Origin of the sequence: Paraburkholderia sp. RL17-347-BIC-D (assembly GCF_046027915.1) — a bacterium.
In the GTDB taxonomy this organism is placed as follows: Bacteria; Pseudomonadota; Gammaproteobacteria; order Burkholderiales; family Burkholderiaceae; genus Paraburkholderia.
In genome coordinates this window covers 1-57671 of record NZ_JARESS010000038.1, presented here as the reverse complement: position 1 = coordinate 57671, position 57671 = coordinate 1, and the positions used below count along the sequence as shown (strand labels likewise).

Genomic DNA, 57671 nt, shown 5'->3' with positions numbered 1-57671 from the left:
CTCGTAGGCTCTCGGCTCTCGTGGTTTTCTGTTATGGATTGGCGCGTGCTGCGTGCGAGTTGGCCCATCATTTCGGTGGCCCAATTTCCATGTACCACACGTGAAAAATCGCGATGGAGGTTTTCCGGCTTACCCGTTGACCAGGAAATTGGCCGTGCTCTCATGCTCTCAATTGGGAATTCAAGCTAAGGTTCGCTCAGTTTGCCTTCCAGCACCCGTTGGCGCTCACTTTCCGATAGCCCGGTTGCTGAAGCGTACCGGCACTCTGCATCCCCCGAAATTTACCCTTCGCACCGCTAACTTCCCGCAGGCCGTTGAAAGCAGAACGCGGCTCGCCCTGCTAAGGCGGGCGCGCTCATCCTTACGCGATTGAATCCGAGGCCGGCAGCGCGAACTGACCTAATACCCCACGACTTCCAGAAGCATGCGCAACGCCTCCGATGAACCCTGGACCGGCTCAAGGGCGCAGCCCTGGCCGAATGGACTTGCGAGCGACTTCCTTTTCCAGCTACACGCCCTGATAGATCATATAAATGTGATGCCTGCTTCGGAGCGGCAGGCGTTTTCGAATTGACGGGTAAACCCGGTTTATTCAGGAGTGGTGTTTCCTGTATCGTTTTCATTACGTTTAGAAAGCCATACTAAACATCTGACTAATAGCCCTGTTGGCAAAGGGCCGGACGCACGTTGTGCGCAACATGCCGTTAGTCAGAAAAGCTATATAACTGAGAGAAAACATTGTGAAAATTGCCGCCAAAGCAGGCGCCTGGGTGAGCCCCTACACGCCTCATAACCTTGACACTGCAATTACGCATCTTGAGCGAGTCCTGTGCGCGGACGGTGCCGATTCGCTGTTCGCACAGACTTACTGGCGCGGTCGGGTTCTTCAGGCGTACGCAACGCCCGGACTCTTGCGACGGCAACAGGAACGGCTGCAACGACTGCTTGACCGGCTCGCCAGCGCTCCCGCAGATTCCAGACGTCGGATGCAGGCCGCCCGAGAATGCTCGCTCCACTTGGCGGGCGTCCGATGGGCGCAGGCCTAGAACGGCTGACTTGCGTCACACAAGCAGATGACGGGGCTGCATGTCTTCGGGTCGGACAGAACCATCGCAGCAGGCATGCATTGCAAACCGAATAACGATTCGCAAGCCCAGACACTGTTTTCCCCGGAAACAGGAAATAGCTTTTCCCACACGCGTCCGCACGCGTGCAACGACGCATGCAGCGCAACTTTTTGAATTTTCAACACCGGGTCAATGACTCTTTTTAACTTCCTTGGAATCAGATAATGCAGACGGGCAAAGTGAAGTGGTTCAACGATGCAAAGGGCTTCGGTTTCATCTCGCCGGACGATGGTGGCGAAGACCTGTTTGCCCATTTTTCCGAAGTGAAGTCGGAAGGCTTCAAGTCTCTTAGCGACGGGCAAAAGGTCAGCTTCGAGGTCAAGCTGGGACCAAAGGGCAAGCAGGCAGCAAATATCCAGGCGCTCTAGGAACATGCCGCAAGACATCGTTTCAACTAGAATGAAGCGATGGACCGCGAGAATGTGACTCGATCACGTTGGGTGCTGATGTATCACGAGACCGACACTTCGTAAATGGTTACGACGCTACCGGGATGCTGGAGAAGAAGGCCTGCGCTCTCAAAGTCGCCGCCCTCTCAACAGTCCAAACCGAAAGGTTTCCGAAGCTGATCGGGCGACGATTCTCCGGCTGCGTGCAGAGCGCAAGGGAGCACGCCGGATTCAGAACGAGTTACGGCTACATGAACAAAGAGAACTGTCCCTCGCGACCATTCACAAGGTTCTGACCAAGGCGTCTGTGAAGCCGTTAGTGCGTCCCAGCCGGCCGGCAAATCCCAAACGCTATAGCCGCCCGGTTCCCGGAGATCGAGTCCAGATGGACACGATGAAGATCGCGCGAGGCGTCTATCAATACACGGCCATCGACGACTGCTCGCGCTTCCGCGTACTGACTGTCTATCCACGCAGCAACGCCCGTAATACGCCGCTTTTTCTTGATCGCGTCATCGAGGATGATGCCATTTCCGGTCCAGCGTATCCAGACTGATAGGGGCGGCGACTTCTTCGCCGAATCAGTGCAGCGACGTCTGATGAGCGAGTGCATCAAATTCCGGCCGATCCGCCGCGCTCCCCACACCTCAATGGCAAGGTTGAACGTTCACAGCTTACTGACCTGAACGAGTACTGGTCCCACCACGCCCCGACCGAGGACGAGTTGACCGGCGAATTGACGAGTGGCAGTTCGACTACAACCGGCGCCGTCCGCACGGCTCACTCGGTGGCAAGACGCCCGTCGACCGCATCGCAGAAGTGGGCGAAATCACACCTCTCGCGGAGCAGGTGGAAAGCGCCTACGACGGGCTGAAAAAGAGAATCCTGCATCGCGAATGGCGAGTTGACAAGACCCTTGCCGAACATCATTGGCGCGCCAAGAAAACGGCATTCATGAAACTGAAACGATGTCTGCGAATCGCACACTTAAACGGTTGACTGTACGTGAAGCGGGGCACGGCGTCACGAGCTCGGTGAGCAGCGGTAGCTCGCCGCAGTGCTGCGGCTCCCTGTTCGGCGAACGACATACTTGACGCAGGTCCTCGTTCTGTGGTCGCGCAACCCGGAGCCGATTAGTGCGAGGGAGCCGTAGTGCACAGGCTCCTCACGATGAGAGCGAGCTCAGATGGAGAGGTACCTTTCCGGCAGTACCCGTCCAAGCTCTTGCTGGCCGGATTTGCCATAACAAATCGTTTATCAGCGCACGTGTAAGCCAATATGAAAGGACTAGGAGCCGGAGCACAATGTTTCATTGCCTCTGCGGTTTCGAAACCGTCGCGCTGAGGCATCCAGATGTCTAGGAGAACTACGTCCGGAAACCAGTTCTTGATTGTTTCCAAAGCGTCGCCGCATCCGCCAGCAACGTGGGCTTCCATGCCATCTAGTGAGAGATACGGCGCAGTAGCAATAGCGGCGCCGCGATAGTCGTCGACGACTAGAACACGGGCGCACCAGCCCGACGGGCTTCGCACTGGTTACACACGAGGGAAGTCAACATGCGGGCCTTCCCTTAGCTAGGTTTTTTCGCTTTGCCCGGCCATCTCGAGAAGTCTGGATAAAACGAGGCCCAGGTCAGCGTCAAATTTACTGGCGAGATGATTGTTGGGCATAACAATTCCTCAGATAAGAGGCAGCGTGCCGGACTCCGAAAAGTCTACAGCTATGGAGCGCGCCTTATGCGTACTCGCATTGCGGCGGACGTGAACCCAGCCCACCAACCATTGCCCGAGGGCTTCCCGTACGCACTCGCGCCACGCCTGGACGGCGGGCGAGCCGGTGCAGGCGACGCAACAGTACCGTCACTGGAAAAGGCTTACGGAGAAAGCCGAACACCTTGATGTGAGGCCGTCTTCGCGCGTCCGATGTGAGGATGACGGGTACTGACGCGAGTTCAGGGTATTGCTGCAGCTTTCGCAGCAGTGCGATTCCATCCATCCCCGGCATTGCGCAGTCTGTGACCACAATATCAGGCCGACTTTCCAGAGCGAGGCGCAGCGCATCGCCACCATTGGTCGCGGTGCGAACGAGGTGCCCCTCTGCAGCTATCAGAATGCCAAGTGAACCGAGCAACCCCATGTCATCATCCGCAAGCAGAACCGTTGCCATAGCGCTGTCTCCACGAGCGTCCCTGCGCAGCTTCAATCCATCGCCAATTTTCATGGCAGCAAACAGTCAGCAACTGCGCCGGCGATTGCGGCGAAAAGATGGCCGAACAGCACCCACCTGTTAGTCGGTACGTAGTTCATACTGTCGTCGTGGCGCTCTGCCGCACAATGGCCTCGATTGACGAAGCGATGGAACCCATCGAGGCGAGCGGTGAACGGAATGCAGCCATGGAGTCGGAAAGCATGAAAGGGCCCAAGCGATAGAACGGCAAGCAATAGTGACGCTTGCTTCCTGGCAGTACGATACTGGGGCGACTACGACGCGTACCTCATGGGTGCGGTGCGCAGATTTCCACACTTGAGCGGGTGTCGTCGGTCCTCGTAACGATAGGGCTCCACGACGTCGCCGTTGAACACGAGGGGCCGAACATGCGGCTGATCGAACCGGATGAACACAAAGACTTTCTAGCGACCCTGGAGCGTAGCGGTTTTGCAGAAGGCGATTTCGCTCTTCTGGAAACAGATACGACGGACCCGAAAGGTGACGAGAACCTTGGTCTACAGGGCTACGTCACCATAGCCCGGCTATCGACGCAGGTTACGAAAGAATACGTGATCGGCGACGAAAGCGATTGGCTACAGCATTTCACGAAAGATCTCGAAGCAGGCGTCTTCAACAGGCCGGAATGAGAGCTCGAATGCTATCGAAGTGCAGGTGAAAGATGACCTGGCCACGCGGGTGCTCGGACAACAAGCGGCACATTCAAGCCGCACTCGGCAGAACAGCTTCGTCTCCGACCCACCGGTTGCGTCTGGCCGGGATACGGCCGCCGGCACTGACGACCCTCGACCCCGTTGAGCTGTTCCGAAACGACTCGTGAACGGTAGCTTCCGGCCCGACATGAGCCAATCGTTTCACGTCAACTGCAACCTGCACGTTGTAGCCAACCGTTCCCGTGTGGCGCGTGCCTTCGCGCAGGGTTCCGTGAACCAATGTGCAAGACTAGCCTGGCTTGCCTTCGTGTTCGTCAACCGCAGCGCGAAGCCGATTGAACCCGTCTGCGAATGCACCCGACGCGTCACGGAATCGAGCAATTGGCATCGGAACGTTGCGTGCCTCGCCGATCGCCGCGAGTTGTATTGTCTGCGCGGCGATGTAGAACCCGGTAAGTGCGTCACCATCGACTGCGACGTCCAGTCTACATTCCCTATATAGCTCGTTGCGTCGCAGCATGCCAGTCTCCATCGTGATCTTCGAAGCACCGCTTGTCACGCCTTCCCGGGCCAAGCTAGCTGATGCTCGCTCATCGCCCACTCGTTAGGAGGAGTGCCATCAGCAGTATTCTGGTACAGCCAGCTTCCGCAGACCGTGCAATTCCGGTTGCTGCTGATTTTCGTTATGTGGCCCGACGGCCCGATTGCACTGACGCCGGAAGCGGCAAGATCGCCATGCGGGGGAACGCTGGATGGCTTGACAACTAATTCGCGACAGGCATTGCAAGGCTGCATAGCTGTCTCCAATGATCTGATTCGAGGAGTCTAAGCGCTCGGCCTATGCCGAGTTCTCGTCGCACCACTGGATCGCCCAGCGCTGCGCCGCCTCGATAGCGGCTGCGTCGGCGGGATAGTCGCCTAGATCGCCTGACCATTTGACCTCGACGGTGTCGCCGCCCACCGAGGCGCGCCGGTAGATCTTTGCACGGGCGTAGTAATGGCCGCCTTCATCGAGAGGTGACGCCTCGATATGGAAGTCCTTGTAGTCGAACTGCATCGTCGCCTCCCAATGAGTGGGGAAATCCTACAGGGCGACACTGCGCACAGCAATCGGTTGGGATACCAATCCGTTGCTGTAGGCTGTGGAATTCAGATGCGTGGAGCCTTGCCTGCTTGTTCCAGCATTCTTGATTCTTGATCAGTCGGATCGGCGACGCGATCACCTTGATCCGTGATCGTGATCGCCGGGATATATACCTCACGCACAACAGCGACGAGAGATCGTAGTCGACCCTTTGCGGACCGTCGGACTCGCCGCAAGCGGCCACTCAATTTCCTCGACGGTGCGCTGTATGCGGCTGATCAATGCAGCCAAGTCTTGCTTAGCGCCCACCGCGGCATTCATGTTAGGCTTGGCGCAATGCAAGGTACTATCCGCTTTCGCCGCCTGTGGAAGGGCAAAATGACACTCCCATAATAAAGCGCGAAATTCGATAAAAAAACACCACGCCGCAAGGACACCGCGATCCCCAGTTATTTTCATAGATATCTTCCCTCCGCCCGGCCTGGGCCCGCGAAAAAGAGGAGCATGAAAAGCAAGCTACCCGCGATCAGTGAAGGACGTTTCATACGTTGGCCACAGTTCACGCGAAACCCTTATCTTCGAAATGTTAGCGGCTCCGTTCCAGTGATGCGGATGTCAAGCGACGATTGAACGATCTAGGCGCCGATGTCGAACGGCTCAAACTGGCCGGTTGTACCCGCTGACCTACCCGCCACAAACCTGTCGTTGGCGCAAGGAGCATGGTGTCGACTGGCAGCTTACGGCGAAAGAACTGAACGACAGTCACTCGCATCGCTCCAAAGAGCTCAGTTAGTTCGGCGGCTTTAAGTTATCAAGGCCCGGTCAGGAACTCGACGTCTCCGTACCAGGCGCGTGTCGTAGTACTGGTATTGTCGGTATCGCTCAGCAGCCCGTAGCCGGTGATTCGTCCTGGCGGTTCGTGAAAGACCCGCTCGTAGTCGTGCACGATATTGCGGCGCAGGCTTTGCCACTGACCCGCGTCGCCGTGCTGACCGGAGACTATGATCATCTGTACGCGGTCCGTGTGAGGGTTGGCAATAACGGCGCCCGGCGCGGCGGCGGTCGACCAAATATACATCAGCGTGGCATAGGGCAACTCTTTGCCACCCAAGTTCTTTGCCAGGTCCATCTTGGCCCGGTCAAAAAACGATAGCTTGCTTTTGTCGCCGTCAAATAAGAACACCAGTCGCGCTGGCGCGTCTTCCTTCGATCCGACGCGATTGTCGGCGCCCTCGATCGGTTTTTCTGCTTTCCAGCGCCATGCCACGACGGGTGTGCGGACCAGGTCGATATTACCCTCGTGCATCAGCGCAGAAGCAGAGCGGTTCGCGTCCGCCCGCAGGACGGTGATGTGGTCGTCGTGAACGAGCGTGTATTGCGTCACAGGCTTGCCGTGCGCGACCGGCAGGTTCTTCCAGCCTGCGGGCAGTGGAGCGCCGGGCTCGATCGTGGAAAAGGCAATACCCGGCTTTTCGTCCTCGGCAAGGAGGGCTGGCGACGACAGAAGGAGCGCGACGCACACGGCGATCCAGACGGGCCGGGCTGTTTGTTTCCGCGCTCGATGAATCGAGTGAAGATGCATGGCTGGTCGCATTCGTCTTTTGGCTAGCATCCATTGTAGTCGGGTCAGCTGACGACATTTCAGCGGAGCCTTTACGCCGGCGGTTAGGTTCTGTTGATCTGAACGCCGGACCGTGAATCTGAAGCACAAGACCCAACCCTGCCTGAACGCGATAAACCGCGCAACCAGAGACGATGCAGATTGCCAGTTATCGTGTCCCGCTGGTGCACGAGAGGGTGTTCTTCGGCCATTACAGTCATTCGACTACCGGCGTTGGTAAGGCGGCTACGAGTCACTTCCCTGACACTCACTGGGCGGCGGTCGCGAATGACCGGCTTCACCGAACCCGGATGCGTACTTTCGACCCGAAGCTACCTGTCGCGCACACGCGTTGGCGAGTCCGCTAAGGGCCGCTGACCGGACGGTCGACAATAGGGAACCGCGAATACCGAAAGTGCCGACCTGGACCCCCAATTGCCGGGAGGCGTCGCTCTGCGGTTAGCGGCGGAAATACGTGACATTGACTGAGCAAGTCCAGCTTGCTCCGCTTCCTGAGCAGGTGCAGCTTGACGTCCCTGCGAAGATCCATCCCTTGGAGAGCCAATTCACCACGTCCTGCTCCGCTTTCTACGACAGTACTGTCGAGCAGTGCCGCCCGGCGCGGCAGGTCTGCAACCGGAGAGCGAGGGGCACTTCGCAAATCCTGCGAGCGAAGGTGCACGACGAGTCGTCGTTACCCCGTCGCGCCTAAGCGCACCAAGTAGAAAAATGCGGTAACCCAAATGCTTCCGCAGGAACACCATCGGCTTTGCGGATTTACCGGCAACGTAGTGCGTAAGCGCACGCCATACGTGGATGGCCTTCGAGTTTCTCGGTGTGTCAAGCAACTCCTCGACCATGCGCAGACTCAGCGGAAAACGGTAGTACAGCGACACTGCGTAGCTGATCACGTCGGCCGGGAAGCGGTATCCCGAGTAGGAGATCGCGTCGTTGGCAGGTGCGCTTTGCTGCAAGTCGGTTCGTTTCCCACTCGCAATTGTCGGTGCATTTCCGGCAACATGCCGGCAGCGTGACAATGCCAACGCGGGACATGTACCCGCGGACTACGAAACTGCGCTGGTGCTCAATCACTGCTGCCAGCAACCATGTCATCGGACGGAGCCTTCCCATATCGCTGCAATACAAAGTGACTCATTCCCTTGGCAAGTTCATTTTCACCGAAAAAGACTTTCTGGGCCGCTTCCCGCTCTAGCAGTATGGCCTCTTCTTCACTGTGAGTACGCACGACGACTTCGATCCCGTGATTGAGTATCCGGGCCGTCTTGATCATTTGACGCACTCTGAAGGTGTCGGGAATAGCGGCGACAAGCATGCCGGCTTGAGCGATATGCGCCTGAATCAGTACTCCTGGGTCCGAGGCGTCTCCGAAGACCGCTGCAATTCCGCCTTCTCTCAGTCGCTCGACGAGTTCGCGATTCTGTTCGGCCACGACAAAGGGAATAGCTTGTTCGGCGAGCTTCTCGCCGATACGCCGTCCAACTCGGCCATAGCCCACCAAAACAACTTGTCCCGACAAATACACTTCACTAGTCGCCGCAGGCAACTCGGCCAAGGGGTCATCCGGCCGTTCCAGTTTGCGGGCGAGCAAAGAGCGCGACCGGATCCAAACCTGAAGTGGCTCTACAGCTTTAAAAACTAGCGGGTTGACGGCAATTGAGATTAGTGCCCCGGCAAGAATCAAGCTTTGTCCTTCCAGCGGGAGTAATCCTAGGCGTCCCCCCAGCCCAGCTAAGATGAATGAAAATTCGCCAATCTGAGCCAAACTCGCTGACGCCGTGAGCGCGGTGTTCAACGGGTAGCCAAAGACGAGGACCAAACCGGCGGCGGCGATCGGGGTGCAGACAATAATTACGCCCAGCACGGCAACGACCCGAAGTGGTTGGTCGACCAGAATCATCGGGTCGAACAGCATCCCCACCGAAACAAAGAACAAGACGGCGAACGCGTCACGCAGCGGTAACGACTCTTCCGCAGCACGGTGACTGAACTCGGACTCGCGCATCATCATGCCAGCGAAAAATGCCCCCACAGCGAAGGATATGCCGAATAGCTTGGCAGCCCCGAAGGCAACGCTGACGGCTGTCGCCACAACGCACAGGGTGAATAACTCTCGGGAGCCCGTGCGGGCAACCTGCCAAAGCAGCCACGGAAAGGCTCTGCGACCAACCACCAGCATCAAAGTGATGAACGCTGCAATCTCGAAAAGCGTGATTCCGAGGGTCTGCCACAAATTCGCCGCGCCACTGACTGGGGTTTTGCCGCTGAGCCACCCACCCAAGGGCGGCAGTAGTACGAGCACGAGCACCATGGCAAGGTCTTGGACCACCACCCAGCCCACTGCGATATGTCCGTTCATTGACTCCAGGGCGCCACGCGCCTCAAGTGCCCTGAGTAACACTACGGTGCTCGCAACCGACAACGCCAGACCGAAAACTAGCGATCCCCCGAGGCCCCAATCCCAAGTAGCCGCTAAGCCGGTGCCAAGTGCCGTCGCGAAGGCCATTTGTATCGCAGCACCCGGCACAACGATCTTGCGCACCTTCATCAGGTCATCCAGGGAAAAACGCAGCCCAACGCCGAACATCAGCAACATCACACCGATTTCGGCAAGTTCTGCCGCAATCTCCGTATTGGCGACGAAGCCCGGCGTAAATGGGCCAATTAGCACCCCGGCCAACAGGTAACCAGCGAGCGCCGGAATTTTGATGCGAATAGCAAGAAAGCCCAGCACGAGGGCCAACCCAAGTGCGGTTGCGATGGTTGTGATCAAAGGAATGCTATGGGACATCAATTCGCCCTTATGGGAATTAATCGACAACGTTCACTGCTCCTGGGTATTTAATCGCTAACGCTGCGACGCTGCGCGCCGTGGTCGCGGAGAAACGTCTAACGGGCTCATCTTCGTCGTCAACGTCGGCGTAATAGTGGCCGTACGCTCGACTACGTGAACCGGGAGTAGACGGACACCGTATGTGCCTTCGGAGGTTCAGTGGCTTGGATCGGTCTGTTTCCATTCCCGGCATGGTCGGCAACCCCGTTCATGATTCTCGGTTTATAACGAAACTTTATGATGCTCGCTGACCGGGTGACCTGTTTATGTTGTGAATTGCTGAAAGGCTCGCCCGGAGCGTGCGTGAAGTCGTGCGGTGGACGGGTGGCTTTAGCCATTGCGGGCCCATGCCGCACTCGTGCGATCCGTGAAATAAATTGGGTTCAGCTTGGTTTATGGCATCAAATGCTCGGAAGTCGTTTTTTGATGAAGTGCGAGCTGCTTCGCGGCCGTCCGGTGTGTAACGAACTGCGGCCATTCAAACACCATGGGCCGCGCGCGGTCACATGGTGGCGGGGGTTCGGCGCTTTCCGAGGTTTGTCCAGGCCGTCGGAAACTTCGCATGGCGGTGTCCCGCTTTCGTCCGTGAAACACGGGATACAGTATGCAGGATGGTCTTCGCCTAGCGGCCCAGCGGTGCCGCTCGCATTCATCCGCCCGAGCATTAGCCACACACGGCTGTGCCCGCCCAATTTCATGCTGGTGTTGACGACGGCAATCCTGCCGTCGCCGCCGACAGCAAGTTTTTTGCCCAGAAGTCCCTGATGGCTGCCATTTGTCCCGCCCCGCTCGTCCTGGCTGCCTGGCACCAGTTGCGGCGGCAAAAAACTGTGCCCGTCATCGCGCGAGACGGTGAACTCCAGTCCCAGCGGCCGGGTTGAAGCACCTTGAAACAGTTCCCATGCGACGTGTAGCGTCCCTTGCCGGTCGACTGCCACGGCCGGATACGCGGCGCCGTTGCCGGCATGTCGCTGCGGCTGCGAGATAACCTGCGGAATGCCGAACTTACCCACACCGGCGATGGATTGGGCGTAGCGCACATGGTAGCGGCCCGACGGCCCGTCTTCGCTTTCCGCATATACCAGGTGCAGCGTGCCGGTTCGCCCTGCGGCCAGACGTGGCGCGTCGGCATGGCCGGGACCAGCCCCAACCACGTGCGGCCGCCCGAAGGTTTGGCCGCCGTCGTCCGACTGGGCAACGCTGATATCGGCACTGCGGTCAGCGCCGACCGTCCAGGCCAGGTAGACGGTTTGGCCGGGGCCGGTTGCCAGCGACGGGCCACGCGCCGGCCGCTTGCCGTCGCCGGCTACATGCACGGGCCGCGAAAAGCTGGCGCCGCCGTCGGTCGAGCGGGCCAGCCACAGCATGCCGTCGTACTCTGTCCACGCGGCCAGCAAGGCGCCGTCCGGCGCCATCGCCAGGTCAAGACTGCCGTTTGACCAGGTGTCGCGGTCCAGCCGTCCTTTGCCGTCCCCGCCACGCGAGTTCGACAAATTGATGGGCGCGGAAAAGCTGGCGCCGCCGTCGGTGGAACGCGCGAACAGGATATCGCCCCCATGCGATCCGCCGGAGAAAATGATCTCCTGCCAAAGTAGGCCGATCTTGCCCGGGTCTCCCGGCGCCACCACCATGCGAGGCAGCCAGGAAAATGTCGCCGGATTGCGCGACACGTTAACCGGTCGGCCTTGCGCAGTTCCGTCGGCTGAGAGCGACTGATGGAAAACATCTTTCTTCTTCTGGTCGACCCATGCCACCTTGACACCGTCGGCGGAATCGAAGGCAACCGTCGCGTCATCGACATAGTCGTAGCGCGAGTCGTTCTGGCGCCACGCCCCCTTTTCACCGCGGCCCTCGGCGATCTCGGTGATGCCGATCCACTCGACCAATGAGGGAGCGGCCGCGAAGGCAAGCACTGCCGTAAAGGCGAGCGCGGCGGCGGCAATCATATTCATTGTTCGGGTATCTCCTGCAGTCGCGCATCGGCGTGCGGATCCAGACAAAAGGGGAGCGGTTCGTCCTCGGGCCAGCGCTCGAACCGCGACGATTCCCGACGCTGGCCTTGGAATTGCGGCGTTGCTGTCGTCGTTTGGCTTGGCTGATGGGTTGGCACATGCTGTCGAATGCGTTGCTGTGATGCCGTTCCGCTTTATGACCAACCGGCGTCGTCCGGATCTCGCTTATGGTCAGGTGAGAGTAGCGCGCGACGTTATTTTTGCCATTTTTAAGCGTCTCATGATGAAAAGTAACAGCGATTTTTCCTCGAATAGCTACATTACAATAACCTTTCTTTTGTGCATCTATCAAAGGGAATTTGATGGTTCGATATCATCGTGGCGCAGCGATCCGGCCATCCATTACGAGGCAGGGCAACACGTTCGGAGCGCGCCTGTATCGTGAATAAGGACGGGGAATCTACCTCATTGGGCAATCCCGGTCAGTCCGCGAGTCCGAATTGCGCTTATGAATTTGCCGTGCGCAGTGCGACTGCTTTTGTCGATGGCAAACCCTGCCCCGCCATCCGTTCGGAGGCCGTCCAACCGCGTAAGGGGTACGGGAAACATTTATTGATGCGAAGCAGCACCAGGCAGGTCCTGCCGCGAGCAGCGTTCCGTCAAACATTCGCAGGCAGTTGATGACGGTTTCTCGCGGAGCACATTAGGGTTACTTTGCGCTGTTGCTTACCTTTAACCATAGCAGGGCGTGACATGAAGAAATCTCTCCGGGTAGCATTCCTGTTGGCTGCGGTGGCTCTTGCTGCATGCAACAAGTCTGGCGAAACGGCTGCGCCAAGCGCTGCTAGCGATACGTCGGCTGCTTCTGCACCGGCTGCGGCTGCCTCGGAAGCTGCTGCGGCATCGGGCGCAAGCCAGTAAGGCTTGGCCCCTAAGTCTCCTCACATGACTTACCAAGCCAAACTTGAGGACGCAGGCGCGGCCTGATTTGATGACGCGGTGGTCCGAAGCAGAAACGGCCGCGCACGAAAGGAGCCCAAATGTACAGATCTCAAATAGCAAAGTTCCAATACACCGCGCATGCGCGGTAAGCGCCGCACATACGACGTCACGCTTAACGTCGTGCAAAAGGATTCTGGTGTCTGTGCCTATGCCGCGTGGGTGCAATTCCAGCACGAATTTAAGGGTAGCGGATTGATCCTGCCACTTATTGCCAACACACGTGACGGCGCCACAAAGGAAGCCCGATTACGTATCGAGAAGGACATTGAATATCTCGCCGGCATCGTCGAGTGAGTGACAAGTGACGAACTCCGGGCCGGATCAAGCCATCTCGGTGCTGCGCCGGAATTGCAGGGTGCCTTCTTGCGCCCCACACGTCGTATTCGCACAGCAGCATCCGCAGCCGTTTCGTTAGCCCGGGAAGAGACGATGCCGACAAGCGAGATGTTCCGGCTACCTAGCTCCGACGCCCCCGCGATTTACTTTGCCGCCGGTTAGGGGCCGTCGTCAGTTTTTTGGTCACCCACGGCCCGCGCCTGGCATCCATGCATACGAGACGTGTGCCGTAGCTTTGAGGCACAGGATCGTCGAATCGTCAGATTTTTCCCGCGGAGGAAACCATGAGTAAAGAGCACCTGGGTGATCGCGCGAAAGCGATGGAGGAATCTTTTTTTGCCAGGCAGAACGAAGCGCTTCGCCAACGCCTCAGGGAGTCGGAAGATACTAAAATAAAAAAGCAGGCACTCTCCGCTGCTTCCGGCATCACCGATGACGGTCTGCTCGACAAGCTTGTAGCGCTCAACCTTCAAGGCGAAATGCTGGCCGCCCTCTCCCTGGTTCCCTTGGTCGTGGTGGCCTGGGCGGACGGCCGCATCGATAACGGTGAGCGGACCGCTGTGCTTTCTGCGGCAGAAGAAGGGGGCCTCAGCAAACATGAGGTGAACTATCAACCGCTCGAGCAATGGCTCGCAGAGCCACCACCTCCCGAAATGCTGATTAAATGGAAAGCGTACATTGAGGCGCTTTCGGCCACGCTGAACGAGGAAGCCAGACAAGCGCTCAAGGCGACCCTTCTGGGTCGTGCTCGGGGAATCGCGGAAGCGGCAGGAGGGTTTCTCGGCATTGGGAGCAGGGTTTCGAGGGCCGAAAAGGCCGTACTGGGCGAGCTTGAAAGATCTTTTCTGTAGGCGGCTGCATTGACAATCTCGACGCCGGCGACCCGGCGTGCCACACAAAGTCGCCGGTGGTTGATGTGATTCCAGCCTAGCGGCGCAACGTGCGGGATCAGGCTGTCGTCGTTGGTTTGGCTCGATTTTGTGCGGCTCGTGAGTGCACGTGAATCGGGCGGCGAAGGTCGTCTGTAAAAAATGCTTTACAGATCGAAATTTCGGTCCGGTCGGCATTAAATTGATTTTCCTGCGGCGTACGTCAGGCGCCCGTTCAGTAAACAGCTCACGTGTGAGGTCGCGGCCCACCGGAGACCGTTCAAAAGTTGGGGAGGTCGATTTCGTCTGACCGCACTGGCTTATGGCAGGGTTGCAGGGTCTGTTCGGTGCTCGGTGCCGGCCTGGCAATGCTACCGTGGTGCATTCACCGTGTCGCGAGGCGGCTATCTTGAACCCCGAGATGCGATGTGACGAGAATTCCCCGTTCAAAACCGCGACTCTGACCTGCGCCATGCAGTGCGCTCCTTCACCAGTCCAGCGCATCTGTCGCTTCCTGGCCATACGGTAGCTGACAACCTGGTTCACCGCAGACTCGGCGATGCTGCTGCTGATCGGCAAGCCCTTGCGGTGCCGCGCGCTGTAGTTGACCAACGTGGGCGCGTTGTTCCTCAGGTAACTGGAGACGGTGTTCAGATGCCACCACAGTGTTTTGAATTCGTATCCTTCTCTCGCCAGCAGCCGACTGTCCAGTGCCTTGATCCGTTCGACCGCCTTGCTGCCCTTGCCATGCCAGACCAACCACTTCGCGTGCGTGATTTCGGTCTCCACTGGCTCCTGGTCCATCGAGCCAATCATCTTGCTGCCGAACACGGGACGCAGCGCCGCCTGGAACTTCATCGCAATGTGGAACCAGTCGAGGATCCGGCCGCGAGCCAGTTGACTGCCCTCGACCGTCTTTGCAAATTCACCAGCGTCGTCGCTGATCACGGTCACGCGTTCATCGCTCGCCACACGGCTCCGACTGAGTCGCCGGCATCCAGTCGCTCCCCGGCGGCTCGTATCGATGAGGGCTCGCGTCCGGCGCCCCACCGGGAAAGATCAGTGCAACCTTCGAGCCCGTGTTGCATGGGCTCAAAGATATTCGACGCGTCCCTCACGTCCGGTTCGGCTTAGAAAAAGTGGTTCATGCCGAACGAGACGCCCGTCTGTTTTTCATGCAAGGACGGGTTCAGCGTTGCATTGGTCACGTAGCCACCCGTGAAATGCGTGTAGTCGATATCGGCGTAAAGCTCAGTGTTTTTCGACAGCGCATAGCTGACGCCCAGAATGGCGACGTCCTTTCTGCCGTCCACGCCGTTCGTCGCGTTCTTGTCGTCGTAATACGCACCCGTTACGTTGAAGACCGACGACGCGTGATAGCGAAAACCGCCCCACAAATATTGATTGCGCGTCTCGCCGTGCGCCGTGGAGGGAACCGCCTGGGTTGCGAGCGAATAGCCACCCATCAGGTCGACGGGACCGAGCGTCACGGCGCCGCCCGCAGTGTATTGATTGTTGGCGAAATACGCGCTCGACGTGGCCGAAAACGGGTTTGAGCGATGCGTATAGCCCGCACCGAACTTGAACAGTTTGGTGTGGTAGTTCAAGCCGCCCGCAAGCATGGTGCCGCTAGCGAGACTGCCTGCCACGCCGCCCGGCGCATAGACCGCGCGAGCCGTCCACGGGCCGAAGTTGCCGTGGTAGTGGATAGCGTTGTCGTCGCGGCCGCTGGTGCCGCCCGAAATCGCCGCCGCTTCGGTAATGCCTAGATAGTGCAGGTCGAACGGCTCGAAGTCCTTGATCAACCTGTGCTGCAGCGTGAACTGATGGCCGATATTGACCTCGCCGAACGGGCCGCCTAGCCCGACGGTCGACGTACGCTGGAACAGCTGGTTGGTCGTGCTGCTGTTGGCACCAGTCGACAGAATGTAGCCCGCTTCCAGATTGAAGCGGGCGTAATATCCACCGCCCAGGTCCTCGATCCCGAGAAACCCCCAGCGATTCGATTTGTAGACGCCGTTCGATGCCATCGTCAGCGCCGCGCCGCCTGCCTTCGTGCCGTTCACGACATTGCGCAGGCCGCCGTCCAGAGAGCCATACAATGTAACGCTGCTTTGCGCGTAAGCGGCACTCCCTGAAAGCCCCAACAAGGTCATTGCGGCCACTGCTGGCCGCCGACCGAACCTGCGCGCGCCGCTCCCGGTCCTTCCACTCTTAAACATAGTTCCTCCATTGACATCGTTAAATTCGTGAGGCCGTGGTTGCACGAAGGTCGGGTTCGAACTGCATGCGACGGCCCATCATTGCTGTCTGAATTCGCGCACCCGCTTCTCTCCGGCGGAGCCGGATCGGCATGTCGCGCGCGTCGTCGGCGTCGTCGGCGCCGGCAGTCGATCAGAACTGTGTGCGCAGACCGCCACCGATCGTGGTGCCGCTCGACATCCTGGTCGCGCGATCGGACAGCACCGCCGCATAGATGTCGGTGCGCGTTGATAGCGGGTAGTCATACGAGAGCGCCCAGGTGTTGCGATAAACCGAGCTATGGCCGCTACTCTTCGAATACGCGTCCGAGCCGAGAATCCTGCCGAGGCCCACTGGAATCGAGAAGCCGATCTGACCGGTATCGATGCCGACGTCGCCATTCGAAATCGAATCCCACACGTGCTGGTACTGGCCAAACAGCTTCACGTAGTGAAGGTCGTACGACATGCCGAGGTTCACCACCGACTGCGTCGTCAGTCCCGGCAGGACGGTGTCGAGGTCGCCGGCGTTCAGGCTGTACTTGATCTGCTGATAAACAACCGACGTCGCGAAAGCGCCGCGGTTGTACGAAATCTGGCCGCTCCACTTGTTCTGGCCGAGATGGCCTGGGTCGTTGCCGAACGAGTACATGGCTCGGCCGATGAGGCCGCCGAACGACGGCGATGCGTAGTACACGGCGTTCCACCACTCGCCCGCATTGCCGAATACGCCCTGGCCGTTCACGCCGACGTAGCTGTGCAGCACGCTCGGCGAGAACACGAATGAGTTCCCGAAGGGGTTGAACGTAATGGTCGAGAACCACAGCAGCGGCGGAATCAAACCGGCAGTCGCCGTGCCGTATGGGCCGGTCACTCCCACGTATGCGTTACGCGAGAACAGGCCGTCATGCGGGAAACCGGTGCGGCCCATCGCGCCGTTCTCGATATTGAAATAGCTTTCGAGGTCGAAGATGACCTTCGTGCCGCCGCCGATGTCCTCCGACCCGCGTAGGCCGAAGTACGGCGCCGTCATGCCGCCGTTACCTGCGATCACGCTCGACTGACCGTTCATCGGCTTCTTGTAGCCGACGAACGCATCGAGAAGCCCGTAGAGCTGCACGCTCGATTGCGCGTGGGCCACCTCGGCGAACAGCGCTGCGCCGACAATGAGCGCTTTCATCCCCAACTTTATTTTCATCTATGTCTCCCGCCTTTCCAAACCTGGATTCATGGCTGCGAAGCGGCGCGCCTTCGAACACGTTGATATGTGTCGAATGACGCTCCGAGCGCTCGCTCTCTTTATTGATACGTAGTACAAAGTATTAAATCTGTATTACGGCGTTTTTCCCGGTGTCTGCGCACTACATCCAGAAATAACCGTGGGTCGAAGAGTCCGGACAGGCCGCTGCCCGCCCGGACATGTTTTGCGGCGTTTCCTAAGCCTGGTTCTGCGTGCGGGAAGGCCTGGCCGCCGACGCGCTCGACGGCTGCTGCTTCGAGCAAAGCAGCGAGTGTAATGCGACGAGCGTGAGTCCGCCGGAGATCACCGGCTGCTGAAGCACGAGCTGGAGCATCAACGGCATCGCATGAATTACTTCCGGTGAGATGAACAGACCGCCGAGGCCAACGAGAAACGCGAGCCCCGACGCGATCAGGCGGCGATCGTCCCACTCGACCTGCGCGAGAATATGTACGCCATGCATGAAGACAATGCCGAACAGCAGCGTCGCGGCGGCCGAGATCACCGGAATCGGGACGACGACGAGCAGCATGTCGAACTTCACGCAGCCGCCGAGTACGATCAGGAGGATGCCTGCGGCGAGCGTCACGAAGCGCGAACCGATGCGTGTGGCGCGCAGAATGCCGATGTTGTCCGGATACGCGATCGTGCTGAAGCCACCCCACACTGCCGCGACCACCGAGCCGAGCGCGACGCCGAACAGGCCTTCGGACATGCGGCCTGGGCTGAGCGTCTCTTCGCCCCATTCGGCGACTGTCTGGTAGAGGGCCATCGATCCCATGCCCGCCGGAATCAGCACGAGCAGGAACACTGCGACGAGATCGAGGCGCACGCCGAAACCGAACGGGAAGATGCGCGGCTCGACGAGAAGCGGCGCAGCGGCCACCGCCGCAAACGAAACCGGCTCGAACAGCGTGTAGGCCAGCGTGCCGAGCGCAAGGCCGAGCAGGATCGCGACGCGCCGCAGCCGGCGGCCGCCCCAAAGCATCGCGAAAACGATACCGGCCACTGCGACCGCGCCGGAAAGCAGGTTCACGACCGGAAAGCCGGGGCTTTTAGCGCTGCCGATCCAGGTCGGCAGCGCGACGCTGGCAATCTGCACCACGATCAGCATGACGATCATTCCGGAAATGATAGGCAGGCGCAAATGCCTCGCGAACATGCCCGCCACGCTGCGTCCACGGATCGGCACCGTGAGCACGCACCAGATCAATGACGCGGCGAAGAACGACCCGAATGCTGTACCCAGGCCACCCGACTGCAAATGACCGACCGTCAGGAGCGCACCAAAGCTGCCTGCGTAGGGACCCTGCGCGATCGGCAGACGCAGCAGCAGCACCGACTGCAGAATCGTGACAATTCCGCAGGCCATGAAAGTCATGCCATACAGGTACGCGATCTGCGGATCGGACAAATGAAACGCGCGGCCGAGAAGTCCCGGGAACACGAACATGCCCGTCATTCCGAACACGTTCTGCAGCGCGAGCACGGCCAGTTGTGGGAGTGGCAACCGCTCGTTGATTCCGACGTCGAAGACGCGCGCGGATGGACTGTCTGCGGTGGCCTCCCGGATCGAAGCGCCGGATTTCGGCATGTCTGTGCTCAAGGTGTGTTCCATTAGGCCAAAAACGAAATCCTGTCCGGCGACTCGACTGGGGCCGCGTCGCACCCGTTCCCTTCGAGCGCTATCGCACGAAGGAAACACCTGTATCGCCGGGGCGGACGATTCCGCCTGCCCGGTAGTCTTCAGTGATCCTCAGTTGTCGAGCGGAACGCCCTTTGTCTCGGGGCCGAACCAGATCGACACCATGCCGACAATAAAGAGCAGCGACACCGCCGCCGATGCAGCCGGGAACGAACCAAACTTCGCGACCACCGCATTGCCGGCGATCGGACCGATACTTGTCAGCGCGCGGGCCATGTTCCAGCAGAAGCCCTGCCCTGTCGCACGCACGCGGGTCGGAAAGAGCTCGGGCAAATAAGCGGCAAAAGTGCCGAACGCGCCAATGACGAAGTAACCGTACACCGGCATCAGCCACAGCACCCGGCCGATGTCATGCACCGTCATGAACAGCACGAGCGACACCACGAGTGAGCCTGCCGAAAAGATGAAGTACGACATGCGCCGGCCGAGTGCGTCGAGCATCCAGATCAGCGTAAGGTAGCCGAGCGTCGCACCGATCATCATGAGAATGAACGCGTAGCTGACCGTCCTGCCGACGTCGCGATGATCAATGGCTGCAGCCGACAACTGGTGAATCCAGCTCGGCAGAAACGTGAGACCGCCCCAGCAGCCCAGCATGGCAGCCGACGAGATGATCACGCCGATGATTGTCTTGCGGCGTAATCCCGGCGCGAAGATGGCGGTGAAAGTTTGCATCGCCGATTCGGCTATGACGCTGTCGCGCACTTGCACCCAGCGTTGAGGCTCAGGCACGAAGCGGCGCACGAGAATCGTGACGAGCGCGGGCGCGGCGCCCACGCCGAGTACGACGCGCCAGCCGAAGCGGCCAAGCAGCAGGTTGTCGAGCGCTGCCGCGAGAAAGCCAAACGCGAACGCCATCTGCATGATCTGCATGGCGCGGGCGCGTTGGCGACCGGGCCATGATTCGGCGACGAGCGCGGCCCCTGCCGCCCATTCACCGCCGATGCCGAAACCGGCCAGCGCCTGTGCGACGGCAAGCTGAGGCCAGGTCTTCGAAAATGCGCTCAGCAGCGTGAAGGCCGCGTAGATGAGGATGGTCCAGCCCATCACACGAGAGCGGCCGAACCGGTCCGCGGCCACCCCGAACAGCACGCCGCCGATGCCCCACGTGAGCAGCTTGCCCGCAATGATGTAGCTGCCGATCTTGCTGATTTCGGTCGCGTCGGTGCTGTGCAATAGCTGGCTCACGCTCGGCACGAGCACAAGCGTGAAGAGATTCAGATCCATCGAGTCGAACATCCAGCCGAGGAACGCCGAGATCAGCGCCAGCCACTGGTAGCGCGACAACCTGAATCCCTGAGACTCGGCCGAAGCCACCGGCGCCGCCTTGGCGCCCTGCGATATGCCCATTCTTCCCGTCTCCTATCTGCCGCCAAATAAGCGAGCACGTTGCTCGATGCGGGTCGTAGCGCCCGATTTCGTCATTTGGCGGAGTATATCGTAATGCAGTGTGATTGCAATACAGATTATTGTATTACTGTCTGCCGATCCTTTGGCCACGGGAGACGCCTACGGCGCGGCGTCATACAGGGAGGTATCGAAAGAAATGAGCGATGTCCGCAGCCCGCAAACCCGTCTGGGCCTAGGCGGGAAAGCGCGCTGGGAAGGGCTAACGCCGCGAGTAACGAGGTAAAAAGAGCGCCTCATGTTGCGTACCGCTCATCGGACCGGTCCGCAAGCCGGACCGTTGCGTGTCGAGGCGACGATTCCGCCTCTAACGTACCGGGTACGAAAGAGGCCGGCAGACGCGGCGTTTCGTTGACTTAGCTGGTTGCTGCCGCGAGCACTTCGACCGCGAGGCTTTCGGCTTGCTCGACATGGCGCTTGCACGCCGCCGCGGCTGCGTCGGCGTCATTGCGCATGATTGCATCGACGATCGTCGCGATTTCGTCATAGCTTTGCGGAAGGCGCCCTGCCTGCGAAAGCGTCGTGGCGCGCAGCATCATCACTCGCGTATGGACGAGCCGTAGCATCTCCGTGAGAACCGGGTTGTTGGCGCCTTCGAGCATCACGTCATAGAACTGCGCCTTCTGTTTCAGGAAGCTCATGGTGCCCTCCTGGCCTTGCATGTCCCGCATCGAGGCGAGCTTTTCCAACGCCTGTTTCAGCTCGGCACGCTGGTCGACCGTCGCTCGCTCGGTGAACTGCCGGCCCGCCAGTGCTTCGAGTACGGCGCGCACTTCATAGAGCCCTCGCGCCTCGTCTGCCGTCATTACCGAGACGATCGGACCTTTGTGCGGAATGATCTGCACCAGCCCCTCGGCCACCAGTTGACTCAGCGCCTCACGAACGAGCGTGCGGCTCACGCCGAGCATTTCGCACAGTTCGCGCTCGATCAGCCGGTCGCCCGGCTTGAAGGTCAGGTCGCTAATACATGAGCGCAATCCGTCGATCACCTGCTGGCGCAGCGTCGCCACCGGTCGCACTACCAGCCTGTTGGTATTCATTCCATCCCCTTGTCATATGAATCAAAAAAGAGCCGCGCTGATCTTCGTAATACAATCATATTGACATTCCGCAGCGAAGCTCTGATACTGCCTACCATTATACAATCCTACAACAGCTGGTTAAACCCCGAAGGATAATCATGGAAGACATCACGCTATCCGAACGCCGTGCCATCGGCGCAAAGATCCGCAAAGAAGTGCTGGGCTCGAGCCACACGCAGAGCAATACCAATCCCCACCTGTTCGACACAGTGTTCCTCGAGTACACGGAAGACGTGTGCTGGGGCAACGTGTGGAACCGCACGGGCCTCCCGCGCGCGACACGCAGCATGCTGAACCTTGCGATGCTGGCCTCGCTCGGCCGCTGGCACGAGTTCGAAGTGCATACGCGTGGAGCGGTGAATAACGGCGTGACGGAAGAAGAAATCGCCGAGGTGGTGCTGCAAGCCGGCGTCTACGCAGGCATTCCAGTCGCGGCCGAAGGGCTGCGTCGCGCGAAGGCGGTTGTGCTCGACCTGAAGGCGAAAGCCGCTGCTGCCTGAAGACGGCTTGCGGTTCGTCAAGGCGCCTCGCGAATCGTCATCTCATCCCAAGCGTACCTGCCTGGCAGTCCAGAGGGCAGCAAGGGTTTCGTGCTTTCGGCTGCCGACTCGCTAGCCGATCGCGCGAAGCACCTGCCGGAACCCGCGCATTACCCGAAACCATCATGTCTCATTCAACTTTCTGCGAAATCCCAGCCGGTCGCATCGCCTATTCCCGCCGCGGGACGGGCAGGCCGCTGGTTCTGCTTCACCCGATCGGCGTCGACCGGAGCTGGTGGGACGAGTATGTCGATCACTGGGCCGCATCGTATGACGTCGTCGCGATCGATATTCGCGGCCACGGCGACTCCAGCCTCGTCACCGCCCCCATCACCCTCGCCGATCATGCGACCGACGTCGCCGCGGTGCTGCGCCAGGAACGGCTTGCCGGCGCAACCCTGATAGGCGTGTCGATGGGCGGCATGATTGCGCAGCGTGTCGCGATCCAGTTTCCCGAGCTGGCCGGTGCGCTGATTCTGTGCGGAACGGCCGGCGGATTTCCCGACGAAGTGCGCCCGCGCATTCTCATGCGCGGCGACATGAGCCGGCAAGGCTCGATGTCCGAAGTGATCGACGACACGATCACGCGCTGGTTCGCCGCCGATACGCCGCGCCCCGACCTCGTCCAGAAGTGCCGTGCGCGCCTCGCCGCCGACGACTGGTACAGCTGGAGCGCGAACTGGCAGGCGATCTCGCTGCTCGACAACCTGGGCGAACTGCCGCGCGTGTCGGCACCGGCGCTCGTCGTCGCCGGCGATGCCGATGCGAGCATTCCGCCAGCGGTATCGCAGAAGATCGCCGACGCGCTGCCGACGAGCCGCTTCGTAGTCATTCCGGGCGCGGCGCACTTTGGAGCGTTCGACATGCACGAAGTTTTTGCAACGGTATTCGACGATTTCCTGTCGACCCTCGCTCAATGAAATAAAACGCGAGCGTGCCCGCGCGCTGGGACAGTTTCACGCGCCGCGCGACTCGGTAGTTACCAGATAAGTGGAGCGGCGCCCGTACGGGCCAACCGCCCGAGGAGGCAGTATGGCAATCACAATCCGTTCATCTTTCATCGTCGATGCACCGCCGTCCGACGTCTGGAAGACCATGATCGACATCGAGCGGTCCGCACCGTGTTTTCCGGGCGCGGAACTCAAGGAACAGCAGCCCGACGGCAGCTACAAGGGCGGCTTCACCGTCAAGCTCGGCCCGCTTACGCTGAAGTTCGCGGGCAAATTCAAGATTGCTGACCAGAACGACGCCAACCGCACGGTCGTGGTGTCCGCAAGCGGCACCGACACCAAGGGTCGCGGCGGCGCCGATGCGCAGATCAACGCGGCCGTCACCGACGCCGGCAACGGCAAGACGAAAGTCGACGTCGTCTCGGACGTGAACCTGTCGGGCACGGTCGCGCAGTACGGACGCGGTGCCGGGATGATCGAGGCGCTCTCGCAGCAACTGCTGAACCAGTTCGCCAAGAACCTGACCGCGCTTATCGAGGCAGACGCAGCGCACGCCGCGGCGCAGGCTCCGGCCACTCCGGCCGCCGCGCTGAACACCGCGGGTGAACCGGAGGCTTCGAACGTGTCCGCTGAACCGGCTGCACCCAGGCCGGCCACCGAAGCGCGCCGCCCGCCCCCCGCACCGGCGCCGGTCGTGCCTCTCGATGCGGGCGCACTCATGCGCAAAGCGATGTGGCAGTCGATCCGGAATTACTTCGCGCGGCTCTTCGGGCGCAAGCAGCCCCACTGAGGAAGCCACCGCACTATCGGAGCACGCATGAAACCCAGTGAATTCCAGTATCACGCGCCGACCACCGTCGACGAGGCCGCGCAGCTGCTCGGCACACTCGAGGATGCGCGCGTGCTTGCCGGCGGCCAGTCGCTGATGCCGATGATGAACTTCCGGTATCTGATGACGAGTCACCTGATCGACCTGAACGGCGTCGAGGCACTCACCCGCATCGAGGAGCGCAACGGCCGTCTTCACATCGGCGCGATGGCGCGGCAGCGCGACATCGAACTGTCGCCGCTCGTCATGAAGCGCGCGCCGCTGATCCGCGAGGCGTATCAGCTGGTCAGCCACAAGCAGATCCGCAATCGCGGCACGCTCGGCGGCAGCCTGTGCCAGTTGGATCCGTCGTCCGAGCAGCCATGCTTCACCGCCGCACTCGACGGTGTCCTGACGATCGTGCGCTACGAAGACGGCGCAGTCGCGACCCGGGAGCTGCCAATGTCCGACTGGGCGCTGATGTATATGACGCCCGCGCTCGAGGAAGGCGACCTGCTCGCCGGCATCTCGCTCGACATCTGGCCCGAAGGCCATGGCTACGCATTCGAAGAGTTCGCGCGGCGTCATGGCGATTACGCCATCGTCGGCGTCGCAGCGCTCTGCACCGTCGATGCGCAACAGCGCCTCGACCGCGTGTCGCTGACGATCTGCGGTGTGGCCCCCGGCCCGGTGCGAATGCACGAGGTCGAGACCGCCTTGCGCGGCCGCCCGATGGACGAAGACGCGCTGCGCATCGCGAGCGACGCGGCGCGCGCGCTCGACGTGATGACCGACGCGCACGTCAGCACCGACTACCGCCAGCATCTCGCCGGCGTCCTGACCGAAAGAGCGCTGAAGACAGCGTTCTCGCGCGTCGCAACACAATCGTAGGGTGACAAAGGAGATGCACATGGAGACTCGTACCGTCAGAGTCGTCGTCAACGGCACCGCTTATGAGCACGAGGTCGAACCGCGTCGCATGCTCGGTGACTTCCTGCGTCACGACCTCAATCTCACCGGCACGCACTACGGTTGCGAACACGGCGTCTGCGGCGCCTGCACCGTGCTGATCGACGGCCGCACCGCGCGCGCCTGCCTGACGCTCGCCGCCCAGGTGAATGGACGTTCGCTGACGACAGTCGAAGGGCTCGCCCACGCGGACGGCACGCTCAACGCGCTGCAACAGGCCTTTACCGAAACGCACGCGCTGCAATGCGGGTTCTGTACGCCCGGCATGCTGATGACGCTGACCGAACTGCTGAACGAAACGGATTCGCCGACCGAAGCCGAGATCCGCGAAGCGATCACGGGCAATCTGTGCCGCTGTACGGGTTACCAGCCGATCGTCGCGGCTGCCCTGCTCGCCGCTCAGCGCATCCGCGACCAGCGTGCCGCCGCGCCGGCAGCCCAAGCTACGGAGTAACGCAATGGACCATTCCGACCTGAAGGGTGCCCCCACCGACCAGCGCTACATCGGCCGGCGCGTCATGCGCACCGAAGACAAGAAGCTGCTGCAAGGCCAGGGCTCCTATGTGGACGACGTACACCTGCCGAACATGCTGCAAGCCGCGGTGCTGCGCAGCCCGCACGCGCACGCGAAAATCGTCTCGATCGATTGCACGGCCGCCCGCGAACTGAAGGGCGTGCACGCTGTTTATACGCACGCGGACCTGACCGGCCGCGCACGCGGCCGCGCGCCGTCGATGCTGCCGAACCCGGCGATCCGCTTCGAGCGCACCCAGGAACTGCTCACCTCGACGGAAGTAACGTTCGCGGGAGAAGCCGTGGCGTTCGTCGTCGCGGACAATCGCTATATCGCGGAAGACGCCTGCGGTCTGATCGAGATCGAGTACGACCCGCTGCCCGCCGTTGCCGAGTGCCGCGACGGACTGCGCCCGGACTCGCCGCTCTGCCACACCGACGCGAAAGACAACGTCGTCGCGCATATCGAAATGGGTTTCGGTGACATCGACGCGGCCTTCAAGGATGCGCCGCACGTCGTCGAGGAAACATACTGGCAAAACCGCGGCTCCGCGCATCCGATGGAAACGCGCGGCTATATCGCCGAATATCACGCCACCAACGGCGAGCTGACGGTCTGGTCGTCGGGTCAGGCGCCGCATCACGAGAAAAAGAATCTCGTCGAGCTGCTCGAATGGGATGCCGAAAAGCTGCGCGTGCTGATGAACGACGTCGGCGGCGGCTTCGGTCCGAAGCTGCCTTTCTATCCGGAAGAGGCGCTCGTCGCGATCGCGGCGGTCGCGCTCAAGCGTCCCGTCAAATGGATCGAAGACCGGCGCGAGCACTTCCTCGCGGTCACGCAGGAGCGCGACCAGTGGTGGACGGTGCAGATGGCGCTCGGAAACGACGGCAAGATCCGCGGCGTGAAACTCGAGATGGTGCACGACAACGGCGCGTTCCTGCCGTGGGGCATCATCACGCCGTATATCTCGATCACGACGACGCCCGGCCCCTACGTGATCCCCGCGATGGGCGCAAAGCTCGACGTCGTCTACACAAACAAGTGCGCCACTTCGCCGGTGCGCGGCGCAGGCCGCCCTCAGGCGGTGTTCGCGATGGAGCGGATTCTCGACAAGGCCGCGCGCGCGCTCGGCATGGATCGCGCGGAGCTGCGCTGGCGCAATCTGATCCAGCCGGAACAGATGCCGTATGACGCGGGTTTCATCTATCGCGACGGTAGCCCGCTGCGCTACGACAGCGGCGACTATCCGGCTTGCCAGAAAGCGGCGCTGGAGCGCGCGAACTATGCGGGCTTCGCCGTGCGCAAGGCCGAAGCACGCCGCCAGGGCCGCTTCGTCGGCATCGGCATGGCGAGCTTTGTCGAAGGCACCGGCATGGGCCCGTTCGAGGGCGCGACGGTGCGCATTCAGGGAACCGGCCGCATCACCGTGATTACCGGCGCGTCGCCGCAAGGCCAAGGCCACAAGACGACCTTCGCGCAGATCTGTGCCGAACAGCTCAACGTGCCGCTCGAACTCGTCGATGTCGTCACCGGCGATACGGGCGGCATCTCGATGGGCGTCGGCACGTTCGCGAGCCGCGCGACGGTCAATGCCGGCAACTCGGTCTACATCGCCGCCCAGGCCGTGCGCGACAAGATGTTCACGCTCGCCGCCCACCTGTGGAAGTGCGAAACCGACGACCTCATCCTCGCGCAAGGACACGTCGCGCGCCGCTCGGGCATCGAGCAGCGCATGAGCTACGGCCAGCTCGCGAAGATCTCGCAGGGCATGCCGGGCTTCACGATGCCGGCGGGCCTCACTGCCGGTCTCGAAGAAACGAAGTATTTCTCGCCCGCGCAGTCGACCTACTGCAACGGCACCGCCGTCGTCGAACTCGAAGTCGATCGCGAGACCGGCCATATCACGATCCTCAACTACGTGATGGCGCACGACTCGGGCAAGCTCATCAACCCGCTGCTCGTCGACGGCCAGGTGATCGGCTCGGTCGCGCACGGCATCGGCAACGCGACGCTCGAATGGATGCAGTACGACGAGAACGCGCAGCCGACCACGACGAACTTCGGCGAGTACCTGCTGCCGATGGCGACCGATGTGCCGAACATCGACATCGTGCACCTCGAAACGCCGTCGCCGCTGAATCCGCTCGGCGTCAAGGGCGCGGGCGAAGGCGGCACGATTCCGGCGGCCGCGGCGATCGTCGCGGCGATCGAGGACGCGCTTTCGGAATACGGCGTCGAGTTCACCGAAGCGCCGCTCGTTCCGCAGCGCGTATTCCAGAAACTCAAGGAGGCCGGCGCCTACGCGCGCTGACCGGCTCGGGCGCTTGCGCATCGCGAGCGCTCATTCCCAGCTTTCATTAACGACACCTCTTCTCCATGACGACCGAATTCACCGCAGCGCTCCACGATTCCGAATACCGGATCACCCTTGCCCAGCCGGACCTCGGCAACATGCTGACGCTCGACGCGATGCGCGCGCTCGCCGCCGAGATCCGCAAGGCCGGCCGCGACAGTAACGTGAAAATCATCCGTCTCCGCGCGTCCGGTCCCGCGTTCTGCCGCGGCCGCGCCGTCAGCGCGCCGCCGGCCACGCCGCCGACGTCCGCGCAGTACCGCCGCAATGTGGCCGATCCGATTCTCGACGTCTACCGCGCGATGCACGAAAGCGAAGTGCCGCTCCTCGCCGAAGTGCAAGGCGATGCGGAAGGTTTTGGCTGCGCGCTCGTCACCGCGTGCGACCTGGCGGTCGCCTCGGACAACGCGCGCTTCAACCTGCCCGAACTGCAGAAAAACCTGCCGCCGACGCTCGTGATGTCCGTGCTGCGCTACAAGGTGCCGCCGAAGGCGTCCGCGCACATGGTCTATCTGACTGAGACCATCGACGCCGCGAATGCGCGCGAGTGGGGCATCGTCGCCGAAGTCGTGCCGGCCGCGAGTCTGAGCGAGCGCGCGGACGCGATGGTCGCCTCGATCTGCACGCGCGACCGGATCGCCATCGCGGCGCTGAAGACGTACTCCCGCGAAATCACGATTCCCGATTTCTCGCTCGCAAGCGAAGTCGCGGGCGCGTCGCTCGCGAACGCAATGACGTCGATGCGCCGCTGATACGCCGCCGCGGTGCCGCACCAGCGGCACGTGCGGCACGGATCGAACACGCAGTACCCTGCCCGCCTCGGGCAACACTTCAAGCAATAGAGGCGCAGCGCAACGCTGCGCTTCATGGGACTTCTAGTCATGGCTGATCAAGACACTACTTCCACGTCTTCCACGAACCCGGGTTACGCGGACCTGCACGAACACATCGCGCGCCTCGAAGCGGCAGGCCTGCTGTACCGGATCGACGAGCCGGTCAACAAAGACACCGAAATGCATCCGCTCGTGCGCTGGCAGTTCCGCGGCGGCATTCCGGAAGCCGATCGCAAGGCGTTCCTCTTTACCAATATCGTCGACAGCAAGGGCCGCAAGTACGACATTCCGGTCATCGTCGGCGGCATCGCCGCGAATCCGGAGATCTACCGGATCGGCATGAACGTGCCGTCGCTCGACGAGATCGGCGACGCGTGGAACCGCGCGATCGACAATCCGATCCCGCCCGTCCTCGTTGAAAGCGGTCCCGTGCATGACATCGTGATCGAGGGCAAAGACCTCGAAGGTCCCGGCAACGGACTCGAATCGCTGCCGCTGCCGATCTCCACGCCGGGCTTCGACGCCGCGCCGTACATGACGATGACCGGCGTGATCTCGCGCGATCCGGAAACCGGCGTGCAGAACATGGGCACTTATCGCGGCCACCTGAAGTCGGCTACGCGCCTCGGCATGATGATGCTCGTGAACCTGCGCGCGGGCGGCCTCGACCACTGGCGCAAGTGTGCGGCCAAGGGCGAGAAGATGCCGGTCGCCATCGTGCTCGGCGCGCCGCCCGTCGTTGCCTTCCAAGGTCCGCAGAAGCTGCGCCCGAACGTCGATGAGCTGAGCGTCGCCGGCGGTCTCGCCGGTGCGCCGATTCGCGTCGTCAAAGGCCGCACCGTCGATCTGCTGGTGCCGGCCGAGGCGGAAGTCGTCGTCGAAGGCTATGTCGATCCGACGTATCTCGAACCGGAAGGTCCGTTCGGCGAGAGCCACGGTTATGTCGCGCTCGAGGACTACAACCTCGCCATCGAAGTCACGGCTATCACGCGCCGCAAGGACGCGGTGCTGACCTCGATCATCTCGCAGGTCACGCCGTCCGAATCGAGCGTGATCAAGCGGCTCGCCTACGAGCCGATGTTCCTGCGTCATTTGCGCGACCATCTCGGCATCCGCGGCATCAAGAAGGTGTCGCTGCACGAGCCGCTCACGAACCTGCGCCGCTTCGTGTTCCTCCAGTTCGAGCGCGGCGCGAAGCGCACCGAGGTCTGGCGCGCGCTGTACGGCACGATGTCGCTGCAGGCCGCGATCGGCAAGTTCGTGATCGCGATCGACGACGACATCGATCCGAACAACGCGGACGCCGTGTTCTGGGCGATGGGCTATCGCTGCAATCCGGTCGAGGACGTGAAGCTGATTCCGTACCGCGAGGCGGGCCACGGTCCGCGCTCGGACCATGCGAGCGGCCTCGATTCGGCCATGCTGATCGACGCGACGATGAAGACACCCATGCCGCCGCTCGCGCTGCCGAAGAAGGAATACATGGAGAACGCCAAGGTGCTGTGGGAACGCCTCGGCCTGCCGGCACTGAAGCCGGAGTCGCCCTGGTACGGCTACTCGCTCGGCGACTGGACCGAGGAATGGGACCGCAACGCCGAGCAGGCGACGCGCGGCGAGTGGATGCAGCGCGACGCGTCCTACCAGGCGCGCCGCAAGAGCGGCGTCGAGCCGAATTCGCCGGTGCGCGGCGTCGAGGGCGATCGTGGCGACAAATAACGGCACTCCTGAACGGATCATCGTCGGCATCACCGGCGCGTCCGGCGTGATCTACGGGATCCGCGCGCTCGAACTGCTCGCCGAGGCGGGCGTCGAGACGCATCTCGTGATCAGCAAGGCCGCCGAGCTGACGATGACCTACGAAACCGACATGCGCGCCGCCGATCTGCGCGCGCGCGCGTCGCACTGGTATGCGGCCGGCGACATCGGCGCGGCGATTTCCTCGGGCTCGTTCAAGACGAAGGGCATGCTGATCGTGCCGTGCTCGGTGCGCTCGATGAGCGAGATCGCCACCGGCATCACGAGCTCGCTGATCAGCCGCGCGGCCGACGTCGTGCTGAAGGAGCGCCGGCGTCTCGTGCTCGGCGTGCGCGAGACGCCGCTGCACGGCGGACATCTGCGCACGCTCGTGCAGCTTTCGGACATGGGCGCGGTGATCGCGCCGATCGTGCCAGCGTTCTACTCGAAGCCGCAATCGATCGACGACATTGTCAATCACACAGTCGGCCGCATGCTCGATCTGTTCGACATCGAGACCGGTGTGGTCAAGCGCTGGAAGGAACAGCAACCCGAGCAGTAATGCGGCAGTAACGCGTGCGCCGCCCGCTTTCATCAACATCTCAGGCCCGCCGCGCCGCTAGCGTGGGCGGGGCCGCCCTTTGCGACGATCATGACTGAATCCAATCCGCTTTCCCGGCTCGCCGATCCGAGCCTGTTGCGCTCGCTCGCCTATGTCGATGGCGCATGGTGCGGCGCCGACGACGCCCGCACCTTCGCCGTCAACGATCCCGCCACCGGCGAGAAGATCGCCGACGTGCCGCTGATGACCGGCGTCGAGACGCGCCGTGCGATCGAAGCCGGCGAACGCGCGCAGCGCGGCTGGCGCGCACTCACCGCGGCGCAGCGCGCGGCCATCCTGAAGCGCTGGCACGCGCTGATGGTCGCGAACACCGACGACCTCGCGATGATCATGTCGGCCGAGCAAGGCAAGCCGCTCGCGGAAGCGAAAGGCGAGATCGGTTATGCAGCGTCGTTCATCGAATGGTTCGCCGAGCAGGCCAAGCGGGTCGACGGCGACGTGCTCGCCTCGCCGGCCACCGACAAGCGGATGCTCGTGACGAAGGAGCCGATCGGCGTCTGCGCCGCGATTACACCGTGGAATTTCCCGGCTGCCATGATTACGCGCAAGGTCGCGCCCGCGCTCGCCGCCGGCTGCGCCATGATCGTGAAGCCGGCCGAAGCCACGCCGCTGTCGGCGCTCGCGCTGGCCGAACTGGCGCATCGCGCCGGCGTGCCGGCCGGTGTGTTCAGTATCGTCGTCGGCGATCCGCGCGCGATCGGCGCGGAGATGACCAGCAACCCGATCGTGCGCAAGCTCTCGTTCACCGGCTCGACGCCGGTGGGCCGACTGCTGATGAGTCAGTGCGCGCCGACGGTCAAGAAACTCTCGCTCGAACTGGGCGGCAACGCGCCGTTCATCGTGTTCGACGATGCCGACCTGGACGCGGCAGTCGAAGGTGCGCTCGCCTCGAAGTACCGCAATGCCGGGCAAACCTGCGTCTGCACGAACCGCTTCTATGTACAGGACGGCGTGTACGACGCGTTCACCGAAAAATTCGCGGCGGCGGTCGGCCGCATCAAGGTCGGCAACGGGTTCGAGGCCGGCGTCACGCAAGGCCCGCTCATCAACGAGGCCGCCATCGAGAAGGTCGAAGCGCATATCGCCGATGCGGTGGCGCACGGCGCGCGCGTGCTCGCCGGCGGCAAGCGTCATACGGCCGGCAAGCTCTTCTTCGAGCCGACCGTGGTCGAGGGCGTCACCGCGTCGATGCGCTTTGCCAGCGAGGAGACCTTTGGCCCGGTCGCCCCGCTCTTCCGCTTTCACGAGGAGCGCGAAGCAATCGAGGCGGCGAACGCCACCGAGTTCGGTCTTGCCGCCTACTTCTACAGCCGTGACATAGGCCGGATCTGGCGCGTGTCCGAGGCGCTCGAATACGGGATGGTCGGCATCAACACCGGCCTGATTTCGAACGAAGTCGCGCCGTTCGGCGGCGTCAAGCAGTCCGGCCTCGGCCGTGAAGGCTCGAAGTACGGCATCGAGGAATATCTCGAGATCAAGTACCTGTGCATGGGCGGCCTCTGAGCGACGCCGCTTCGGCAGCGGGCTACCAGCCGGATTCATTACGTCAAGACCACCGCCCAGCACTCGTTCGACAGCAATCCAGACGCCGCCGGGGCGCCATGCGTCAGTGGGCGGCGTCGCGTTGACATCCGTAATACTGTTATGCAATCATACAATCACACCAATTTACCCACCTGCTGGGTCTCACGCTAAGGAGACAGAATGTCATCATCGCCTCACGATCTTTCGCGAACGGCAACGGCCGGCGGTGCTCCGCGTAATCTGCAGGAACATATCTCCCGGCTGGAAGCCAAGGGGCTGCTGACTCGCATCGAGCGGCCGATCAACAAGGATACGGAACTGCACCCGCTAGCGCGCTGGCAGTTCCAGGGCGGGCTGCACGAAGATCAGCGCCGCGCGTTCCTGTTCACCAACGTGGTCGACGGCGACGGCCGGACTTATGACATCCCGGTGCTGATCGGCGGGCTTGCCGCCTCGCCGGAGATCTACGCTACCGGCCTGGGCTTGCCTGTCGAGCAGATCGGCAAGGCCTGGACGGAGGCGATCGCCGAGCCGGTTCCACCCGTCATGGTGGAGCAGGCGCCCTGCCAGGAGGTGGTGATCAGCGGCGATGCGCTGAAGGAAAACGGCCTGTCGCGCCTGCCGGTGCCGGTTTCCACGCCAGGCTTTGACGCGGCGCCCTATCTGACCGCGACGCTCTGCGTGACCAAAGATCCCGACAGCGGCGTCCAGAACATGGGCACTTACCGCGCCGCGCTGAAGTCGGAAGACCGCTTGGGTGTGCGCATGGCGAGCCGCCTGTCGGGTGCCGGTGGCTATCTCCATTGGGAGAAATATCGGGCCAAGGGCGAGCAGATGCCGTGTGCGATCGTGTTGGGCTGCGCGCCCGCCGTGCTGTTCACCGGGCCGCAGAAGCTCCAGATCGACCAGGACGAGATGGCCGTTGCCGGCGGCCTGATGCGCGCGCCGGTCGAGGTGGTGCGCTGCAAAACCATCGATCTCGTCGTTCCCGCCGATGCCGAAATCGTGATCGAAGGCTTGATCGACACCGATGCGTTGGAGCCCGAAGGCCCGTTCGGCGAAAGCCACGGCCACATCGCGCTCGAAGACTACAACATGTCCATGCACGTCACCGCGATCACGATGAAGAAGAAGCCAGTCTTCGTCTCGATCATCAGCCAGGTCACGCCCAGCGAAAGTTCCGTGCTGAAGAAAGTGGCCTACGAGCCCTTATATCTCGAGCATCTGCGCAAGGTGATGGGCGTGCGCGGCATCGAGCGAGTGGTGATGCACGAGCCGCTGACCAACCTGCGCAAGGTGATCTTCCTCCAGTTCGCGCGCGGCACGCAGCAGGCGGAGGTCTGGCGCGGCCTGCAAGGGGCCGCGACGCTGCAGGCGCAGTGCGGCAAGCTGGTCATCGCGGTCTCCGAGGATATCAACCCGGAAAACGCCGATGCGATCTTCTGGTCGTTGGCCTATCGGTCCGACTTCACACATGACCTGCACGTGACACCCTATCGCGCCAGCGGTCACGGCCCCAAGTCCGGTCGCGCGCCGCTCGAAAGTACGCTGCTGATCGACGCGACGCTGAAGCACGCCATGCCGCCGCTGGCGCTGCCCACGGAGCCCTACATGAGCGCGGCACGCAAGATCTGGGAAGAGCTGCAACTCCCCTCCCTCACGCCGCAGTCACCCTGGCATGGCTATCACCTGGGCGACTGGGACAAGCGCTGGGATGAGTATGCAGAGGCGGCGACCTCCGGCGGCTGGCGCGAGACGGGCGAGCGCACCTGGACCAACCGGCGTGGCGGCGTGAAGCCGGAAACACCGGTGCGTGAAGCTTCGGGCGGCCACGGCGAATGAGCACCAACGTGCCAACCGAAGGTAAACAGCCGTTGGAGCAGAGGCATCCGGAGACCGCCATGACTCAAAAGAATACCGTCGATATCGCCCAGGTCGTCGAGACGCAGGAACGCAGCTGGTTCACCGTGACCCTCTTCGTTCTGTGCGCCCTCGTCATGCTGGCGGACGGCTTCGACAATCAGGCTTTGAATTACGCCGCCCCCGGCATCATCAAGGAATGGGGCATCAACCGGGCCTTGATGACGCCCGTGTTCAACGTCAGCATCGTCGGCTGGATGGCGGGTTCGGTCGTCTTCGCCATGCTGGCCGACCGCATCGGCCGGCGGCGCGCCATCCTGCTGGCTACCACGCTGTTCGGCGCCTTCACGTTCGCCGTGCCGTTCGCCCACAACCTGGTCGAACTGTCGATCCTGCGCTTTTGCGCTGCGCTCGGCATTGGCGGCGGCATGCCGATGGCGGTCTCGCTGATCACGGACTACGCCCGCTCGGGTAAGCGGGGGTTGATCATTACCCTCCTCTATCTCGGCTACACCGCGGGCTCGTCCGGCGGCGGCCTTCTCGCGGCGGAGATCATCCCGGCCTATGGCTGGCGCTCGGTCTTCTATCTCGGTGGCGCAGGTGCCGTGGTGGCGGGCATCATCCTGTTCGCCGGCCTGCCGGAATCCATCCGCTACCTGATCCTGCGCAACCCCTCCAGCAAACGCATCCTGGCCTATGCCCGTAAGCTGAAACCCAGTGCGCAATTCGCGGACGACACGCGCTTTACCATCCAGGAGCAGGCGCGCACGGGTGTGCCGGTGACGCACCTCTTCACCGAGGGCCGTTCGGCCATGACCGCTTTCCTGTGGCTGGCGCTTGGCTTTTCCTTCGTCACCCACTTCTTCCTGTCGCAGTGGATGACGACGCTGCTGACCGACGAAATCGGCTTCGCCAATGCGGCCCGCAGCCAGGCCCTCTTCCAGCTTGGTGCCGGCTTCAGCTGGTTCTTCGGCTGGATGATCGACAAGAAAGGCGTACGGGTGATGACGCTGACGATGATCCTCGGCGCCATTCCGGTGGCGGCCCTCGGGTTGGCCGTGGGTACGGGCGCCAGTCTCACCATGGCGATGGCGCTGGTCTCGGGTCTGCTGGTCCTAGGGGGAAATATCGGCCTCAATGCCATTTCGAGCATGATCTATCCGACCTTCATCCGTTCGACCGCGACCGGCGCCTCCTTCGCGGTGGCGCGCATCGGCGCCATCCTCGGCCCGCTGCTCGCGGGTGTCCTGATTGCCATCGGAACGCCGATCGGAACGATCTTTCTTCTCGCTGCGTTGCCGATGCTGGCCGCCGGTGTCGCCTGTTTCATGCTCAACAGAACCATCACGCCAGAAGCCGCGCGAGAAATGTCCTTGCGCTCGGCGCTGTCGCGACACTGACGGGTTACTTCCGAAGCCCAGGTTACGGTCAGGCAATCACCCGGTATTTTCATGGATAGCGTCAATCTCGAAGTGCTGAAGGCGAGCGTTCGCTGGATCGAGGGCGGCCAGCGCGTGCTGCTTGTCACCGTAGTCAGGACGTGGGGTTCGTCGCCGCGGCCCGAAGGGGCCATGCTGGCGATTTGCGAGGACGGCTCGGTGGTCGGCTCGGTATCCGGCGGCTGCATCGAGGACGACCTGATCGACCGCGTGCGCCGGCTCGGCATCGGACCGACGCGCCCGGAAGTCCTCAAATACGGAATCTCCGCCGACGAGGCGCACCGCTTCGGCTTGCCGTGCGGCGGCACGATCGAGCTGGTGCTCGAGCCGCTGACGCGCGCGAGCGGCATCGACGATCTGTGCCGGCGGGTGGCTGCCGGGCAACTCGTCGCGCGCTCGCTCGATATGAAGAGCGGCGCGGCAAGGCTCGTGCCGGCGCACTCGACGGACGGCCTCGATTTCGACGGGCGCAGGCTCCTGACCGTTCACGGTCCACGTTACCGGATGCTCGTCATCGGTGCCGGTCAGCTCTCGCGATATCTTTGCCAGATCGCACTCGGGCTCGACTATCAAGTGACCGTCTGCGATCCGCGCGAGGAGTACACCGACGCCTGGCACATACCCGGCACGACGCTCGTACGTACGATGCCGGACGACACCGTGCTCGATATGAAACTCGACGAGCGCTGCGCCGTGATTGCGCTCACACACGATCCGAAGCTCGACGACCTCGCTCTGATGGAGGCGCTGCGAACGCCCGCGTTTTACGTTGGCGCGCTGGGCTCGCGCCGAAGCAATGCCGCGCGGCGTGAGCGGCTGGAAACGTATTTCGATTTCGGTAACGCAGAACTTACCCGGCTGCGTGGACCCGTCGGCATTTTTATCGGCAGCCGGACGCCGCCCGAAATCGCGGTGTCAATACTGGCCGAGGTGACGGCGGTCAAGAACGGTGTGGCGTTGCCGGATGGATTACGGGTCGAAGAGGCAAAGGCCGCGCTTGATATCGTGGCCAATCAACAGACGAGCTGCACCGTGGGCGAGCGTCACTGATTCATGTTGTGGATGTGGCTGAAAGATTGAAGCAGGTCATCCAAAGTTTTGGCACGCCCCGCCAGGGCGGTCATGGTGTATTGATGAGACCTATCTGAAGATCCGTGGCCGGTGGGTCTATCTGTATCGGGCGGTGGATCGGGCCGACCAGACAGTGGACTTGTCAGTTCGACCTTTCCGCTCTCGGGCTCAAGGACGCCACCGCGTCCTCGGACTGGAATGCGCTCCTGTTCAATCAATAAGGCATCCATATCTATAAGAAACATTTTGGCCACGCCACCTATGTACACCAGAGCCTAAAGACGCCTGCATTGGTCTACCATCATGCAGCGAGGAATTCCCGGAGGATCGGGGCTAGCGCGCAAAGGGGCCAATTCCTACATTCCCCAAACCCAATGGTCAGTTTTTTGAAGGCGAGCCACGCGAGCGGATTACCTCCTCGGTATCAAGCGTGTTGTCTTGGTTAACGTCGCCTGTCCGGCGGGCACCTCACCGCCTGAGTCGCCAGGCGTCGTTCCGCGTGAATTGAATATCCACTTTCTGGGTGGAAACGACGTATGAATGTCGGAGCGACGGTGCAGGCGAATGCCGCTTCCTGGCCGACGACAGGAGAATCCGACTGTCGCTATTGCGTGGTTCCGATCTAGCGAACGAGGAGTACCGGCACGTCGCAGCGTGCCAACACGCCAGTCGCTACCGAGCCAAGAATGACGTTCGCAATCCACGAGTGGCCGTGGGAACCCATCACGATGAGATCCTGATGCTCGTTCCTGGCGAATGCGGCGATGGTTTCTGCAGCGTGACCGATGGCGTACTGAGTCGTAATGGAGAGCGAATGAAGTTTTGCTGACTCGCGCAACGGCGCCAGTACGTTCTCAGCCTCGTCACGATAGTACTCTTCAACGATAGGACGGTTCAAATACCGTGTCGCGTGTACGGGAATTGGAGCGACAGCCGTAAATGCCGTATAGGTATGTCCTGGCCCGAACAGCGTGCCATGGCTTGCAACGTAGTCAAGTGTGCGTTGCGTGAACTCACTACCGTCCACCGGCAAGAGAATATTCATGGCGGACCTCACGTAAGCCGGCTGGAGAGGTCATGATAGCACCGGACAGGGCTGCGACTCGTTCAAGCGCGAGGAGTGAAAAGTGAGCCCGCTATGTCGCGCAGGCTCATCTGAAAGCGAAAGTACCGTGCACTCAACGCTTAAAGGGCATCGTGCAAGCCGGGTTACCCTCGTCACGCAAAGAACTGTGGATCGCGAATTGAATTTGTCACAAGTGGCCGACGGGCCGCGACGCGGGCGGGTCGGCGATTTGCATCCCAGCACAACCGACACCCCGCACGAGAACGGACGTAAGCTTGTTCATGACGTCTCCCTCTTTCGAACAACGCATGGCAGAACCAATGACGCACAACTGTGCGTACCGGCGCGCTTCAATGTTCCGCCGTTGAGCAGCACGTCCACTTCCCTGTTCTTCCGGAAAACAGGCTGCACCCAACCCCAGCGCGCCTCAATGCGCGATTCCCCCTCGTGTCTAGCCGTGAGGCACGCGTCGGAAATCCGCGCCACTTCATGCTTGATCCAATTTTTCGTGCAAAAGCGTCCCAATAGACATGAGGGTTCCAGACGGCCCGAACCCAAACAGAAATCGCATACTATTCAAATGATCACGCGCTGAGTGCTGCGCCACTGTCCGCTCTGCGCCGCTTCATTCATTTTGCTCCAATTCAACGGCTGGCCGGGTTCGACCCTTTGAGCCGTTCGGAATCGACTCGTGAGCGGCAGTTTCCGGCCCGACATGAGCCAGTTGCTTCACGTCCTGAAGGACGCGTGATTTTTCCGCGCGTTTGGCATAATTACTGTTGGGGAACTTCCTGACCCAACATCGCTCCAGCAGAGCAATCACATGTCCAACGATAAAGAACTGCCCGTGTCACGGTTCGCCTGGAGGTTCTCGAGGCCGGGCGACGAGTTCGATCGAAGCTTGCCGGAAGCGCATTCCTCCATCACCGTGCCGCAGGGTGGGCACTGGCTGCGCAGGCTTGCCGCATTCGCAGGTCCCGGTTACATGGTCTCCGTGGGCTATATGGATCCGGGCAACTGGGCAACCGACATTGCCGGCGGCTCGCGCTTCGGCTACACACTGCTCGCGGTGATCCTGCTGTCGAATCTCATGGCGATCCTGCTGCAGGCGCTATCGGTGCGCCTAGGGATCGCGACTGGGCGCGACCTAGCGCAGGCGTGCCGCGCGCATTATTCGAGGCCCGTTAATATCATGCTGTGGCTCGCCTGCGAAGCGGCGATCATCGCATGCGATCTCGCTGAGGTGATCGGTACGGCTATTGCGCTGCAATTGCTCTTCGGAATCCCGCTTATCGCCGGCGCGCTTATCACCGCGTTCGACGCCTTTCTGCTGCTGCTCCTGATGAACAAGGGCTTCCGCTTTCTCGAAGCCTTCGTGATCGCGCTGCTGCTCGTGATCGCGGTGTGCTTTGCGGTGCAGATCGTCGCAGCGGCACCGCCGGTCATGGCCGTGCTGCGGGGCTTCGTGCCCTCGCCGGAAATCGTGACCAACCGCGAGATGCTCTATGTCGCAATCGGCATCATCGGCGCGACGGTTATGCCGCACAACCTGTATCTGCACTCGTCGGTCGTGCAGACCCGGGCATACGCGCGCGACGATGAGGGACGGCGCGATGCGATCAGATGGGCCACGACGGACAGCACCATTGCGCTCATGCTCGCGCTCTTCATCAACGCGGCGATCCTGATCGTCGCAGCGAGCGTGTTTCACGGTACCGGCCACACGGACGTCGCCGAAATCGGTGAGGCCTACAGGCTTCTTTCGCCGTTGCTCGGGCTCGGCATTGCATCGACGTTGTTCGCGCTTGCGCTGCTCGCCTCGGGGCTTAATTCGACCGTGACGGCGACGCTCGCGGGGCAGATTGTCATGGAGGGCTTTCTCAGGCTTCGCATGCCCTACTGGGCGCGTCGGCTGGTCACACGCGGCATCGCAATCGTGCCGGTCGTGGTCGTCACCGCTCTCTACGGCGAGAAAGGCACGGCGCAGCTTCTGGTGCTAAGCCAGGTGATCCTCTCGATGCAGCTTCCGTTCGCCATTATCCCGCTCGTGCGCTTTACATCGGACAAACTCAAAATGGGCGCCTGCGTCACCCCACGATGGATGACGCTGCTCGCGTGGCTTGTAGCGGGCGTCATCGTGATACTCAACCTTAAGCTCCTGGTTGATACGGTCTCCGGATAGCGCGGGCGCTCGCCGTGGCAGCCGCAAAACTTGAAATCGATGATTTCGCCCGCTATACCTCAAAGCATCAGTCGTAATCTGTAAGGAAATAGCGTTGCCTTGGCGCTATCGAAGTTTCCCGGTGGTTGTGAGACCTCGAATGGACTACGAGCGGGGCGCGAATCCTAAGATCAAAAAGGAAAGCCATGTACCAGCAGACCTATGACCCGTTGGGCAATGCATTCCTTTCCACGATCGTTGCCGCGATCCCGATTCTGACACTACTCTATTTCATTGCCTTGCACCGCCGCCGTGATACGCAGGGCAACGTGCACTTGGGCATCTCGGCGCCCTACGCTGCTTTTTTCGGCGTCGTCGCCGCCTTTATCATCTCGTGTCTGGTTTTCCGGATGCCGGTGGTGACGGCCGTCTCGGCCTTTGCGCTGGGCTCCCTTTCTGGATTTCTGGGAATTATCTGGATCGTCCTGGCCGCAATGTTCCTGTACACAATGAGCGTCGTTACCGGGAAGTTCGAGATCGTCAAGGAGTCGATCGTCCACATTTCGTTTGATCGCCGACTGCAGTGCGTATTGATCGCCTTCTCATTCGGCGCAATCATCGAAGGCACGTCGGGCTTCGGGACACCCGTCGCGATCGCAGGGGCAGTGATGGTGGGCCTCGGCTTCAAGCCATTTCAGTCCGCCGTGCTGAATCTGCTCGCCAATACCGCGCCGGTCGCCTGGGGCGCGATCGGCACGCCGATCATCACACTCGCGGCCGTGAGCGAACTCGATCAGGTGACGCTTTCCACGATGGCGGGCCACCAGTTGCCGTTCGTGTCGGTTCTCGTGCCCTTCTGGCTGGTCGCGACGTTCGTGAAGATGGAAGGCGGGTCATGGAAGCAAGTCTTCGAAGTCTGGCCGGCAATGCTGTGCGCGGGTGGATCGTTTGCGCTCATGCAGTTCTACGCTTCCGGGAGCACCGCGCTCCATTTGATGACCGACGTGGTATCCGGCGTCTTTTCGGTGATCTGCACAGCGCTGTTCCTGCGCTTCGTCTGGCAACCAAAAACACGCTTCCTGCTCCGCTCCGAACGTGAGGCACTCGCGTTAGCAAACAAGAGCACGGCAACCACGACAACAGAAAGCACCGCGTGGAAGTACAGCTACTCAGCCGCCGAAACCGCCTATGCGTGGATGCCTTGGGTGATTCTGATCGCCTGTTGTGCACTGTGGGGCGTACCGGAGTTCAAGAAGTTCCTCAACAACCTGTTTGCCGGAGTCACATTTTCCACGACGCTGCTCGGCTCTCCGCTCAAGGGGTCGTTGTCGCTGCCTGTCTGGGACATGCCCGCGCTGCATAACCTCGTGCAACGGATGCCGCCTGTCGTACCCGTCAACGCGAAAGCGGAGGCGGCCCGATTCACGATCAACTGGTTGTCCGCCGCGGGCACAGGCGTTTTTGTCGCAGCGGTGCTTTCCGGTCTAGCACTCAGGTTGAGCGCAACGCAATGGAAGGACGCCTTCATGCAGACCATGCGCAGGATGAAGATCCCAGTGCTGGTCATTGCCCAGGTACTCGGCTTGGGGTTCCTGACGCGCTACTCAGGCACCGATGCAGTCCTCGGTCTTGCATTCACGGGTGCCGGGGTTCTCTATCCGTTCTTCGCGGCGTACCTGGGTTGGCTCGGTGTATTCCTGACGGGCTCCGACACGGCGTCAAACGCCCTCTTCGGCAGCTTGCAGCGCATCACCGCACAGCAACTCAACCTGAACCCCATCCTGATCGTGGCGACAAACTCGACGGGCGGTGTAATGGGCAAGATGATCGACGCTCAATCCATCATGGTCGCGTGCGCCGCCTGCTACGACGATCCGAAGGAGCGGTCGTTCGCACTTGGACCGATTTTCCGGACTGTATTCTTTCATTCGATCGCTGGCGCGGCGGTGATCGGCGTGATTGCCATGCTGCAGGCGTATGTCTTCCCGGGGATGATTCCGGTACCACCCGCCGTCAAATGAATGCACAAAGCCAGGTCAACGATTGTCTTGATTCTCGAACGATCGCAAGGAGTAGGATCACGATGCGACAGCAACGTATGTCGGACTGGTTGCCAGTCCCCGACGCGGCCGATACGCTCGTGGAGAAGCTACCGAGGTAGATGGTCTGTCGTAGCTGGTCAAGCACCGGGATTCGTGTGGCAGATCGCGACTTCAGGTCAGCGAGCGCATCGTTTTCGACCACGATAACGCGTGCACCTCTGCCAACCGAAACACTCAATGCGCCTTCGCAGGGCTGATATCAGTCGCCGTCACGATTGTGTGCGACCGAAGTAACCAAGGTCATCCATGACAACGGTCTCCCCGAGCGGACAAAGGACCGCAGGATAAGGTCCATCGCCGGGTTTGCGCCGTGCGTCTTGGCAATCTGCGGTGCCGCTGCCTCTATTTTGCACTCCGCGAGCTTCTGCCGGAAATACTGTCGCAACGGCATAAAGCCAAACCGGCGTCCGTACCGAAACAACGAACCGGCACCGGTTCGTATGACACGCTGTTGGTTTATCCGTATTTCACTCAACCATTCGACGGAGGAAGCCCTCGCCGAGGCTCGGGAACTCGGGCCTGCAATTCCTCGCACATCAACCGGACGATGTCCATCGCGCGGTCGAGCACATCCGTCAGCGAAACCGGGAAAACCCCTGGGCGATGCGGTTAAGCCCCCTGCCCCGTTCTGTCACGGTTTCAGCGTTCACGTCAAATGATCATTACCCTTGGGATAACAGACGCGTCCCAAGCGTCATTGAACCGGTGCACCTCGCTCCCTAGACTTGCCTCATGTCTTGAGCGAGAGTCCACATGTCCAGTCAAAGTCAGACCCAATCCCGCTGGGCCACGCGCCGTGCGGAAAAACATCGCCGCCTCGCGCAGGTTGCATCGATCGCGGATGGCATGGTGCTACCCACCGAACGCATCGTCGATGTCCTGCAGGCGCTCGTCGCCCCGGGCGACCGCGTGGTCGTCGAGGGTAACAACCAGAAACAGGCGGATTTCCTGTCGCGTTCCCTCGCGAAGGTCGATCCGGAAGTCGTCCACAACCTGCATCTCATCATTCCGAGCGTGAGCCGCGCCGAGCATCTCGATCTCTTCGAACACGGCATCGCCAGAAAGCTCGACTTCGCGTATGCCGGCGCGCAGAGCCTGCGCATCTCGCAGTTCCTGCAGGACGGTATCCTCGAAATCGGCGCGATCCATACCTACATCGAACTCTATGCGCGGCTCTACGTGGACCTCACGCCGAACGTCGTGCTGTGCGCCGGCTACAAGGCAGATCGCGAAGGCAATCTCTACACGGGTCCGAGCACCGAAGACACGCCGTCGCTCGTCGAAGCCGCCGCGTTTCGCGACGGCATCGTGATCGCACAGGTCAACGAGATCGTCGACAATCCGAAGGACCTGCCGCGCGTCGATATCCCCGGCTCGTGGATCGATTTCGTGGTGCAGGCCGACAAGCCGTTCTTCATCGAGCCGCTCTTCACGCGCGATCCGCGCCTCATCACGCCGATCCAGGTGCTGATGGCGATGATGGCGATTCGCGGCATCTACGAGAAGCATCAGGTTCAGTCGCTCAATCACGGCATCGGCTTCAATACGGCCGCGATCGAACTGATCCTGCCAACCTACGGCGAGAAGCTCGGTCTCAAGGGCAAGATCTGCCGCCACTGGACACTCAATCCACATCCGACGCTGATCCCCGCGATCGAAACCGGCTGGGTCGACAGCGTGCACTGCTTCGGCGGCGAACTCGGCATGGAAGCCTACGTCGCGCAAAGGCCCGACATCTTCTTCACCGGCCACGACGGCTCGATGCGCTCCAATCGCACGATGTGCCAGCTCGCGGGGCAATACGCGGTGGACATGTTCATCGGCTCCACACTGCAGATGGATGGAGAAGGCAACTCGTCGACGGTGACGCACGGGCGGCTCACCGGCTTCGGCGGCGCGCCCAACATGGGCCACGATCCGCACGGCCGGCGCCACGCGACGCCCGCGTGGCTCGATCTGCTGCAGACGGACAGCCCGCTGGAGCGCGGCCGCAAGCTCGTGGTGCAGATGGTCGAGACGTTCCAGGCGGGCGGCCAGCCGACCATCGTCGAATCGATCGACGCCGTCGAGGTCGGCCGCGAATCCGGCATGCCGCTCGCGCCCGTGATGATCTACGGCGACGATGTCACGCACGTGCTGACCGAGGAAGGCATCGCGTATCTCTACAAGGCGCGCTCGCTCGACCATCGCAAGGAGATGATCGCGGCCGTCTCGGGCGTCACGCCGATCGGTCTCAAGAGCGACGCAGGCAAGCTCGCGGCGCTGCGCCGCGATGGCTTCGTCGCGCTGCCCGAGGACCTCGGCATCCACCGCAGCGAAGCGAGCCGGTCGCTGCTCGCCGCGAAGAGCATGGCCGATATCGTCGACTGGTCGGACGGGCTGTACGAGCCGCCCGCACGCTTTCGGAGCTGGTAATGCGCGAGAACCTCGCAATGAACGCGGCGCAGCCGCTGCGCCAGGCGCCGGACCTGGCCGACCATTTCGGCGCACATGTGGTGGAAGCGCTGATTGACGAAGTCACGCTCGCGCCGAAGCCCGGACTCGTCGATATCCACAGCCGCGGCGCGCATCTCGATCTCGACTGGAAACTGATGTGCGCATCGGCACTCGCATTGCAGCCGACGTTCGTCGAACTGGCGCGTGCAGGCATCGAAACGCAACCGCTGCTCGCGCTGCGTGAGCGCATCGGCGGAATCGGGCGCGTTGGCGAAGCGCGCATGCTCGATGCGACCGGCGGCGTGAATACGCATCGCGGCGCGATCTGGGCGCTCGGGCTGCTCGTGACCGGCGCAGCGCGTGAACCGGCGGACCTCGCGCCGGAGGCAGTCGCCGCACGCGCCGGATCGATTGCGCGTGTGCAGGATCGGCACGCGCCCGCGCTGACCGGCAACAAGGGCGAGCAGGCGTGCCTCGACTACAACGTCGGCGGCGCGCGCGGACAGGCGCAGGCCGGCTTTCCGCACGTCGTGGACGTCGCGCTGCCGGAACTCGTGCGTTCGCGCATGCGCGGCGACAGCGAAACGGCCGCGCGCCTGAACGCGCTGCTCGCCGTGATGGCGAGCCTCGACGACACCTGCGTGCTCGCGCGCGGCGGACCCGACGCGCTCGTCGAGATGCAGGACGGCGCGCGGAGCGTTCTGGAGCAAGGCGGCGCCGCGGCGCTCGCGGGGCGCCGCGAACTGAAGGCGCTCGACCGCCGTCTCGTCGAGCTGCACGTATCGCCCGGGGGAGCCGCCGACCTGCTCGCCGCCACGCTCTTTCTCGACCGGCTTCAACGCGAAGCCGCTCACACGTCGAACACATAGGAACACACATGGAAACCATCGTCCTTGAATTCCCGGCGGGGCAACCCGTACAAGGCCGCGCGCTCGCGGGCGTCGTCGCCTCGGGCGACCTCGAAGTGCTGCTCGAAGCGAACACGGCGCACCGCACCGTCGTGAGCGTCACGACTTCCGTCGACGGCAAGGGCCGCCTCTGGCAGGCCGTGCTCGAACGCATCTTCGGCGACGGGTCGCTCCCCGCCGCGAAGCTCGAAATCAACGATTCGGGCGCGACGCCGGGGGTCGTGCAGATGCGCATCGGGCAGGTCTTCGAACAACTGAAATCAACCGGCGGAGCGTGATGATCATGGATACACAGCAACTGCTCGAACGCCAGAGCTTCATTGAGCTCGACGCGCGCAGCCGCGCGAAGAAGCTGCTCGATGAAGGCACCTTCAGCGAACTGATCGATCCGTTCCAGCGCATCACGTCGCCGTGGCTCATGCGCCAAGGCATCGTGACGCAGGCCGACGACGGCATGGTAGTCGCGAAGGGAACCATCGACGGGCAGCCAGCCGTCGTGCTTGGCATCGATGGCGGATTCCAGGGCGGCAGCATGGGCGAGGTGTCGGCGGCGAAGATCGCGGGCAGCCTCGAACTCGCCGCCGAGGACAACCGCAAAGGCATCCCGACGCGCGCCGTCATCCTCTTCGAAACGGGCGGCGTGCGCTTGCAGGAAGCCAATCTCGGGCTCGCCGCGATCGCGGAAATTCACGCAGGCATCGTCGACTTGCGGCGCTATCAGCCGGTGATCGGCATCACGGCCGGGCCGATCGGCTGCTATGGGGGCATGTCGATCGCGGCGGGACTGTGCAGCTATCTGATCGGCACCCGCGAAGCGCGCCTGGGCCTAAACGGTCCGGCGGTCATCGAACAGGAAGCGGGCATCGCCGAATTCGATTCGCGCGACCGTCCGATGATCTGGAGCTTCACCGGCTGCGAGCAGCGGCATCGCACGGGACTCGTCGACGACTACGTCGCCGACGACGCCGACGCGATCCGCGCGGCCGTCATCGAACGCTTTCGCGCGGGGCGGCCCGAGGCATGCCGCAGCGAGCGCGTCGCGGGTTTTCTGACGCGGCTTTCCGAGGTCGATCCGGGCGTGCAGGCCACGCCGGAACAGGCGGCCGCCATCTACGGCAAGGGGTTTCAGTTATGAGCACACAAGAGCTTTCGAAGCGCGGCGCAGTCTGGCTCGACGCGCTCACTTACAGCGCGCCGCTGCAGGCTGGTTATCCGCCTTCGGTGCGAGTCGCCGATGCGCGGTTGGGCGACCATCCCACGCGCTTCATCGCCGTGGTGCCCGATCCGGACAATCCGTTCCCGCGGGCGCGCGGCGGCGAGGTCGGTCTCGTCGAAGGATGGGAAGTGGCGCGCGCGGTGCGTGAGGTCGTCGATGCGGATTGCAAGCGTGAAGAGAAACGCGCGATCGTCGCGGTGATCGACGTGGCGAGCCAGGCGTACGGCCGGCGCGAGGAAGCGTACGGCATCCACCAGGCGCTCGCCGCCGCCGCCGATGCCTACGCCAGCGCGCGTCTCGCGGGCCATCCGGTGATCGGGCTGATCGTCGGGCGCGCGATGTCGGGGGCGTTTCTCGCGCACGGCTATCAGGCCAACCGCCTCATCGCACTCGCCGATCCGAAGGTCATGGTCCACGCGATGGGCAAGGAATCGGCGGCGCGGGTCACGCTCCGCTCGGTCGCCGATCTCGAAGCGTTCACGGCGCGCGTCCCGCCGATGGCCTACGACATCGACAACTACGCATCGCTCGGGCTGCTCTGGAAACTCCTGAGCGTAACCAACGCCGATGCGCCGACCAACGCCGATCAGACCACCGTCGAGAAGGCGCTGCAAGCCGCTTTCGACGACATCCGCAACGACCCGTCGCGCGGTCTGGAAAGTCGGCTCGGCAGCGAGCACCGCGCGGCCTCCGCGACGGTTCGCCGCAAGCTGCGGGAGCAATGGCGGTAGAGCGTCACTTCTCGCACCGGCTCGTCAGAAGCCAATAAAGGTATTACAGGAGACATGAAATGATCATCTATGGAACTGCACTTCTCGCGTTCTGCCATCTCGCGGGACTCTTTCTCGGCGACCTGCTCGGCGTCGCGATCGGCGTGAAGACGAACGTCGGCGGCGTCGGCATCGCGATGCTGCTGCTGATTTTCCTGAAGCTCTATCTGCAAAAGAAGGGACTGCTGCCGAAGGAAACCGAATTTGGGGTCGGCTTCTGGGGCGCCATGTACATCCCCGTCGTCGTCGCGATGGCGGCTAACCAGAACGTCGTCGCCGCGCTCAAAGGCGGCCCCGTCGCACTGCTTTCGGCATTGGGGGCTGCGGCCGTCTGCGCATGCTGCATTGCCGTTCTTTCCCGCACCGGTCGCGATAGCACATCGTTCGTGAACGCTCCGCATCTTGAAGAAATCTGAATCAGGAGTCAGTCATGTTGCAAATTCTCGATAAAAATCTGATTCAGAACGGCCTCGTCACTGCGTTCGCGCTGGTGGGCCTCATCATGTGGGTGTCGTCGCTGATTTCGCGCAAGCTGACCTTCGGCCGCGTGCACGGCTCGGCAATCGCCATCGTAATCGGCCTCGCGCTCGCCTATGTCGGCGGCGCCTTCACCGGCGGGCAAAAGGGTATCGCCGACCTGCCGCTCTTTACCGGCATCGGTCTCATGGGCGGCGCGATGCTGCGCGACTTCGCGATCGTCGCGACCGCGTTCGAGGTGCAGGCCACCGAGGCGCGTAAGGCGGGACTCATTGGCGTGGTGTCGCTGCTGCTCGGGACCGTGCTGCCGTTCATCGTCGGCGCGAGCATCGCGCATGCGTTCGGCTACACCGATGCTGTCAGCATGACGACCATTGGCGCGGGCGCCGTCACGTATATCGTGGGACCGGTGACGGGCGCGGCGATCGGCGCGAGCTCGGATGTGATCGCGCTCAGCATCGCGACGGGCCTCATCAAGGCGATCATCGTGATGATCGGCACGCCGCTCGCGGCCGGTTTCATGGGACTGAAGACGCCGCGCTCCGCGATGATCTTCGGCGGCCTGGCGGGCACGGTGAGCGGTGTGAGCGCGGGTCTCGCCGCGACCGATCGTCGGCTCGTGCCTTACGGGGCGCTGATCGCGACGTTCCATACGGGCGTCGGCTGCCTGCTCGGACCTTCGCTGTTGTTCTTTGCGACTAAGGCTTTGATGGACGCTTGATGGCTTGGGAGAATCCTCTTGTCTACCTCTCACGAACCGCTTCGCCCGCACGACCTCCTGTGGATCAGTGAGCGGGAGGACCTTCGTTCGACATCGGAAGTACCTGGATGGGCTTCGCGCGAGTGGCTTTCGCACGCGCCGGTGGTCATGCGGCGCGAAGCGGTCGGCGAGCAGGGCGTGGTGCCGGTCGGGCTTCGCGGTCGTGCACGCAGTGAGCGGTTCGCCGCTCACGTGGCGCGCGAGCGCATTCGTCTCAGCGTCACGCCCGAGGCGCTCACCAAAGGCCGCGCCTGGCGGACGAACGCCGCACTCACGACGCTGCCCTGCGTGCGCGCACTCAGTCGCATCGCGCCAGAACTCGACCGGCTTCGGTTGACGTGGGGCATCACCGGCAGCGTCGGCTTTGCGCTTGCGAGCGGCGTGAGCACGCTGCGGCAGGACAGCGACCTCGATCTGCTGCTGCGCGCATCGAAGCCTCTACCGCGCGACGAAGCCCGCTCGCTTCTCGCGTTGCTGCAAGCGTCGCCCGCGCGCATCGACATGCAGGTCGACACAGGCCGCGGCGGGTTCGCGCTCGCGGAATGGGCCGGCAACGCGGATCGCGTTCTGCTGAAAACGGGGCATGGACCCTTGCTCGTATCGGATCCCTGGGTTGGCGACGCATCATGAGCGTACTGTTCACATTCCCCGGTCAGGGCTCGCAGCGCCCGGGCATGTTGCATGCGCTCCCGTCTCACGCCGAAGTCGCTCGAACACTGCAGGAAGCCAGCGACACGTTGGGCTACGACGTCACATCGCTCGACGATACCGATTCGCTGCGCTCTACCGTCGCGGTGCAACTTTGCATCTTGATCGCGGGCGTCGCTCAGGCACGCGTGATGAGCGCCCGCGGCTACGAACCCGACATGGTGGCGGGGCTTTCGATCGGCGCCTATCCGGCCGCCGTGATCGCGGGCGCGCTTCAATACGCCGACGCCGTGAAGCTCGTCGAGTTGCGCGGCCACTTGATGGAACGCGCCTACCCGAGCGGCTACGGCCTGACTGCGATCATCGGCATGACGCAGCGGGCGCTCGAACGACTGATCGCGCAAGTGAACAGCGAGGCCACGCCCGTGTTCCTTGCGAACATTAACGCAGAAACGCAGATGGTCGTTGCAGGAAGCGATGCTGCCATGCACCGCCTTACGACGCTTGCGATCGAATACGGGGCGCAACGCTGCGAGCGTCTCGACGTGGCGACTCCGTCGCATTGCGCTTTGCTCGACGCACCCGCGGTGGCGCTCGCCGATGCCTTTGGCCAGATCACCGTACGCGCGCCTCGTATCGTGTATCTGAGCAGCAACATTGCACGCCCGCTTTTTGACGGCCCACGCATCGCGGCCGATCTTGCAGGCAACATGGCGCGGCAGGTGCGCTGGCATGACACCGTGAGGCTTGCGTGGGAACGAGGCGCACGCCTCGCCGTCGAGATGCCGCCGGCCAACGTGCTGACCCGGTTGAGCAGCGCGATTCTCACAGAGGGGATCGCGGTGAGTTGCAGCGAGACGGCGCTGCCGGACCTTGGCGCGCTGATCGAGCGGGAACGGGTGCGCGAGTGAGGGCTGAAACCTCAGCCAGCCCTTCTCGTGCAAAGACGGCAGACGGCCATCAGCGCCAACAGGTTCGGGTCGCGCTCGCGTGCGTGCAGAAAGCTGACACCGATTGACTGGCGCATCAGGTATTGCGGCTTGAGAGGAATGAATTGCACCTTGTCGCCGAACACGCCACGCACGCGGCCTGGTAATAGCGTATACCCGACCCCGCCGCTCACAAGGTTCATCAGCGAAAAAATATCGCCGACTTTCATGGTCACCTTCGGCGTGAAGTCCGCGACGCGAAATGCCTCCATAAAGCCTCGATATGTCACGAAGCCCTCGCCGAGGGAAACGAAGGTCTCGTCGCGGCAGTCCCGCAAATCGACCGCCTCCTGGTTCGCGTATGGTGAACCGGCAGGCGCCGCGAAAAAGATGTCGTCTTCGAAAAGTGGGATGGAATCGACTTCGGGCTCGCCGTCCGGCAAGGCCATCAGGGCCGCATCGACGGTGCCCTGTTTCAGCTTGTCGAGCAGTTCGGCATTCGAACCGAGCACGAGTTCGACTTGGAGCGTCGGCCGCCGCACCTTGATGTCGACAACGATGTCAGGCACGGTCCTGATGGTCAGCGAGTACAGCGAGCCGATCTTCAGCCGGTCCGACGAATACCCCGCCGCCTCACGGGTCGCGTGAATGCCGGCGGACATCAGAGTGAGCACCTCTTGTGCCACATCGGCGAGCATTTGCGCAGCTTCCGTCGACTTGAGGTTGCGGCCTTCATGCCGGAAGAGCGCACATCGTACGCCCTGTTCGAGCGAGTGCAGCGCTCGATGCACGCTGACCGTGCTCACGTTCAGCGCCTCGGCTGCCTTCGACAGGTTTCCGGTCTCCATGAATGCGAGCAGGACTTCCAGCTTGCGAAAGGTGATCTCATCGTCGATTCGGTCGCGCATTTCGATCCGGGGGAAGGTCAAAATTGACAATTATCGGCGCATGAGACCGCTGGACAAGTAGCGATAACCCCGCATTCTTCGCGACAAGCGGGCGGGCATTGCTGTCGTCAAGAACCTCGGAAAATGGCTTAGACCAAAAAAGTTTGCTCCGGCTTCGAAAACGCGACTTTCTCGCTTCATTAAGTCGATGTCGGGCATTGCGTCTCCTCCGAATGGCTTCATAACTAATGCCCCGGACGGCTTTGTCGCATGTCAAGCCACGCGCTTCGATTCGGCTCGCGCGGTTGGTCTTCGTTTTCGTAACGTAACCCGCGCGCCATCAACAGATCAAATAACCTGGATAGCGGATAGTTAGCCTCGGTGAAAATTCAAGTCTCGCGCTTCACCCGGCGTATTCAGAAGCGGCGCTGGAGTCGAGTGGGAGCACACAGCGTCGTGCAAGTGCGCGTCGCTGTTGAACCAAGAATTTGACGAACTCGCTCGGCGACAGTTTCCGTGGATTGGACAACGACGTGTTACATGGACCTGGCAGAGAACATCCCCCGGGGTTTTTAACGGCTTCCATCAACACTTGGGGTCCTGGATGTTGTACGTCTTAAGTGCTGATTGAATGACTATGGGTTCAGCCGCCTTAATCCTGTCGCGAACCTTGATATGCGGCCTACATTTTCCTAGAGTGAAGCTGGGCCGCATTGGGCCAGAGTTACGACTAGAAATCGTCAGTTGTCCATTTTTTCGAATGCACTCTGTATACGTCATCGGCGCGGGACTTCGCGGTATTTTATGTAGCGCTTGACGCCCACATAGGCGTACTGATTGATTAGCAAGTCGCCGAAGGAGGATGCGATGATCAATTCTTCTGAAATTCGGCAATCCGGCTTTCGGGGTGAGCTCATTCAGTCTGAGGATCCGGATTACGATGAGGCGCGTGCCGTCTTCAATGTCTCGATTGACAAGCGTCCTGTGCTGATCGCGCGCTGCGTCGACGCCGACGACGTGGCAAGGGTTGTGGTGCTCGCGCGCAAGCACAACCTGCCGCTTGCCGTACGCAGCACCGGTCACAACGTCGCCGGATATGCCGTATGCAACGACGGCGTCGTGGTCGATCTGTCGCGCATGAAAGCCATCACGGTAGATCCGTCGGCGCGCACCGTGCGTGCGGAAAGCGGTTGCAATTGGGGCGAAGTCAATGACGCGCTCCAGCCGTATGGCCTTGCCGCCACGGGCGGCTTCGTGTCAATCACCGGCGTGGCTGGACTGACGCTGGGCGGTGGCCTCGGCTGGCTCGTTCGCAAGCATGGACTTGCGCTTGACAATCTGCTGGGCGCCGAGGTCGTGCTCGCCGACGGTCGCAGGGTGAAGGCCAGCAGCCACGAGAATGAGGATCTGTTCTGGGCGATACGCGGCGGCGGAGGCAACTTTGGTGTGGTGACTTCGTTCGAATTCAAGGTGCACCCGGCCGGAACGGTGCTCGCTGGCATTGTGCTCCATCCCGCCGGAGCAGCGGCGGGTGCAATCCGCAGATGGCGCGATCTCGAAGCGGAAGCACCGGACGAATCGACGCTAGGCGCGCTTCTGTTCCACATGCCGGACGATCCTTCACTGCCTCCACCGATGCGCGGCGCCCCGGTCGCTGGTCTGGGTGGCGTCTACGCCGGGCCGGTGGAAGAAGGCGAGAAAATCCTACGGCGATTGCGCGAATACGGGCCGCCCCTTGTCGACAAGTTCGCACCCACGCCATACAACGATGCGCAGCGCATGGCGGACTTCCTGTGGCCGCCGGGCCTGCACAGTTACTGGAAATCGAGCTACTTCAAGGCGTTCGACGACGCGGCCGTCGACATCGTGGTCGATCGTTTCGCGCATGTCCCGTCACGGCATACCGTGATCGTCCTGGAGAACTATGGCAACAGCGCATGGAGCCGCGTTCCCGAATCGGCGACCGCGTTCGGGCATCGCAACTGGCCGTGGAATATCGTGGTAACGTCTGCATGGTCCGATGCAAAGGATAGCGAACGGAACATTGCGTGGACGCGTGAGCTGCTTGACGCACTGGGGCCGTACAGGGCGCCGGGTGCGTACGTAAACTATCTCGGCGGCGACGAGGGCTTCGCAGGATTGCAGGCGGCGTATGGAACCAAGCTCGGGCGGCTCGGCGCGATCAAAGCGCAGTACGACCCGACGAACCTGTTCCGCCTGAACCAGAACATCGCGCCTGCGCCGCACGCGGACGCGCCGGGGGGATGAGTCGGTCTACCGGTCGTGCAGGCCGCCCGTTGCGAAGCACCGCGCAGGCGTGGCGGCATCGCTCCTTCGCCGTGCGAGAAAACAGTCCGCACCCTATTACGACACGATCCAGCGAAGCTCGGCGTAACGCAGGCAAGCCGGGCGGTCGCTGACCGGCCGAGATGGAATGGACACCGCCCTCGCTGCGGGGAATCGGCCATATCCGACCCGCACGCACTGTTAATGTGTGAAACGAAGGTTGACTGTGAGATGGGCCGCGATGCAGGCCAAGTTCAGAATAGCTGGGCGCCTAATTCGCGCGGGCTGCCCGCTTTGACCGTGCTGATGAATGTCCTGCATTCGTTGCGTCGAGCGATTCGATCATCGCGCGCTGCGCACGTGCTTCCGCGATGACGCGCACGTTGCGCATCTGGTAGCACAGCAACGCACCGATGATCGGGCACGAGGCCTGCTGCCCGTGTCCGGAATCGCAGCGTCGTCGCGTCCGGTACGGACTCGCAACCCAGGTCAATACCCACAGTGAGAGCGCCAACTCACCGACGGGTCCATCATTGCGCAGGTTTCCCTGCGTGCCCGCTTTTATGCGGAAGGCGCTCGCCCAGCGAATCGTAGATCGGCGGACAGCGCAGCAAGATGGGAACGATCATCGCGCTGAAACATGCGGTGAGCATCGGTAAAAGTAGGGTGAAACTCCCCGTCATTTCAGTGGCGAGGACGATGCCGGTAATCGGCGCGCGCACGACGGCCGCGAAAATGGCCGCCATCGCTACCACGGTGAACGCGGTCGGATCAGCGGCCACCCCGGGGAACCAGTGCGTGCAGATCCGGCCGAACGCGAGGCCCGTTTGTGCGCCGAGCACGAGCATCGGCGCAAACAGTCCGCCCGGGGTATTCGCTGCATATGACACGGCACCCAGCCCGAAGCGGATCAGGAGCGTGAGCGCGATGCCGGAAAGCGCGCCTGTGCCCACGAGGGCGCTCTGTGTGACCGCGTCGCCGCCACCCACCAGGTCCGGCGCAAGCCACGCGAGCAGTCCTACCGCTGCGCCGACAAGCGCCGCGCGCGTTTCGACCGGCCAGCGTGCGAGCCGGTCGGAGGCGGCGAGCGCCAGGAGTATTGCGCGGCAATAGGCGGCGCCCAGCAGCCCGACGACGACGCCGAGGGCGAGGTGCGCCGGCACCGTGCCGAAGCCCGGGAAGGGCTGCGCCGCGAACTGAAAGTCCGGCGAGTCGCCGTGCATCAAGCGCGCCACCGCGATTGCGCCGGCCGATGCGCCGAGTGCCGCGATGGTCGTACGCGTCTCGAAGCGGCGCACCAGTTCCTCGAGTACGAATACCGCGCCGGCGATCGGTGCATTGAATGCCGTCGCAAGTCCGGCACCGGCGCCCGCCGCGAGCAGTACCCGGCAGTCGTCCGCATTGCGGCGAAAGAGTGTACCGAGCAAATGAGCGATCGAGGCGCCCATTTGAACCGTGGGACCTTCGCGGCCCAGCGCGAGCCCGGCGCCGATGGCGAGCACGCCGCCCACGAACTTCACCGGGATGAGCGCCAAGGGCGCGGTGGGTTGGTCGCCGTTCAGCACGGACTCGACGTGAGGGATGCCGCTGCCGCTCGCCTCCGGCGCGAAACGCCTGACGAGCCACGCGGCAAGTGCGGTCGATGCCGACGCGGCGAGCAGCACGAGGACGAAGCCGACGACGGCATGCTCGGAACGCGCCCACGCAATGAACACGTCGCGCGCCTGGTCCGCTCGTCCGAGCGAGAGCCGGAAAAGCGTTCCCAGCGCTCCGCAGGCCGCACCCGCGATGAGCGAAACGATGGCGAGCGCGACGAGCTCTGCGTGCTGCTTCTCGACATCCTCGCTGTTCATGATCTACGCATGTCCGATTAGGAGCACGTGCAACGGAGAATCTCCGATGACGCTGGCATGTGGCCGCTTCCATGACAACAGCGGAACCCGGTGCTCGAAGTGCGACATCGGCGCCGGGGCGATCCGGGTTCGTGCCTCCCGCGCGACGCGATTGGCGCGGCATCCGGAGCCGCGAGCGAGCTACGACGGCGTACAGGCGCCGAAGAGCACGAACACGTCTTCACGGTTGACGAGGGTCGTGGACATGCTGCCCGTCTTGGTATCGAGTGCAATGCTCCAGCCGTAGCCCAGCTCGGTGCCTTGAAGGAGCAACTGGCCCTCGCTCGGCTCCATGTGCCGGATCTCGGTGGTGCGCTGCGACCCGATCACGGCTTTTTTGGCGAAGTTGATGCGGATGAATTGCGGCGCGCCAAGGACCGCCGGCACCGTTCGATAGCAAACCTCCCCGACGCCGCAGAAATGCGCATCGATAGTGGCGCACAACAGCGGCTTGCTGCCGTCGAAGTCTGCGCCGAGCACCCATGACGGCGTCGAGCAAACGAGGATCGCGAGGGTGCTTGTCCGCAGTGTCTTCAACATAGCTGCTTCTCCTGCCTGTCGTGAATCAGCGAGCAAGCGCTCGATGGACTGGATCACCGGCGCCAGTGACTACTCGACTGTGTAGCCACGGCCGGTCATGCACGCTCCCACCGCACGGTTGTATGTCGAAAGCTGACTCGACGCCTGTTGCTGCATGCTTCCCTGCTCCATAGCCGCTTGCTGTTGCTCGCGCCGCATCCGCATGCCGCTCCCCATCGTTCCGACAAGTGCGCCGATTCCCGCTCCCTCGCCCCAATGGCCGCCAGCGGCGCCGCCTATCAGCGTTCCGAACAACGCACCGCCCGCAGCGCCGCGGAACAAGTGGCCTTGCTGCGAGGGTGGTGGTGGGCTGCTCGCCATCTGCTGCGCGAGCGCGACAGGATTGACGCCGGTGGTTTGCTGAGCCCACGCCTGGCATTCTGCGGTGTCCGTTCGCTGGCGTTCCGGGCTCTGCCCCCGGGCGGGATAAATGATGGGCTGCTGCGCCGCTGCCGCAATTGCCAGCGACGAGATCGCCAGGCCGATCGAAAGTCGAACAATTCGTTGCATTGCGAAAAGCCCCAAAAAATGCTTTCGAATATTCGCCGACCCGCCTATCGACGGCGGTGAACACGCCGTCAAGGCGCAAAGCCGAAACCGGAACCGTGCACGTCACCACCGTCCCGATCGGCCCGCCACTTCCTTGCCGTGACGTATCTCTTGCGGCCCGAGGTTTCTCAGAATCGTTGACGTCGTCTTCGAGATCCGCCTGGCGCGCACGACGCTTGGCCATTGCGAATATGAGACAAGCATTCGTCGATGAGCAGACGACGGTTCGCAACTCATGATGGCTGAAAGGAGTATTGATCTCGTCTGCGTTAAAAGGCAATTGAACTTTGGTCCAATATCGCTTCAACCGCATCAAACATTTTCGCCGCGTCTCCACTCGATATGACAAGCTCGCCGACAGCTATCTCGTGTTGCATCGCTTGCCCGCGCATTTGGCACCGTCGCAAATGTGAACACAGCCTTCCAGGATATGCCGCCAGTATGCGGCTCGCGGCGCGGATCTTGAGGCGTAGTGTGGTTTTCCCCGACACGGTCGGATCGATTCGGCTGGCGGCCCGGACTGTGGATTGCCGCGGACGTTACGTATCTCACGGGCGGCCGGACAATGATCAATGGCGTCGAGAACCAAGATCTGCAAAGCAGTACTCGCTATGGGATCACGTTGTCGGTTCCACTTGCTGCACAATGGTCAACCAAACTCGCATGGTCGCGTGGGTTATCGACACGCATCGGTGGAAATTTCCAGACCGTCGCGGTCGCGCTCCAATACCGCTGGTTCAATCGCTGGCTGAACGTGGAAACACTTGGGCTCGCCACTATTCGCGCCACGACTGGTGCGCTTTTACAAGGATCTGCAACGTGCCGGGCGGAGACTCGGACTTGTCCCACGTCAGCGGACGGTCGCGGCCCGTAATAACGCAATGGCGCCGTGGGCACGTCGCGACGGGTGGAGCTGGAGTTGCCCCGGTTTCGCCAACGGGTTACAGCTCGGGTTGCAATGCTCTCACGCCTGGCGTCGTGCGCGCCTTCACGATGCGGTCATTTCGAAGACGTGGTAGCTCCATA

Annotated in this window: 46 protein-coding genes and 5 pseudogenes; 33 read left to right on the top strand and 18 right to left on the bottom strand. The window is 62.1% G+C overall.

Annotation, left to right across the window (positions count from 1 at the left end; translation table 11 throughout):
- Window positions 1-1291: 1291 nt before the first annotated feature.
- Window positions 1292-1495 carry a cold-shock protein gene (locus P0D96_RS34905; RefSeq protein WP_408181270.1) on the top strand — a complete coding sequence of 68 codons (204 nt, stop codon included), beginning with the start codon at window positions 1292-1294 and terminating at the stop codon, window positions 1493-1495.
- Window positions 1496-1577: 82 nt separating this feature from the next.
- Window positions 1578-2515, top strand: a pseudogene (locus P0D96_RS34900) (IS481 family transposase); the annotation flags it as partial.
- Window positions 2516-2649: 134 nt separating this feature from the next.
- Here the strand turns inward: P0D96_RS34900 and P0D96_RS34895 are convergent.
- The 3 genes and pseudogenes from P0D96_RS34895 to P0D96_RS34885 all read right to left on the bottom strand — a co-directional run.
- Window positions 2650-3048 (bottom strand): response regulator, encoded by a 399-nt coding sequence (locus tag P0D96_RS34895; protein ID WP_408181269.1) that lies wholly within the window; start codon window positions 3046-3048, stop codon window positions 2650-2652.
- A 202-nt stretch (window positions 3049-3250) separates the two neighbouring features.
- On the bottom strand, window positions 3251-3682 hold the full coding sequence (locus tag P0D96_RS34890) for a response regulator (RefSeq protein WP_408181268.1): 432 nt from the start codon (window positions 3680-3682) through the stop codon (window positions 3251-3253).
- A gap of 74 nt (window positions 3683-3756) precedes the next feature.
- Window positions 3757-3843, bottom strand: a pseudogene (locus P0D96_RS34885) (carbon starvation CstA family protein); the annotation flags it as partial.
- 267 nt (window positions 3844-4110) lie between these two features.
- On the opposite strand from P0D96_RS34885, the gene P0D96_RS34880 reads away from it, so the two are divergent.
- Window positions 4111-4371 carry a transcriptional regulator gene (locus tag P0D96_RS34880; RefSeq protein WP_408181267.1) on the top strand — a complete coding sequence of 87 codons (261 nt, stop codon included), beginning with the start codon at window positions 4111-4113 and terminating at the stop codon, window positions 4369-4371.
- 862 nt (window positions 4372-5233) lie between these two features.
- Here P0D96_RS34880 and P0D96_RS34875 read toward each other — a convergent pair.
- From P0D96_RS34875 to P0D96_RS34855, 5 genes and pseudogenes are all read right to left on the bottom strand, one after another.
- Entirely contained in the window at window positions 5234-5452 is a 219-nt protein-coding gene (locus P0D96_RS34875) for a hypothetical protein (RefSeq protein ID WP_408318183.1), read from the bottom strand.
- Window positions 5453-6290: 838 nt separating this feature from the next.
- Window positions 6291-7061, bottom strand: coding sequence for a DUF3047 domain-containing protein (locus P0D96_RS34870; protein WP_408181265.1), 771 nt, complete (start codon window positions 7059-7061; stop codon window positions 6291-6293).
- Window positions 7062-7921: 860 nt separating this feature from the next.
- Window positions 7922-8023, bottom strand: a pseudogene (locus tag P0D96_RS34865) (IS6 family transposase); the annotation flags it as partial.
- Window positions 8024-8163: 140 nt separating this feature from the next.
- Window positions 8164-9888: a cation:proton antiporter domain-containing protein gene (locus P0D96_RS34860; RefSeq protein ID WP_408181275.1), complete on the bottom strand. Its 1725-nt coding sequence runs from the start codon at window positions 9886-9888 to the stop codon at window positions 8164-8166.
- A 443-nt stretch (window positions 9889-10331) separates the two neighbouring features.
- Complete coding sequence (locus P0D96_RS34855; protein ID WP_408318182.1) at window positions 10332-11882, bottom strand: sialidase family protein; 1551 nt, start codon at window positions 11880-11882, stop codon at window positions 10332-10334.
- 121 nt (window positions 11883-12003) lie between these two features.
- On the opposite strand from P0D96_RS34855, the gene P0D96_RS34850 reads away from it, so the two are divergent.
- The 3 genes from P0D96_RS34850 (at window position 12004) to P0D96_RS34840 (ending at window position 14071) form a co-directional block, all read left to right on the top strand.
- Window positions 12004-12327 (top strand): hypothetical protein, encoded by a 324-nt coding sequence (locus P0D96_RS34850; RefSeq protein ID WP_408318180.1) that lies wholly within the window; start codon window positions 12004-12006, stop codon window positions 12325-12327.
- A 635-nt stretch (window positions 12328-12962) separates the two neighbouring features.
- Window positions 12963-13178 carry a hypothetical protein gene (locus tag P0D96_RS34845; protein WP_408181262.1) on the top strand — a complete coding sequence of 72 codons (216 nt, stop codon included), beginning with the start codon at window positions 12963-12965 and terminating at the stop codon, window positions 13176-13178.
- Window positions 13179-13504: 326 nt separating this feature from the next.
- Window positions 13505-14071 carry a hypothetical protein gene (locus P0D96_RS34840; RefSeq protein ID WP_408181261.1) on the top strand — a complete coding sequence of 189 codons (567 nt, stop codon included), beginning with the start codon at window positions 13505-13507 and terminating at the stop codon, window positions 14069-14071.
- 1148 nt (window positions 14072-15219) lie between these two features.
- On the opposite strand, the gene P0D96_RS34835 is transcribed toward P0D96_RS34840, so the two are convergent.
- From P0D96_RS34835 to P0D96_RS34815, 5 genes are all read right to left on the bottom strand, one after another.
- Window positions 15220-16245 (bottom strand): porin, encoded by a 1026-nt coding sequence (locus tag P0D96_RS34835; RefSeq protein WP_408181260.1) that lies wholly within the window; start codon window positions 16243-16245, stop codon window positions 15220-15222.
- 238 nt (window positions 16246-16483) lie between these two features.
- Complete coding sequence (locus tag P0D96_RS34830) at window positions 16484-17527, bottom strand: porin (protein WP_408181259.1); 1044 nt, start codon at window positions 17525-17527, stop codon at window positions 16484-16486.
- Between the two features lie 238 nt (window positions 17528-17765).
- Window positions 17766-19175: a uracil-xanthine permease family protein gene (locus P0D96_RS34825; protein ID WP_408291005.1), complete on the bottom strand. Its 1410-nt coding sequence runs from the start codon at window positions 19173-19175 to the stop codon at window positions 17766-17768.
- A gap of 150 nt (window positions 19176-19325) precedes the next feature.
- Window positions 19326-20624: an MFS transporter gene (locus tag P0D96_RS34820; RefSeq protein WP_408291003.1), complete on the bottom strand. Its 1299-nt coding sequence runs from the start codon at window positions 20622-20624 to the stop codon at window positions 19326-19328.
- A 413-nt stretch (window positions 20625-21037) separates the two neighbouring features.
- Window positions 21038-21721 carry a GntR family transcriptional regulator gene (locus tag P0D96_RS34815; RefSeq protein WP_408181256.1) on the bottom strand — a complete coding sequence of 228 codons (684 nt, stop codon included), beginning with the start codon at window positions 21719-21721 and terminating at the stop codon, window positions 21038-21040.
- A gap of 140 nt (window positions 21722-21861) precedes the next feature.
- Here P0D96_RS34815 and P0D96_RS34810 point away from each other — a divergent pair, with 140 nt between their 5' ends.
- From P0D96_RS34810 to P0D96_RS48760, 14 genes and pseudogenes are all read left to right on the top strand, one after another.
- The gene (locus P0D96_RS34810) at window positions 21862-22263 is read left to right on the top strand and encodes a carboxymuconolactone decarboxylase family protein (protein ID WP_132380874.1); all 402 of its coding nucleotides are present in this window, start codon (window positions 21862-21864) and stop codon (window positions 22261-22263) included.
- A 164-nt stretch (window positions 22264-22427) separates the two neighbouring features.
- A complete protein-coding gene (locus P0D96_RS34805; protein ID WP_408318178.1) occupies window positions 22428-23222 on the top strand; it encodes an alpha/beta fold hydrolase in 795 nt (264 codons plus the stop codon).
- 112 nt (window positions 23223-23334) lie between these two features.
- Window positions 23335-24042, top strand: coding sequence for an SRPBCC family protein (locus tag P0D96_RS34800; protein ID WP_408318176.1), 708 nt, complete (start codon window positions 23335-23337; stop codon window positions 24040-24042).
- A gap of 27 nt (window positions 24043-24069) precedes the next feature.
- A complete protein-coding gene (locus tag P0D96_RS34795; RefSeq protein ID WP_132380878.1) occupies window positions 24070-24951 on the top strand; it encodes an FAD binding domain-containing protein in 882 nt (293 codons plus the stop codon).
- 19 nt (window positions 24952-24970) lie between these two features.
- Entirely contained in the window at window positions 24971-25483 is a 513-nt protein-coding gene (locus tag P0D96_RS34790; protein WP_408318174.1) for a (2Fe-2S)-binding protein, read from the top strand.
- 4 nt (window positions 25484-25487) lie between these two features.
- The gene (locus P0D96_RS34785; RefSeq protein ID WP_408290996.1) at window positions 25488-27854 is read left to right on the top strand and encodes a xanthine dehydrogenase family protein molybdopterin-binding subunit; all 2367 of its coding nucleotides are present in this window, start codon (window positions 25488-25490) and stop codon (window positions 27852-27854) included.
- A gap of 65 nt (window positions 27855-27919) precedes the next feature.
- On the top strand, window positions 27920-28648 hold the full coding sequence (locus P0D96_RS34780) for an enoyl-CoA hydratase/isomerase family protein (protein WP_132380884.1): 729 nt from the start codon (window positions 27920-27922) through the stop codon (window positions 28646-28648).
- Between the two features lie 129 nt (window positions 28649-28777).
- A complete protein-coding gene (locus P0D96_RS34775) occupies window positions 28778-30445 on the top strand; it encodes a UbiD family decarboxylase (RefSeq protein WP_408318172.1) in 1668 nt (555 codons plus the stop codon).
- Window positions 30432-31025, top strand: a complete 594-nt coding sequence (locus tag P0D96_RS34770; protein ID WP_132380888.1) for a UbiX family flavin prenyltransferase — start codon at window positions 30432-30434, stop codon at window positions 31023-31025. The genes P0D96_RS34775 and P0D96_RS34770 overlap by 14 nt, the downstream gene beginning before the upstream one ends.
- Window positions 31026-31115: 90 nt before the next feature.
- Complete coding sequence (locus P0D96_RS34765; RefSeq protein ID WP_408290990.1) at window positions 31116-32588, top strand: NAD-dependent succinate-semialdehyde dehydrogenase; 1473 nt, start codon at window positions 31116-31118, stop codon at window positions 32586-32588.
- Between the two features lie 201 nt (window positions 32589-32789).
- Window positions 32790-34451 carry a UbiD family decarboxylase gene (locus tag P0D96_RS34760; RefSeq protein ID WP_408290988.1) on the top strand — a complete coding sequence of 554 codons (1662 nt, stop codon included), beginning with the start codon at window positions 32790-32792 and terminating at the stop codon, window positions 34449-34451.
- 59 nt (window positions 34452-34510) lie between these two features.
- On the top strand, window positions 34511-35869 hold the full coding sequence (locus tag P0D96_RS34755) for an MFS transporter (protein WP_132381356.1): 1359 nt from the start codon (window positions 34511-34513) through the stop codon (window positions 35867-35869).
- A gap of 51 nt (window positions 35870-35920) precedes the next feature.
- On the top strand, window positions 35921-36958 hold the full coding sequence (locus P0D96_RS34750; protein ID WP_408290985.1) for an XdhC family protein: 1038 nt from the start codon (window positions 35921-35923) through the stop codon (window positions 36956-36958).
- Window positions 36959-37016: 58 nt separating this feature from the next.
- Window positions 37017-37157: pseudogene (locus tag P0D96_RS48760) on the top strand (DDE-type integrase/transposase/recombinase); the annotation flags it as partial.
- Between the two features lie 444 nt (window positions 37158-37601).
- Here P0D96_RS48760 and P0D96_RS34740 read toward each other — a convergent pair.
- Complete coding sequence (locus tag P0D96_RS34740) at window positions 37602-38024, bottom strand: universal stress protein (protein WP_132380895.1); 423 nt, start codon at window positions 38022-38024, stop codon at window positions 37602-37604.
- An 844-nt stretch (window positions 38025-38868) separates the two neighbouring features.
- Between P0D96_RS34740 and P0D96_RS34735 the strand changes: the two genes are divergently transcribed.
- From P0D96_RS34735 to mdcH, 11 genes are all read left to right on the top strand, one after another.
- A complete protein-coding gene (locus tag P0D96_RS34735; protein ID WP_408290982.1) occupies window positions 38869-40227 on the top strand; it encodes an Nramp family divalent metal transporter in 1359 nt (452 codons plus the stop codon).
- A gap of 185 nt (window positions 40228-40412) precedes the next feature.
- Window positions 40413-42227, top strand: coding sequence for an L-lactate permease (locus P0D96_RS34730; RefSeq protein WP_408318170.1), 1815 nt, complete (start codon window positions 40413-40415; stop codon window positions 42225-42227).
- A gap of 834 nt (window positions 42228-43061) precedes the next feature.
- Window positions 43062-44723, top strand: a complete 1662-nt coding sequence (gene mdcA / locus P0D96_RS34725; RefSeq protein WP_408318168.1) for a malonate decarboxylase subunit alpha — start codon at window positions 43062-43064, stop codon at window positions 44721-44723.
- Window positions 44723-45613: a triphosphoribosyl-dephospho-CoA synthase gene (locus P0D96_RS34720; protein ID WP_408318167.1), complete on the top strand. Its 891-nt coding sequence runs from the start codon at window positions 44723-44725 to the stop codon at window positions 45611-45613. The genes mdcA and P0D96_RS34720 overlap by 1 nt, the downstream gene beginning before the upstream one ends.
- 8 nt (window positions 45614-45621) lie before the next feature.
- Window positions 45622-45930, top strand: a complete 309-nt coding sequence (locus P0D96_RS34715) for a malonate decarboxylase subunit delta (RefSeq protein ID WP_132380905.1) — start codon at window positions 45622-45624, stop codon at window positions 45928-45930.
- Between the two features lie 5 nt (window positions 45931-45935).
- Complete coding sequence (locus P0D96_RS34710) at window positions 45936-46787, top strand: biotin-independent malonate decarboxylase subunit beta (RefSeq protein WP_408181241.1); 852 nt, start codon at window positions 45936-45938, stop codon at window positions 46785-46787.
- The gene (gene mdcE, locus P0D96_RS34705) at window positions 46784-47599 is read left to right on the top strand and encodes a biotin-independent malonate decarboxylase subunit gamma (RefSeq protein WP_408290972.1); all 816 of its coding nucleotides are present in this window, start codon (window positions 46784-46786) and stop codon (window positions 47597-47599) included. Before P0D96_RS34710 ends, mdcE begins: the two co-directional genes overlap by 4 nt.
- Window positions 47600-47658: 59 nt before the next feature.
- On the top strand, window positions 47659-48054 hold the full coding sequence (gene madL, locus P0D96_RS34700) for a malonate transporter subunit MadL (RefSeq protein WP_132380911.1): 396 nt from the start codon (window positions 47659-47661) through the stop codon (window positions 48052-48054).
- 14 nt (window positions 48055-48068) lie between these two features.
- Window positions 48069-48836 carry a malonate transporter subunit MadM gene (gene madM / locus P0D96_RS34695; protein WP_132380913.1) on the top strand — a complete coding sequence of 256 codons (768 nt, stop codon included), beginning with the start codon at window positions 48069-48071 and terminating at the stop codon, window positions 48834-48836.
- Between the two features lie 18 nt (window positions 48837-48854).
- Window positions 48855-49505 (top strand): malonate decarboxylase holo-ACP synthase, encoded by a 651-nt coding sequence (locus tag P0D96_RS34690; RefSeq protein ID WP_408318165.1) that lies wholly within the window; start codon window positions 48855-48857, stop codon window positions 49503-49505.
- The gene (gene mdcH / locus P0D96_RS34685) at window positions 49502-50434 is read left to right on the top strand and encodes a malonate decarboxylase subunit epsilon (protein WP_408318163.1); all 933 of its coding nucleotides are present in this window, start codon (window positions 49502-49504) and stop codon (window positions 50432-50434) included. Before P0D96_RS34690 ends, mdcH begins: the two co-directional genes overlap by 4 nt.
- A gap of 11 nt (window positions 50435-50445) precedes the next feature.
- Here the strand turns inward: mdcH and P0D96_RS34680 are convergent, their stop codons facing one another.
- The gene (locus P0D96_RS34680; protein WP_408318161.1) at window positions 50446-51360 is read right to left on the bottom strand and encodes a LysR family transcriptional regulator; all 915 of its coding nucleotides are present in this window, start codon (window positions 51358-51360) and stop codon (window positions 50446-50448) included.
- A gap of 396 nt (window positions 51361-51756) precedes the next feature.
- Between P0D96_RS34680 and P0D96_RS34675 the strand changes: the two are divergent.
- A pseudogene (locus tag P0D96_RS34675) lies at window positions 51757-51901 on the top strand (ISKra4-like element ISBusp5 family transposase); the annotation flags it as partial.
- Between the two features lie 305 nt (window positions 51902-52206).
- Window positions 52207-53607, top strand: coding sequence for an FAD-binding oxidoreductase (locus tag P0D96_RS34670; protein WP_408318159.1), 1401 nt, complete (start codon window positions 52207-52209; stop codon window positions 53605-53607).
- A gap of 548 nt (window positions 53608-54155) precedes the next feature.
- Here P0D96_RS34670 and clcA read toward each other — a convergent pair.
- The 3 genes from clcA to P0D96_RS34655 form a co-directional block, all read right to left on the bottom strand.
- A complete protein-coding gene (gene clcA / locus P0D96_RS34665; RefSeq protein WP_408318157.1) occupies window positions 54156-55478 on the bottom strand; it encodes a H(+)/Cl(-) exchange transporter ClcA in 1323 nt (440 codons plus the stop codon).
- A gap of 180 nt (window positions 55479-55658) precedes the next feature.
- The gene (locus P0D96_RS34660; RefSeq protein WP_408318155.1) at window positions 55659-56057 is read right to left on the bottom strand and encodes a hypothetical protein; all 399 of its coding nucleotides are present in this window, start codon (window positions 56055-56057) and stop codon (window positions 55659-55661) included.
- Between the two features lie 69 nt (window positions 56058-56126).
- Window positions 56127-56606: a glycine zipper family protein gene (locus P0D96_RS34655; protein WP_408181233.1), complete on the bottom strand. Its 480-nt coding sequence runs from the start codon at window positions 56604-56606 to the stop codon at window positions 56127-56129.
- Between the last annotated feature and the right edge of the window lie 1065 nt (window positions 56607-57671).

Bases quoted from the DNA above. Each gene is read 5' to 3' on its own strand.
- P0D96_RS34720 (WP_408318167.1), top strand. From the start codon at position 44,723: ATGCGCGAGAACCTCGCAATGAACGCGGCGCAGCCGCTGCGCCAGGCG.
- P0D96_RS34890 (WP_408181268.1), bottom strand. From the start codon at position 3,682: ATGGCAACGGTTCTGCTTGCGGATGATGACATGGGGTTGCTCGGTTCA.
- P0D96_RS34790 (WP_408318174.1), top strand. From the start codon at position 24,971: ATGGAGACTCGTACCGTCAGAGTCGTCGTCAACGGCACCGCTTATGAG.
- P0D96_RS34805 (WP_408318178.1), top strand. From the start codon at position 22,428: ATGTCTCATTCAACTTTCTGCGAAATCCCAGCCGGTCGCATCGCCTAT.
- P0D96_RS34680 (WP_408318161.1), bottom strand. From the start codon at position 51,360: ATGCGCGACCGAATCGACGATGAGATCACCTTTCGCAAGCTGGAAGTC.
- P0D96_RS34780 (WP_132380884.1), top strand. From the start codon at position 27,920: ATGACGACCGAATTCACCGCAGCGCTCCACGATTCCGAATACCGGATC.
- P0D96_RS34845 (WP_408181262.1), top strand. From the start codon at position 12,963: ATGCGCGGTAAGCGCCGCACATACGACGTCACGCTTAACGTCGTGCAA.
- P0D96_RS34835 (WP_408181260.1), bottom strand. From the start codon at position 16,245: ATGACCTTGTTGGGGCTTTCAGGGAGTGCCGCTTACGCGCAAAGCAGC.
- P0D96_RS34800 (WP_408318176.1), top strand. From the start codon at position 23,335: ATGGCAATCACAATCCGTTCATCTTTCATCGTCGATGCACCGCCGTCC.
- madM (WP_132380913.1), top strand. From the start codon at position 48,069: ATGTTGCAAATTCTCGATAAAAATCTGATTCAGAACGGCCTCGTCACT.
- P0D96_RS34880 (WP_408181267.1), top strand. From the start codon at position 4,111: ATGCGGCTGATCGAACCGGATGAACACAAAGACTTTCTAGCGACCCTG.
- clcA (WP_408318157.1), bottom strand. From the start codon at position 55,478: ATGAACAGCGAGGATGTCGAGAAGCAGCACGCAGAGCTCGTCGCGCTC.
- P0D96_RS34715 (WP_132380905.1), top strand. From the start codon at position 45,622: ATGGAAACCATCGTCCTTGAATTCCCGGCGGGGCAACCCGTACAAGGC.
- P0D96_RS34710 (WP_408181241.1), top strand. From the start codon at position 45,936: ATGGATACACAGCAACTGCTCGAACGCCAGAGCTTCATTGAGCTCGAC.
- P0D96_RS34660 (WP_408318155.1), bottom strand. From the start codon at position 56,057: ATGTTGAAGACACTGCGGACAAGCACCCTCGCGATCCTCGTTTGCTCG.
- P0D96_RS34820 (WP_408291003.1), bottom strand. From the start codon at position 20,624: ATGGGCATATCGCAGGGCGCCAAGGCGGCGCCGGTGGCTTCGGCCGAG.
- P0D96_RS34670 (WP_408318159.1), top strand. From the start codon at position 52,207: ATGATCAATTCTTCTGAAATTCGGCAATCCGGCTTTCGGGGTGAGCTC.
- P0D96_RS34760 (WP_408290988.1), top strand. From the start codon at position 32,790: ATGTCATCATCGCCTCACGATCTTTCGCGAACGGCAACGGCCGGCGGT.
- mdcE (WP_408290972.1), top strand. From the start codon at position 46,784: ATGAGCACACAAGAGCTTTCGAAGCGCGGCGCAGTCTGGCTCGACGCG.
- P0D96_RS34730 (WP_408318170.1), top strand. From the start codon at position 40,413: ATGTACCAGCAGACCTATGACCCGTTGGGCAATGCATTCCTTTCCACG.
- P0D96_RS34750 (WP_408290985.1), top strand. From the start codon at position 35,921: ATGGATAGCGTCAATCTCGAAGTGCTGAAGGCGAGCGTTCGCTGGATC.
- P0D96_RS34810 (WP_132380874.1), top strand. From the start codon at position 21,862: ATGGAAGACATCACGCTATCCGAACGCCGTGCCATCGGCGCAAAGATC.
- P0D96_RS34830 (WP_408181259.1), bottom strand. From the start codon at position 17,527: ATGAAAATAAAGTTGGGGATGAAAGCGCTCATTGTCGGCGCAGCGCTG.
- P0D96_RS34815 (WP_408181256.1), bottom strand. From the start codon at position 21,721: ATGAATACCAACAGGCTGGTAGTGCGACCGGTGGCGACGCTGCGCCAG.
- mdcA (WP_408318168.1), top strand. From the start codon at position 43,062: ATGTCCAGTCAAAGTCAGACCCAATCCCGCTGGGCCACGCGCCGTGCG.
- P0D96_RS34735 (WP_408290982.1), top strand. From the start codon at position 38,869: ATGTCCAACGATAAAGAACTGCCCGTGTCACGGTTCGCCTGGAGGTTC.
- P0D96_RS34785 (WP_408290996.1), top strand. From the start codon at position 25,488: ATGGACCATTCCGACCTGAAGGGTGCCCCCACCGACCAGCGCTACATC.
- mdcH (WP_408318163.1), top strand. From the start codon at position 49,502: ATGAGCGTACTGTTCACATTCCCCGGTCAGGGCTCGCAGCGCCCGGGC.
- P0D96_RS34765 (WP_408290990.1), top strand. From the start codon at position 31,116: ATGACTGAATCCAATCCGCTTTCCCGGCTCGCCGATCCGAGCCTGTTG.
- P0D96_RS34870 (WP_408181265.1), bottom strand. From the start codon at position 7,061: ATGCATCTTCACTCGATTCATCGAGCGCGGAAACAAACAGCCCGGCCC.
- P0D96_RS34855 (WP_408318182.1), bottom strand. From the start codon at position 11,882: ATGAATATGATTGCCGCCGCCGCGCTCGCCTTTACGGCAGTGCTTGCC.
- P0D96_RS34755 (WP_132381356.1), top strand. From the start codon at position 34,511: ATGACTCAAAAGAATACCGTCGATATCGCCCAGGTCGTCGAGACGCAG.
- P0D96_RS34860 (WP_408181275.1), bottom strand. From the start codon at position 9,888: ATGTCCCATAGCATTCCTTTGATCACAACCATCGCAACCGCACTTGGG.
- P0D96_RS34875 (WP_408318183.1), bottom strand. From the start codon at position 5,452: ATGCAGTTCGACTACAAGGACTTCCATATCGAGGCGTCACCTCTCGAT.
- madL (WP_132380911.1), top strand. From the start codon at position 47,659: ATGATCATCTATGGAACTGCACTTCTCGCGTTCTGCCATCTCGCGGGA.
- P0D96_RS34840 (WP_408181261.1), top strand. From the start codon at position 13,505: ATGAGTAAAGAGCACCTGGGTGATCGCGCGAAAGCGATGGAGGAATCT.
- P0D96_RS34655 (WP_408181233.1), bottom strand. From the start codon at position 56,606: ATGCAACGAATTGTTCGACTTTCGATCGGCCTGGCGATCTCGTCGCTG.
- P0D96_RS34905 (WP_408181270.1), top strand. From the start codon at position 1,292: ATGCAGACGGGCAAAGTGAAGTGGTTCAACGATGCAAAGGGCTTCGGT.
- P0D96_RS34795 (WP_132380878.1), top strand. From the start codon at position 24,070: ATGAAACCCAGTGAATTCCAGTATCACGCGCCGACCACCGTCGACGAG.
- P0D96_RS34775 (WP_408318172.1), top strand. From the start codon at position 28,778: ATGGCTGATCAAGACACTACTTCCACGTCTTCCACGAACCCGGGTTAC.
- P0D96_RS34740 (WP_132380895.1), bottom strand. From the start codon at position 38,024: ATGAATATTCTCTTGCCGGTGGACGGTAGTGAGTTCACGCAACGCACA.